A 56,526-nucleotide genomic window follows, 5' to 3' on the forward strand; every position below is an offset into this window, starting at 1 on the left:
GCTCCGTTTCAGTCGTTGAAAAAAAGGACTTTCTTAAATGGTTCCTGAAAAATTATCAGGTGAAGAAGCGTGAATGTGTCTGGCTTTTGAATTATTTAATCAGCGACGAAGTTCTTATGGGAAATGTTCATTTTGTTGAAAATGCAGAATTTTGCCCGAAGGCCCTCGTTATTTCTACCCACTGTGTAGAAAACGCTCCTTTCAGATTTTACAAGCATAATATTATAACGACTGATCCTGAAAAATCATTTCATGATATCAGGTTGAATCAGGACGAGCCTATTTTTATTCAGCTCAATTTCAAAAGTAAAAATGTTTCTCCTCACTATGTAGCAGTGCTAGAAGAAAATCCTTTCCTGCCAGAAAACATGGCAGCAGATAAGAAATACTCTTTCCTTGCTGAGATGGTGCTCAATGAATCATTTACTCGGTTTAAGCGTGAATCACTTCTGAAGCAAATAGATGATGCTCTGGATCGAAAAGACATGGATCGATTTCAGAATCTGAGCAAACAGTTGAATAACCTTTAACCCTTGAAACTTTTCAAGGGTTTTTTTATACTTTTAAAAAGGTTTACATGGTTAAGGATGGAGGTCATAGGGTGATTAAATACTTAACATATTCAGATTATGGTCTACTAGAAAATATGAATACGAATATTCGCAACGATTACATCCTTAGGATTTTCCCTAGACTTGTTCAACAAGAATCACTAATAGGGTATTTTGAGAACGATCGGTTGATCGGTATAGCAGGCCTTACTTTATTTGAGAATGAAATAGCCATACTCGGAAGGTTGCGCACAGATGTATCTTATAGAGGAAAAGGGATTGCAACCACTTTAATGAAAGCACTCATAGAAAAAGCCTATATGACCCAATCTCTGAAGTGGGTAGGGTACGCTACGGAAATGGACAATATTCCTGCTAATCAATTATCTAAGAGGTTAAATATGACGAGAGAATCTATTCTTGTTTCCGCACGTGTAGGCCCAGGGATAATACATGGTATAGAAGGTCAATCGCGATTTAATAAACGAACGAATTCTCGTTTGAAACGATCGACGGTCTTGAAAGCCTTTAACGAAAATCAATTCTCGTTCTTTCCTTATGAAATTTATTATCCGCTCCCCTATATTCCATCCTTAAGTCACCTATACATAGAGAAAATTGAGTTGTATAGTAGTGAAGTCGGAAGTTTTTTTCTAACTAGAGAAGAAAAAGGTGATTCCTATCTTCATGTAAAGCTATTTAACCCTACACTTCTAAAAAATAAACAGATGTGGAATATAATTAATAAGATAGCGAATGATGAGGGAAGAACGATCTGGATTGATTTGCCTATAGAATATGAAGATTTATTAGGAGAGGCATTTCAAAAAACTTATTGGCATTTAATTGGACAAGGAAGGGAGATGAAACTATGAAATGGACTGAAAGTGATATAGAAGTATACGCGAAAGAAAAAGAATACGTGGACACAGCTGTTGTTCCTTTGATTCCAATATCTCTTACTTCCAACATGAAGAGTACAGTATCAATGGGAGAATATATTACGATTATTGCGAATGAACTTGAAAGACAATTGAAGGGCCGAATGCTTTTGGTTCCAGCTTTTACATATCTTCAATCTGAAGATCAGGATTCTCGAGCTGAGAGATTAAGAAAAATAGAAGACGAATTAACTGAGGGTGGAATGAAACATATTATTACCCTTACTTCAGATGTAGATTGGAAGCAGTCAGAAGAGCACCTATCTAGCGGGCTTCTATGGATGCCTGCAATTCCTCTTGAGCACATGGATGACCAATATAAAGTAGAAACGGTTTCAGCACAGATCAAACAAGTTTTGCAATTTGTAACAAATAAGTGGCAAAGTAGTATAAAAGGCTGATTTGAGGCAAGCTAAAGACTAATCAGAATATTGACAGCGTTAGAGTGACTACGCTATCATAGGAATGTCCTAGTTATATGTGTGTATTATACGTCCGGCTGGACTGACTTCATAGGATAGGGGGGAAACCAATGGCGAAGAAGAAGGAAGTAACAAGACGCCAATTTCTAAACTACAGCCTGACTGGTGTAGGTGGTTTTATGGCAGCTGGAATGCTTATGCCGATGGTTCGTTTTGCAATCGATCCATTGTTAAAAGAAAAATCAAAGCAGGAATTTGTTCCTGTAATGGACACAAGTGAGATTACAACTGAACCAGTTCGTAAAGAGTTCAAAATCGATCAAGTTGATGGCTGGTATGAATCTGAAGTAACGCAATCTGCATGGATTTACAAGGATAAGAAAGACGAGATTGTTGCACTTTCACCTGTTTGTAAACACCTTGGATGTACGGTTGACTGGGCTTCTAATGCTGCATTTCCTAATCAGTTTTATTGCCCGTGTCACGGCGGCCGTTATACGAAAGACGGCGTGAATGTTCCAGGCACACCGCCTCTTGCACCGCTAGATGTTTACAACAAAAAAGTTGAGGATGGAAAACTTTACCTCGGAAAACCTGAACCACGTTAGGGGGCGTAATCTATGTTAAATAAGATCTATGATTGGGTAGATGAACGCTTAGATATTACGCCTATGTGGCGCGATATTGCGGATCACGAAGTGCCTGAGCACGTAAACCCAGCTCACCACTTTTCAGCGTTTGTTTATTGCTTTGGAGGATTAACGTTTTTTATTACAGTAATCCAAATTTTATCCGGGATGTTCCTTACAATGTATTATGTACCGGACATTGTGAACGCCTGGGAGTCTGTTTACTATCTTCAAAATGAAGTAGCATTCGGACAAATCGTACGAGGAATGCACCACTGGGGAGCCAGTTTAGTTATCGTTATGATGTTTCTACATACCCTTCGAGTGTTCTTTACAGGTTCTTATAAGAAACCTCGTGAACTTAACTGGGTTGTCGGTGTACTTATTTTCTTCGTAATGCTTGGCCTAGGATTTACAGGGTATCTCCTTCCTTGGGATATGAAAGCACTATTCGCAACGAAAGTTGGTCTGGAAATTGCTGTAACGATTCCAGTAGTTGGTGAGTGGGCGAAAACCCTACTTGCAGGAGGAGAAATTATCGGGGCTCAAACACTTGCTCGTTTCTTTGCGATTCATGTGTTCTTCCTTCCAGCAGCGCTGCTTGGATTGCTTGGTGCCCACTTTATTATGATTCGAAAGCAGGGTATTTCTGGCCCGTTGTAAGATGCGGCTGATCTACATGAAAATACCATATAATTTTTATACGAAGGAGGGGGACAGATGCATCGCGGAAAAGGAATGAAGTTTGTGGGCGATTCGCGTATTCCTGCGCAACGAAAGCCAAACATTCCAAAAGATTACTCAGAGTACCCCGGCAAAACTGAAGCGTTTTGGCCGAACTTTCTATTAAAAGAATGGATGGTTGGTGCAGTATTCCTAATTGGTTACCTGGCACTAACAATTGCTCATCCGTCTCCGCTCGAACGTGTAGCGGATCCAACGGATGCAACATATACACCACTTCCAGACTGGTATTTCTTATTCTTGTATCAGCTCTTGAAGTATAAGTATGCAGCAGGTGCTTACACGCTTATAGGTACGATCGTAATGCCAGGTCTGGCTTTCGGTGCTTTGATGTTAGCGCCTTGGCTTGACCGTGGACCAGAGAGACGACCTGCAAAGCGCCCTGTAGCCACTGCTCTAATGTTACTTGGTCTTATTTCAACTGTTTACTTAACCTGGGAGTCCGTAGTGACTCATGACTGGGAAAAGGCTGCAAAGCAGGGTGAGATCGTCGAAGCGACAGTAGACAAAGAGTCAGAGGGATATCAGATTTATTCCTCGCAAAGCTGTATTGGATGTCATGGTGACAGCTTACAGGGAGGCTCTGGTCCATCGCTTCTAGAGACTTCTCAAACAAAAGAGTCGATTCTCGACATTGCACAAAATGGTATTGGTGGTATGCCAGCGAACGCATTCAAAGGTTCTGATGAAGAGCTAGAGAAGTTGGCAACTTTTATTGTTGAAACTGCTGAAGCGAATAAATAATTATGAAAAAAGCTGACTGTAATGGTCAGCTTTTTTTCAATCATTTACTATTGAGGAGAAGGCAGATGATTTACGAACTTTTGTATATTCTCAAATCCAAAACCTTTCTATGGAGTATGTTAGTTATCAATGCGTTAGGCACAGCTTATGGGTATTACTGGTATGGGTGGCAGCTAGAAGAAACGGAGCCAATCTTTCTTTTATTTGTCCCTGATAGTCCAACAGCAAGCTTGTTTTTTTGTTTTGTATTAATTGCGTTTCTATTAGGCAAAAATTGGCCTCTACTCGAAACACTAGCAGCAGTTACCTTATTTAAATATGGAATCTGGGCAGTGGTCATGAACATCATGGTCATGCAAGTGACAGGGGTGCTATCACCAATCGCGATTATGCTGATCGTCTCTCATTTTGGCATGGCGATTGAAGGATTACTTTATTCTCCTTTTTACAAAATAAAAGGTTGGCATCTAATCTTTGTAGCCGTTTGGACGTTACATAATGATGTGATTGATTATGTATTTGGGCAAATGCCTCGATATTCGATGCTAAATGAATTCACTTCTGAAATCGGTTATTTTACATTCTGGTTATCAATTGCTTCATTACTTATTGTCTATCTCCTTACTATTAGAAATTCACAATACAAGATGAATATTCGTTAAGAAGACTTAGTGGTCTACTCTTGTCCCTTTAATCATACATTGAATTAGGATGAAGGAGGGACAGGTATGGTTAGACGATTACTCCTGGTTTTATTGCTTTTCATTCTTCCTATTAACGTACTCGCCACTGAAAATGATACTAGACAATCCTGGGATGATTTCGCTTCAAAAGTTCTTGAATTTGGAAAGCAAGAAGAGTTTGAAAGAGCTAAGATGATGCTTGAACAATTTGCAGAAGTGTTCCCTGGAACAGAGAGTACTGAATTGACGACGAGTGAAATGCGTATTGTGTTGAATACTCACAATCGAGCATTGAATTCAGTAACTGCAATCAATCAAGGAACAGATCAGAGGGTTAAGGCACTAACTGAATTTCGTCTTGCCGTGGATGCACTTGTTACGGAAGAGCAGCCTATCTGGCGTCAAACGGATGATAAGATACTCGGATTAATTGAAGAAATGAAGGCAGCTGTGGAGCACCGAGATTACGAAGTTTATGAGAGGAATCTACAGACGTTCTTAGGGACTTATAGTGTTATACGTCCAGCTCTTGGAATCGATCTATCTACTGAACTTCAACAAAGACTAGACTCCCATATTGCATTCTTTGAAAATTATGGTTCTACCCATAAAGAAGAGTTGTCAAATCAACTGGAAACGATGAAGGTGGACTTTAAAGAAGTGTATGAAGGTCCGGTTAAGAAGGATGATACATCGATCTTTTGGATGATTGTATCGATCGGTGGAATAATAACTGTTACACTACTCTATGTCCTATACCGAAAGTATCGCGGAGAAAAGACAGAAGTGAAACAATATAAGCAGGTTGAGAAAGATTAAACCCTGATATAACAGGATATTAATTGACTTTTACGATCTATTTGACTAAAATTGACGTTAAGATAGAGAGAGAGATACTACTATGGAGGAATGGAAATGGCTAGTATTCTGATTTATTTCGCGCTTCTTTTAATCATACCACTCTGGGCTCAGAGCCGAGTGAAAAGTGCGTACAAAAAATATTCTAAGGTTCCCAACTCATCAGGTATGACAGGTGCCGAAGTAGCACGAAAAATTCTTGATGAAAATGGTTTATATTCAGTAGGAGTAGAAGAAGTTCGCGGTCATTTATCAGATCATTATGATCCGCGTTCTAAGACAGTAAGATTGTCTTCAGGTAATTTTCACGGACATTCAGTTGCAGGAGCGGCGATTGCAGCTCACGAAGTAGGACATGCTATTCAGGATGAACAAGATTATGCTCCTTTACGCTTCAGACATACTTTGGTCCCTGTTGCGAATTTGGGTTCTAACTTCAGTTATTTTGTTATCCTAGCAGGTATACTGATGTCTTCAGCAAACTTTATTTTACTTGGTATCATCTTCATGAGTGCAGCTGTACTCTTCCAGCTAGTAACTTTACCAGTAGAGTTTAACGCTTCTAGTCGTGCAATGGAACAAGTTGTTTCCTCAGGAGTCATTCGAAATGACGAAGAACGTGAAACGAAGAAAGTATTGAATGCAGCAGCACTTACTTACGTTGCAGCAGCAGTAGTTGCACTACTTGAACTTGTGCGATTCGTATTTATCTTTATCGGAATGAACGAAGATTGATAAGAAACCTCGCCTAATGGCGAGGTTTTTTGATTAATCTTCAATTGGATTTTTGTTTTCATCTAATGTAAACCCTTCTCCGAGGACGTCGTGCACATCATTAACGGCCACGAAGGCATGAGGGTCCACTTGGCGAATAATACTCTTCAGCCTCGAAAGTTCATTTCTTGCTACTACACAATACAGTACTTCCTTCTGGAGTCCTGAAAAGCTCCCTTTCCCATTTAGAACCGTTGCACCACGGTCCATCTCTTTCATAATCGTTTCAGCAATCTCCTTGTTATTTTCTGATATGATCATCGCTGCTTTAGCAGCGTATGCTCCTTGTTGAATGAAGTCTATTACTCTTGCTGCAATAAATACGGCTACTAGCGTATACATCGCTTCTTTATAATTTAAGTAAATAAGAGAGAAAGCAATTACACAAAAATCAAAGACAAACATGGTGCGACCCATACTCCAGCCGGCATATTTAAAACCGAGCCTTGCAATGATGTCTACACCTCCAGTGGTTCCACCGTATCTGAATATAATGCCTAACCCTAGTCCGATAAAAACCCCAGCAAATAAAGCAGCGAGCGTCATGTCATCATGTAGAGGAATCGAAAGGGCAGAGTAACGTTGGAAAATCCATAAAAAAACGGATAACGCGACTGTTCCTACCAAGGTATAAATAAATGATTTTCTACCTAGCAAACGCCATCCTATAAAAAACAATGGTATATTCAACACCAAGTTAGAAATAGCAGGGTCTATATTAAATAGAAAATAGAGCAAAAGGGTTATTCCTGTAAAGCCCCCTTCAGCTAAGTTGTTTTCCATATTAAAATGAACGAGTCCAAAAGCAAAAATAGCAGAGCCTAATAAAATGAAGATAACATTCTTCGTACGAATTCCTTCCATATCGATACACTCCTTTCCTTACATTACGGGCAACAGCACTTATTATAATCAAATATCGAGCCAACAGCAATTCGATTTTGGTATACTTTCTAAAGAGGCATTCTCACTAACATTGTTAAATATTTGTCAAACACTTGTCTTTTAGCTAACATAGTAGCAGATGAGAAAGGTGGAATCGCTCATGTCTGATAAGACGATTAAAGATATGCAAGAAGAAGTAGATCAATACATAAGTCAATTCAAAGAAGGCTATTTCAGTCCGCTTTCCATGTTAGCAAGAATGACCGAAGAGTTAGGAGAGCTTGCTAGAGAAGTTAACCATTACTATGGAGAGAAACCGAAGAAGAATAGCGAAACTGAAAGGTCCATGGAAGAAGAGTTGGGAGACCTTCTTTTTGTTTTAGCTTGTTTTGCCAATTCATTGGACATCGACATGGATGAAGCATTTGATCGTGTGATGACTAAATTCAATACAAGAGATAAAGATCGTTGGACGAAGAAAGAAGAGGAGAGTGGGTAGTATGGATATGGTAAAGATTGTAGTAGCAGGACCAAGAGGGAAAATGGGTAGCGAAGCAGTAAAGCTTGTTGATCGAACAGATCATTTCTCATTATCTGCTGTAGTGGATTCAAAACAATCTGGAGAGACTGTTAAAGATATCTCAGGACTACCGTCACTAGACGCACCAGTGTATACAGATCTCGATGTATGCTTATCTGAAGTTGAATGTGATGTTTTGATCGATTTAACGACGCCTGAGCATGGAAAGAAACATATGGAAATTGCGTTTCAACATCATGTACGACCTGTTGTAGGTACTACTGGCTTTTCCAATGAAGATGTTGAAAACTTATCTAAGCTAGCAGACGAAAAAGGAATTGGTGCAATAATCGCGCCTAACTTTGCGATAGGAGCTGTCTTAATGATGAAGTTTGCTTCGATGGCTGCAAAGTATTTTCCAGATGTTGAAATTATCGAACAGCACCATGATCGTAAGCTCGATGCCCCTTCAGGAACGGCAGTGAAAACAGCTAAAATGATTTCCGAAGTTCGTGAACAGAAAGAACAGGGTCATGAGGATGAAAAAGAAGATCTAAAAGGAGCTAGAGGTGCTGATTATGAAGGTATGAGAATTCATAGTGTGAGACTTCCAGGTCTTGTTGCTCATCAGGAAGTGTTATTCGGTGGTGAAGGTCAGACGCTCAAGATCCGTCATGATTCCATGCATAGAGGTTCCTTTATGCCAGGGGTACAGCTTGCTGTTGAAACTGTATTGAAAATCGATCAGTTGGTATACGGGCTTGAGAATATAATGGAATAGGGGATGATCTAATGAATATCGCCTTGATTGCTCACGATAAAAAGAAAGATGACCTAGTTCGTTTTGCATTAGCGTACAAACAAATATTAGATCCTCACACGCTTTATGCGACTGGAACGACAGGAAAACGCATTATCGATGAAACAGGGTTAACGGTTCACCGCTTTCAATCTGGTCCTTTAGGTGGGGATCAGCAGATTGGTGCCATGATTGCAGAAAATGCCATGGATGCGATCATTTTCTTTCGTGACCCATTAACGGCGCAACCTCATGAACCAGATGTAACTGCGTTGATTAGGCTATGCGATGTATACGATGTTCCCCTAGCAACAAATATGGGAAGCGGAGAGATCCTTGTACATGCTTTGAGTAGAGGAGAACTGGATTGGAGAGAAATTGTACATGGAAGAAATACAGAAACTTGATATTTTAGCATTTGGCGCACATGCCGATGATGTAGAAATTGGGATGGCTGGTACATTGAAGAAACTAGCGGATAGTGGCAAGCGAACTGGGATATGCGACTTAACAGAGGCAGAGTTATCTTCTAATGGAACGGTTCTGCAAAGAAAGCAAGAAGCAAAACTAGCTGGTAAGATTCTGACGGTTTTAGGTCGCTATAACCTCGGTCTACCTGACCGAGGACTTCATGTGAATGAGGAATCATTGAAAAAGTGTGTTGAGCTTATTCGAGCAGTGCAACCCTCTACAGTATTCATCCCATACTTTGATGATCGTCATCCCGATCACGGTCATGCTGCTAAATTAGTAGAAGAAGCTGTATTCTCAGCAGGTATTCGAAAATACAACCCCGAGTTAGGAAATGCTCACAAAGTGAAACGAGTTTACTATTATTTTATTAACGGGTTTCATAAACCACAGTTTACAATAAATATTACGGAGCAAATCCACGCAAAAAAGCAAGCTTTAGAAGCTTATGAAAGTCAATTCGTCCTTACCGGAGATCGAGTTGAAACACCATTAACAAACGGGTATGTTCAAAAGATAATCGACCGAGAATATCTTTATGGAAAAGAATCTGGAGTTGATTATGCTGAAGGATTCATTTCTAAGAACATGCTATGTATGGAAGAGATACCGTTAGAATAGGAGAAAGAATATGAAGCTAAAAATCGGCATTACGTGCTATCCAACAGTAGGGGGCTCAGGAGTAATTGCAACTGAGCTTGGAAAAATGCTTGCTGAAAAAGGACATGAAGTGCATTTTATTACAAGTAGTGTCCCGTTTAGGCTGGATACATTTCATCCAAATATATTTTTCCATGAGGTAGAGGTTAATCAATACGCCGTTTTTCGTTATCCACCCTATGATTTAACACTAGCTAGCAAAATGGCTGAAATTATACAACGCGAGAATCTAGATCTTCTTCATGTCCACTATGCTGTTCCTCATGCTGTATGCGCATTTCTTGCTAAAGAAATGGTGGGAGGAAATGTGAAAATCGTAACGACTCTCCACGGGACAGATATTACTGTATTAGGATACGATCCATCTCTAACACAGCTGATTCGATTTGGTATCGAGAAGTCAGATTGTGTTACCGCTGTTTCTAGGGATCTTGTTAGACAAACACATGAGCTTTTGGAGACAGACAAGCCGATTGAGACGGTTTACAACTTTGTCGATGAAAGGGTTTATTATCCTAAGCGACGCGAGGATTTACGGATTGGATATGGTATTAAAGAGGAAGAAAAAGTGATTGTTCATATATCTAATTTCAGAGGTGTGAAACGAGTTCCTGATGTAATAAATGTATTCGATCAGGTGCAAAAAGAAATTCCTGCAAAGCTTCTTCTCATAGGAGATGGCCCAGAAATACAAGTAGCCTGCCGATTAGTAAAAGAACTCGGATTAGATGATAAAGTTAAATTTCTTGGAAAACAAGAGAATGTAGCTGAGATTTTATCAATTAGCGATTTAAAGCTACTCTTATCTGAGAAAGAAAGTTTTGGTCTCGTAGCTCTTGAAGCGATGGCTTGTGGCGTACCTGCTATAGGAACAAACATCGGTGGTATCCCTGAAGTGATCGAACATGATGTGAATGGTTATATTGCAGAAGTAGGTAACGTCGAAGAGATCGCTTCTTATGCACGTAAACTTTTATCTAATCAAGAACTACACCAAAAATTTAGCGAGGAATCGCTCAAAACAGTCAAAAGAAAATTTGCTTCTGAGTTAATACTAGAGCACTATGAATCTCTATACTACAAAACCATTCAGGAGGCGCTAGTTTGATTCGACTCGAAAGTGATACTGCTCGGAAGTGTCTCAAAGTGCTAAAACGCCTACAGGAAGCCGGGTACGAAGCTTTTATTGTTGGTGGAGCAGTTAGGGACCTTTTGCTAGACTTACCTGTTTCAGACTTCGATATTGCTTCATCTGCACATCCAAACGAAGTGGTGAACCTTTTTGAAAAGGTGATCCCAACTGGTGTGAAGCATGGAACAGTAACCGTCATCTTTGAGGATGAATCTTTCGAAGTAACCACGTTCCGTTCTGAAAAGAAGTATGACGACTTTCGTCACCCATCTGAAGTTACTTTTTTGAATCGGATCGATGAAGACCTAGCAAGGCGAGACTTTACGATAAATAGTATGGCCCTCTCAAGTAATGGGGAGATAGTAGATCCTTATCAAGGGAGAGATGATTTGAAGAGCGGAATTATCCGTACGGTGGGTCATCCTGATGAACGTTTTACTGAAGATCCACTCAGGATGTTAAGAGCATTGCGATTCTTAAGTGTTTTTTCGTTTCAATTCGAAGAAGAAACATTTCAGGCTATTAAGAAAAACGCATCACTGTTATCTCAGATAGCAGTTGAAAGAGTAACAGCTGAATTTAATAAACTACTTGCAGGTTCTGGTGTAGAGCAAGCTATGCAACGAATCCTCGAAACAGGGGTTTATGTTTATTTACCAGGCTTGCCACAGATGAAAGCTTACTTAGAGATTGGTATGAAAGTAAGTTTTTTGAAAACAGATGAAGAGCGATGGGCATGGTTAGCTTTTGAGAAAGAAGACCCTGTTTTCTTTTTGAAAAAGTGGCGACTATCGAACGATTTTATCAAAAAGGTGCAAAAGATTTTGAGTGTTAGTAGGACCGTTCAAATGGACGGATGGAATCGAGATACTGTCTATGCGGCACTTCCATTTGAGAGGGAGAGTGAACGCGTGCTAGCAGTTATGAACAATCGAATACCTACATATGAACATATTGATAACATTGCTTCAGCTCTTCCAATAACCTCTTCTGATATGGTAGCTGTAACAGGCGAAGATCTAATAGCATGGACAGGTCAAAAACCAGGCCCGTGGGTTGGAGAATGCCTTAAGCAGATCGAACAAGCAATTCTTAACGAAGAGATTACGAATGAGAAATCTAGCATTAAAAGGTGGCTTGAACATTGGCAGATTCAATAAGACAACGATTGCTGCAAATGCTTGAAGAGCATACTGACACGTATGTTTCAGGACAAATGATTAGTGAATCTTTGAATGTCTCACGCACTGCAATATGGAAACATGTTGCAGAGTTAAGGAAGAATGGATATGAAGTTGAGGCAATACAAAAGAAAGGGTATCGAATCTTGACTCGTCCGAATAGCCTTTCAAAAGAGGAAATTAGTTTGAAACTCAATACAGATCTTATAGGTAGGGAGATTCATGCCTATTCTTCTGTTGAGACAACTCAATTTATTGCTCACAATCTAGCTCATAGTGGAATACAGCATGGGGCGATTGTCGTTGCAGATGAGCAGACTGCTGGTAAAGGAAGATTGGGTAGATCGTGGCACTCTCCAAAAGGTAGCGGGATTTGGACGAGCATCATTCTTCGACCAAAGTTACCTCCTCAACGTGCGCCTCAATTCACGTTGATTGCTGCAGTGAGTGTTGTTCAAGCAATAAGAAAGCAAACTGGGCTAGAAGCTGAAATCAAATGGCCGAACGATATTTTGATTAATGGGAAGAAGGCAGTGGGAATTCTTACTGAGTTACAGGCCGAAGCTGACCAAATCAAGTCCGTGATCATTGGGATGGGTATCAATGTAAATGCCGGCCAAGAAGATTTCCCATCAGATTTAACGACGGCTACTTCCCTTAAAATCGAAAGTGGTGAAGACGTTAATCGTGCCGCTCTACTAGCAGCGATATTGAATGAACTAGAAGGGCTGTATGCGGAATATATGGAAAATGGGTTTCGTATGATCAAGCTTTTGTGGGAAAGTTATGCGATTAGTCTAGGGAGGAAAATCAAAGCAAGAACCTTGAATGGAGTGATTGAAGGTTTAGCGAAAGGGATTACCGAGGAGGGTGTGCTATTACTCGAGTCTAGTGACGGAGAGGTTCATCATATTTATTCAGCTGATATTGAAATCTGTTGATTCATTTTCCACAAACCTTCATTAATCTGCTATACTACAGGTGTAAGGGCGGTATCTTTGATAAAGAACCGCACCATGTAAGGATTAAACCAACATATTCTGCCTTGATCCGTAACGGACTAGGACAGAGGGATGAAACCGATAAGTAACCTCCTGGATCGTGGAGTGTTGCGGTATGCCTGTGTGAACTCACTGGCCGATTAGGGTACCCCTGTCAACCGTTAACTTCGTCCAGGAGTTTTTAGTGCGGTTTTATATTCCTCTAAAAAAGGAGGAGTAAGAAATGAAAACAACAGCTGATTTCAAAAAAATGAAACAAAACAATGAGCCAATCGCCATGTTGACCGCGTACGATTATCCTACCGCAAAGCTTGCAGAAGAGTCAGGAATCGATATGTTACTAGTTGGAGATTCTGTAGGTATGGTCGTACTTGGCTATGATTCTACTGTTCCTGTAACGATGGACGATATGGTTCTTCATACAAAAGCCGTTGATAGAGGAGCACGTAATACGTTTATTGTAAGCGATTTACCTTTTCTAACTTATCATAGTACTACGAGTGAGACGTTAGCTCATGCAGGTCGATTAATGCAAGAAGCTGGGGCAGATGCTGTAAAGCTTGAGGGTGCTGGAGAGGTGATCACTCACATTGCGAAACTCACTTCAGCTGGCGTCCCTGTGATGGGCCACTTAGGGCTCACACCACAGTCTGTAGGTGTGCTTGGCGGGTATAAGGTTCAGGCTAAGGGTAGTGAGGAAGCCGCTCAGCTACTAGAAGATGCGAAAGCGATCGAACATGCAGGAGCTTTTGCTCTTGTTCTTGAATGTGTGCCTCAGCAGTTAACAGAGGTTGTTGCGAACGAGCTTACTATTCCAGTTATCGGAATAGGAGCAGGTGTACAGGCAGACGGTCAAGTACTCGTCTATCATGATTTAATCGGTTATGGGAGTGGGCATGTGCCTAAGTTTGTGAAGCAGTATGCGCAAATAAGCGAAACGATTTCACATTCTATTCATTCTTATATAGAAGATGTCAAAAAGCAATCCTTTCCTGAGCAAAAGCATTCTTTTAATATGAAAGAAGAACAGCTCGCTTCTATGTATGGAGGGGAGAAGTCATGAAAATTATTTCAGGCATAAAAGACATGCAAATAGAAGCAAAAAAACAAATGAAACTTGGTCATTCGATAGCGTTTGTTCCTACGATGGGCTTTCTTCATGAAGGACACATAAGCCTTGTTGAAGCAGCTAGAAAACAAAACCACATTGTCGTAATGAGTGTATTTGTTAACCCTCTTCAATTTGGCCCAAATGAAGACTTCGATCGTTATCCAAGAGATATAAAGCGTGATGAGGAGCTAGCGAGAGAAGCTGGTGTAGATATTTTGTTTTATCCTCATGTCAGTGAGATGTACCCGGATGATCGGACGACTACTCTAACTGTAAATAGGAGGGTCGATACCCTTTGTGGTGAATCTCGACCTGGTCATTTTGATGGAGTAGCAACAGTTGTACTTAAGTTGTTTCAAATCGTGTTACCAGATCGTGCATATTTTGGATTGAAGGATGCACAACAAGTCGCTGTTATTACAGGTTTAGTTGAAGACTTTAACGTACCCGTTGAAATTGTCCCTTGTCCAATCATTAGAGAGAGCGACGGGCTAGCGAAAAGTTCGCGCAACGTGTACCTCACACCCTCAGAGCGATCGGATGCCTCAGAGCTTTCAAATAGCTTGCGAGCAGCGAAAGAAGCGGTTAACAATGGGGAATCAACCGCTCATGAAATCAAGAAACTAGTAGAATCCAAGCTACAAGAAACTGTCGGTACTATTGACTATGTAGAGGTGCTCTCCTATCCAGAATTGAAACAGATTGAAACTATAGATGAAGATATCATTGTTGCTGTTGCAGTGCAGTTCTCAGCAGCAAGACTTATTGATAATGTCATTATTACAAGAAGTGGAATACCGATAGGAGTGTAATCAGAATGTTCTTAACGATGATGAAGGGTAAAATCCATCGAGCAAGAGTTACAGAAGCAAACCTAAACTATGTTGGTAGTATAACGATTGACGAGGATATTATCGAAGCTGTTGGGATGTTGCCGAATGAAAAAGTTCAAATCGTAAATAATAATAATGGTGCAAGGTTAGAAACTTACATCATACCAGGAGAAAGAGGATCCGGGGTAGTGTGTTTAAATGGTGCAGCAGCAAGACTTGTGCAGCCAGACGATATTGTCATTATCGTTGCATATGGCATGATGACGGAAGAAGAAGCAAAGCTTTTCACACCTCGCGTAGCGATTATGAATGAACACAATGAAATTGTAGATATGATCGGAGCAGAACCTGCTTCAACCATTTTATAGTCGAAAAAGCTCTGGAAACATATCCAGAGCTTTTCTTTATCGAAATTATTTTCCGTTCTACATAAAAAGTGATAAAGTTATACAGGTGAGAGTAAGGTTTAAAGCAACTGGAGTGAAACGAATGAACCGCTATACAGTTATAGATTTTGAAACGACGGGAAATTCTCCAAAAAATGGAGACCGAATCATACAAATTGGTTTGGTTGTTATTGAAGAGGATGAGATTGTAGATCGGTACTCATCTTTTGTTAATCCTGAACAGCCATTGCCAGCATTTATTCAACAATTAACAGGAATTACTGACGAAGATCTAAAAGATGCTCCACTTTTTGAGGAAGTAGCTCCAGAGCTACTAAAACGACTGGATGGCGCTTATTTTGTTGCGCATAATGTAAGGTTTGATTTGAACTTTATGAATGCGGAGCTTGATGAGAGCGGGTATGAACCATTTTCAGGACCTGTTCTCGATACTGTAGAGCTTGCAAGGATCTTTCTTCCTCAAGCAGAAGCTTATAAATTATCATGGTTAGCCGATTATCTTGCTATTGAGCATAATAATCCACATCAGGCAGATAGTGATGCCGAGGTTACGGGTGAATTACTTCAGTATTTATTCAATAAGCTTGAGTCCCTGCCTATCGTGACGTTGAAGCAGTTAGCAGAGCTGAGTCCGAGGCTATTTAGTGACTTGGAAACCATCCTTCAGGAGTTAGTGAAAACGAAAGAAAAATCTATTGAACCTGAAGGGGATTTTGAAATCTTTCGCGATATAGCGTTAAAGATACAAGCGGAAGCAAAAGAAGCTGAACCATTAAAAGAAGTGATTCCATTTCAAACGATTCAGCAAAACCTGGATACTACCATGGCCAATATCATTCCAGGGTATGAAACACGAGATGGGCAGAATGACATGATGAGAAGTGTTGCGGATGCTTTTGAGTCGAACCATCATGTATTGATAGAAGCTGGAACGGGGATTGGGAAGTCATTAGGTTACCTATTGCCTGGAGTTGCACATGCAAAGAACACACGTAAACCAGTCGTCGTAAGCACACATACCATCCAGCTACAAGAGCAATTACTTCAGCGTGACATACCGTTTTTAAAAGAAATTTTACCATATGATTTTGAAGCAACAGTTCTAAAAGGTAGAAGCAATTATCTCGATATGACGAGGTTTGAACAACAGTTATTTCAATTTGAAGATAACAATTATGACACCATTTTAACGAAAGCCCAGATATTAGTGTGGCTACTTGAAACAGAGTATGGTGATGTGGAAGAGCTTAACCTTTCAAGTGGAGGTAAACTTTTCTGGCAGCAAGTGAAAAGTGATGCAACCGTATCAGCAAATCACCGCTCCCCGTGGTTTTCTCGGGACTTTTACCATCGTCGAAAGCGTCTTGCTATGAGTGCTGACCTCATAATAACGAACCATGCACTCTTGTTTAGTGATTTGATCAACGACCATCAGCTTTTACCAGCGTATCAGCAGGCAATCATCGACGAGGCTCATCATCTAGAAGATATTGCAACTGAGTTCTTTGGAGTGAAAACAGACTATTTTTCCATCTTGCAAGGGTTTGTAAGGATGGGATTGAAAGATGGAGATGGTCTGTATGGCAAAACGATTGGTATTCTAAAAGACGTTGGTGTTGAAGTACATGAAATTACAACGGAAATTGAAACGTATGTAAAAACCATTTTGTCAGATCTTGATGAGCTTTTCAGAATGTTGCATCGGTACGTTCAGAAGAATATCAATCGATCAAATGAAATTGGCCGATTAAGTTACCGACTAGCCGAAGAAAACGGCACGTCATGGGATGCCATTCAAGAAGCAGCTCATAGACTTGTTTTTTATTTAAAAGATCTAGATAAGTTATTAATAAAGATCGAAAAGGAATTGGACTTGAATGAGGAAGAATTATCACGTGAGCAAATTAATGCTGGGGCAGATTTTAAAGGGTTACATGCATCAGTTCTAGAAGAGCTAGCCAAAATTGACTATTTATTGTTGCAAGACAAATCGAATGACGTAAAGTGGGTAGAGATTGATCCGAAAGGTGCGATTAATTCAGCGTTTCTTTTCAGTCGACCTGTAGAAGTTGGCGAGTTGTTATCGGAAGAATATTTCGGGAAAAAGAAAAGCATTCTTCTTACCTCTGCAACATTGACAGTCCGTAATTCTTTCGATTTCATTATCAAACGACTTGGACTAGAAGAATATGGGCCCAATACGTTTCGATATGAGTCTCCGTTCAATTATTCTGAACAAGCTAGGTTAATGATTCCGACAAACCTACCTATGATTAAAGATGTATCTGACCATCAGTTCGTCGATCATATCACCGAAGCAATATTGAAAATTGCGAGGGTTACAAGGGGAAGAATGCTCGTTTTATTTACGTCCTATGATATGCTTCGAAAAGCTCATTTAAAAATGAAAGAGCTCATGAAGGATGATGACTTAACCTTGATAAGCCAGGGAGTAGACAGTGGGAGTCGTGTACGATTAACGAAGAACTTTAAAGAAAGCGATGATGCGATTTTATTTGGTACGAGTAGCTTCTGGGAAGGTGTCGATATACCTGGGGAAGATCTCAGCTGTCTTGTTATCGTTCGTCTGCCTTTTTCTCCGCCTGATAACCCGGTTTTTCAAGCAAGGTCTGAGAAGCTAAAGCATGCTGGAGGTAACCCCTTTATGGAGCTTTCTTTACCTGAGGCGATCATAAGATTTAAGCAAGGATTTGGTCGTCTTGTTAGGTCTCAAAAAGACAGAGGAGCGGTTTTTGTCTTTGATAAAAGAATCGTTTCTACACGGTATGGGAGCTTGTTTGTAAAGTCATTACCTGATGTCCCTATGCTTAAGGGAGATGTTGATGAACTTGTGGACGAACTTGATCTCTGGTTATAAATAAAGGTTTCTTCACACACTACTTTTAGGGGTGGTAGTGTGATGAAAAAAATGATGATAGTAACCTTTTTACTCTTCGTTCTATCGATCAATACAGGTAGTTCAAACGCACCTATACAATCAGTAGATCTAAATTTAGAAAATCAAGAAATTGCGATTACATTCTTCGACTTATCAATAGGGGAAGCTATTCTAGTCCAGGATCCGATAGGTGGAAACGTGTTAATAAACACCGGTAGTTCTTCATCTGAAAAAGAGTTGATCGAACGGTTGCAAATTTACCAGGTAAAGGAAATAAATGAAATTTGGTTAACAAATGCTGATGAAGCTTATTCTGGGAATATCAATTCTTTACTTCGTTATTTCAATGTGAAAGAGATCATTGCACCTAAGCGGCTTGTGGAATCGTTGATACAGAAAATACCTTCGCAAACCAAGGTGAGTAATTTAAAGGTAAATGAGTCGATTGAAATTGTTGAAGGTGCAGCGATCGATATCCTTCATATATCTAAGGCAGGAGTAGCAACATTTATGCTATCCTTAGGTAGTCAAGACTTATTGGTGATGGGTGAGACTGATCGAGAGCTTGAAGAAGAAATTGTGAATTCTGGAAAAACCGCTGAAGTATTGAAAGTTGCGAACTTTGGTAGTGATGTAGGAACAACTTCTCAGTTCTTGCATGCGATCAATCCTCAAATGGCCGTCATCTTTCGTCACAAGAAAATAGACATAAGTGAGTCTGTTCTCGAACGCCTCAGTGAAAATTGGACTGAGGTATATTATCCATATCGAATAGGTAGTGTTACAATTCGGATGCAAGAGGATGGGTATGATGTGATCACCATCCCAACCAAGTCGACGCCACCAGGGCATTGAAGAATAAGTATTGCAAAAACCACGAACTTATTTAAAAATAAGGTAAGGTTGTTATGTAAAACATAAAAGCCTGCGTCAAACGCAGGCAATTGTTGGATAGTGGGGCGAGTATTACGGTTTGCACCGTTCCCGCTTTTGCGGTACTTATAGTTTGTCACGAAGAATCCAAACTATAAGTAGCAAATATTTGCGTTGATGGAATATCCAAACTAAATAGGGAGATGACACGAGTGGAGAGTAATATCGAAGTATTATCGACAGTAAAAGTAACAAAATCCCTTGATATTTACAAAATCGTAGACGCGTTAAATCGAACGTTGAAAGAAAGGGATTTAATGTTTGGTCTGGCCCTTGATGAAGAGGATCAGGAAAAAATGGTCTTTACTATATATCGTACATAAATAGGGTGTTCGTATGCGAATTTTGGGGATTATATTAGTTTTAGTTTTTGGTGTAGGGATTTGGCAGGCTTTCTCCTTTTATCATTCTATAAATGAAAGCCCTGATCAGCTAGAAGAGAAAGCTAAACAGGTTGCAGGATTAAATAAAGTGGATGAAACCATCCACTACCATGGTACAAATGGTGCTTATGTGGTGTTCAAAGGGAAAGATAAAGACGAAGATGACGTATATAGCTGGGTCCCTGAAAAAAAGGGCTCTACTGTTACAAAAAAAGCAGATGAAGGTGTCACTTCAAACGTTGTAAAGTCTAATTTAACCGAACGATTTTCGCCATCAAAAATCATTAGTATTAAGCCTGGAATCGAAGTTAATCAAGAGGGAAAAGAAGTACTCGTATGGGAAGCAACGTTTGTGGATGAAAATGACCGATATACGTTTGCCTACTATTATTTCAGTAACGGTGAATACTGGCGCTCAAGAAGCATTAAACAAAGTTAAGGAATACGAAGGAGGAAGAGTGGGATGAAACTATCTAACAGAGTGGCGGCACTTACGCCTTCTGCCACACTAGAAATTACAGCTAAAGCAAAAGCATTGAAAGAAGAAGGTCACGATGTGATTGGTCTTGGAGCTGGTGAGCCTGATTTTAATACACCAGATCATATTCTTTTAGCTGCTGAAAATGCAATGAAAGATGGACTAACGAAATATACGCCATCAGGTGGAATTCTTCCCCTTAAGAAAAGTATCATCAATAAATTCGAGAAAGACCAGAACATAGCGTATACACCTGAAGAAGTGATTGTGTGTACAGGAGCTAAGCACGCTTTGTATACCCTTTTTCAAGTTATCCTTGATGAAGGTGATGAAGTAATCATACCAACGCCATATTGGGTGAGCTACCCTGAACAAGTAAAATTAGCAGGTGGTAAACCTGTATATGTTGAAGGTAAGGAAGAAAACGAGTTTAAGGTGTCTGTTGAACAACTCAATGAAGTTGTTACATCAAAGACGCAAGCGATCGTGATCAATTCTCCTTCTAATCCAACAGGATCCATCTATACTCAAGAAGAGCTGGAGAAAATCGGAGCTTTCTGTCTCGAAAATAATATTCTCATTATTTCTGATGAAATTTATGAGAAGCTTGTTTATGAGGGTGAGAAACACACATCGATCGCTCAACTTTCAGATGAGTTGAAAGAGCAAACAGTCGTGATCAATGGGGTATCAAAATCTCATTCGATGACAGGTTGGAGAATAGGGTACGCAACAGGGAATAAAAAAATCATTAAAGCAATGACGAACCTAGCGAGCCATTCAACATCAAATCCAACATCTATCTCTCAATATGCAGCACTTGCAGCTTACGAAGGAACTCAGGAACCTGTTGAGACGATGAATAAGGCATTTGAAGAGAGGCTAAATATTGTACATCAGCGTTTGAGTGAGATTCCTGGTTTTACATGTGTGAAGCCAAAAGGTGCATTTTATCTTTTCCCAAATGCGAAAGAAGCCGCGAAAACGACTGGCTTCGATACAGTAGATGCGTTTGTTAAAGGTTTGTTAGAAGAAGAAAAGGTTGCGCTAGTGCCTGGATCAGGGTTCGGGTCACCAGACAATGTTCGTCTTTCGTATGCGACTTCTCTAGATGTGATCCTTGAGGCGATAACGCGAATTGAACGATTTGTAACATCTAAACAAACGTCAGCAGTTTAAGCATGTTGTTCAAGCAAGAGTGGACAGGTATAATACTAAGTGATTAAGAAAAAGGGGCTATTTATAATGAAGTGTATGGCCCGCACGTTTCTATATAAGTTGGAGGGAATTAAGCAGTGAAAACGACGATTTCAAACGTAAATAAAAAAGTCGAACAAACCGTAACGATAGGAGCATGGCTACATAATAAGCGCTCTAGCGGTAAGATTCAGTTCTTACAGCTTCGAGACGGTACAGGATTTATTCAAGGAGTCATGGTGAAGAAGGAAGTAACAGAAGAAGCGTGGGAAGCAGCAAAGGGACTTACGCAAGAATCATCTGTTTGGGTTACAGGAACTGTTAGAGAAGACGATCGTTCACAATCAGGTTATGAATTAACCGTTACGGATATTGAATTAATTCACGAAGCGGTCGATTACCCGATCACTCCGAAAGAACACGGAACAGAGTTTCTTATGGACAATCGTCACCTCTGGATCCGTTCTCAACGTCAAAACGCGATTCTACGTATTCGTAATGAAATCATTCGTGCAACTTACCAATTCTACAATGAGAATGATTTCGTGAAAATTGACCCTCCTATTCTGACAGGGAGCTCAGCGGAAGGTACAACTGACCTGTTCCACACGAAGTATTTTGAAGAAGATGCTTATCTTTCTCAAAGTGGTCAACTGTACATGGAAGCAGCCGCTATGGCTTTTGGAAGAGTTTTTTCATTTGGACCAACGTTCAGAGCAGAAAAGTCAAAAACACGTCGTCACCTTATTGAATTTTGGATGATCGAACCAGAAATGGCATTCATGGACCACGAGGAAAGCCTTGAAGTTCAAGAACAATTTGTAAGCTTCCTTGTGAAGTCTGTGCTTGAGAATTGCCAGATCGAGTTAAAGACACTAGGACGCGATGTAGCGAAGCTTGAAGCGATTCAGGCTCCTTTCCCTCGTATTTCTTATGATGATGCAATTACGTTATTGAAGGAAAAAGGATTTACTGATATCGAATGGGGAGAAGACTTCGGTGCACCTCATGAAACGGCTATCGCAGAAAGCTTTGAGAAGCCGGTCTTCATTACGAACTATCCTAAGGACATTAAAGCATTCTATATGAAGCCTCATCCAGAACGTGAAGAAGTCGTTCTTTGTGCAGACTTGATTGCTCCTGAAGGATATGGAGAGATTATCGGTGGAAGTCAGCGGATCGATGATCTTGCTCTTATGGAAAAGCGTTATGAAGAGCATGGTTTAACTGACGAAGCTTATAAATGGTATCTAGAACTACGTAAATACGGATCTGTTCCACATTCTGGCTTTGGACTAGGACTAGAGAGAACAGTTGCATGGCTTTCTGGCGTCGAGCACGTTCGTGAAACCATTCCGTTCCCTAGACTTTTAAACAGATTGTATCCGTGATAAACTAACAATGCTTGGGCGCTTCTTTCATAGTGAAGGGAGCGTCTTTATATGAGAAGATTGCCGTATTTTTTTATATTGGTTTAAAGGGAAACATTGAAAACGATCAATCGATGGTTTTCTCCCCATCACAAAATGCCGGCATGCTATAATGAAAGGTAGAGGTGGATGGGATGAAGAAAGAACATATAATTCAATTGTTAAACGGAGGACATGTTTCAATACCGAGGCTATTATTAAACCATTATGCTACAGTAGGACTTCATGAGGAAGACTGCTTCTTTTTAATCAAGTTGCATGGTTTTATAGAGCACGGTAATTCATTTCCAACTCCTGAGGAGCTTGCGTCAGAAATGACGTATACACCTCAAACGTGCATGGATAAAATACAACAGCTCATGCAAAAAGGCGTTTTAACAATTGATGAACATCGTGATGAAGTAAAAGGCTATTATTCCGAAGCCTATTCGCTACTCCCACTTTGGGAACGAATTTTTACGAAGTTAGAGCAGCAAGAAGCTGAAACAAAAGCTGAAAAAAATGCACAGAATGAAGAGAGTTTATATACCCTTTTTGAACGTGAATTTGCGCGACCTCTTTCTCCGATCGAATGTGAAACACTCGGTATGTGGATTGATGGAGATAAACATGAACCAGAACTTATCAAAGCGGCATTAAAAGAGTCAGTACTTGCAGGCAAGCTAAACTTCAGATATATTGATCGTATTTTGTTCGAATGGAAGCGAAATAATATCCAAACTATCGATCAAGCAAGAGCTTACGGAGAGAAATTCAGAAAACGTCAATATGATAAAAAAACACCATCACCTAAATCTGAGAACACAACAAACTCGAGTGCTCCGATTTATAATTGGCTCGGTAAATAGGTAGTAAGGTGGTGAAACGGGGGTTAATCTCCCGTTTTTTTTACGTTAATGGAAGGAGGGCTACTGTTGTTAACAAAACCACAGATTCGAACTGTATTAGATTCAATGCAAGAAATGTTTCCTGATGCACACTGTGAGCTTCATCATTCTACACCATTTGAACTGACCATCGCGGTTGTTCTCTCTGCTCAGTGTACGGATGCACTAGTGAATAAAGTAACGCCTGGCCTTTTTGAAAAATACAAAAAGCCTGAGGATTATTTAAATGTTCCTATAGAGGAATTAGAAAACGACATTAGAAGGATAGGTCTTTTTAGAAACAAAGCAAAAAATATTAAGAAGCTTGCCCGTATGGTCATAGAAGAATATGGTGGAGAGCTTCCACAAGATCGGGATGAGCTCATGTCATTACCTGGCGTGGGGCGAAAAACGGCAAACGTGATTGCTTCTGTTGCCTTTGAATTACCTGCAATCGCAGTTGATACTCATGTGGAGAGAGTAAGTAAACGACTTGGAATTTGCAGGTGGAAAGATTCCGTACTTGAAGTGGAAAAAACGCTGATGAGGAAAATACCTAAAGAGGAATGGTCCGTCTCTCATCACCGATTTATTTTCTTTGGAAGATACCATTGTAGGGCGCAGTCACCTAAGTGTGAGATTTGTCCGTTGTTAGATCTATGTAGAGAAGGGCAAAAACGAATGAAACGGGTGCGAAATGGAAAATAAAGAAGTGATCCCGAGAGAACTCATGCATTCTTTATTTTTTGATGAATCCAATTGGCATGAAGAGTTTTTGAAAAGTAGTAAACGCAAACCATTCTATTACGAATTACGAGCAAGTCATACTAAAAATAGCAATCCATGGCATTCGCCAGAACCCTTTATCAAAGAATATTTTGAACGATGGAATGAAGTGGAGGGGCACATAGGTAAGCTGTTTTCTAGCAGGAATAAAGAAGAAGCTAGTATTGAAATGGTTTATCAAATTGGTTATTTTATGGAAACTTTGTTCTGGTTAAATGAAAAAATGGCTCTAGCTGGTGTGTGGCAAGAAAGATTTGCAAGTATTGAAATCGCCCCAATTAATGGGAAAGAACGATTGCAGTATGTGATCGATCACTATGATCATTACACATCTTTTGTACAGTTACGTGAGCTTGTCAATGAACTTCATAAAAAGTGGATGAGAAATGAAGCCATGAAAAAAAGCCAATCGGAATAAATCCGATTGGCTTTTAGTTATCAATTATTGTCAGGCATTAAATCGGTAAGAGAGGAGTCTTCGTTATTTTCTTCAGGCTTTGTGCCTTCACTTCCATTTCCTTGCCCCCCGTTATTTCCACTACCGCTTCCGTCATTGCCTTGATTGCCATTTCCCTGACCATTACCGGAACCGTCGTTACCGGATTCGTCATTGCCTGAGCCATCATTGCCATCGTTAGAGTTACCCTGGCCATTTCCTTCATTGCTTCCATCGCCTTGATTATCGTTTCCTTCACCTTGACCGTCCTGATCAGTTTCTTCATTTTCTTCTGTTTCAGGTTCAGGCTCTTCAGAAGCAGGAACTTTGACTGATGTTTCAGCTGGCTTAGAAGTAACTCCTGTATCTGAAACGATCGCTGTTACCTTAAATTTAAATTCACTTCCTGGAGATACATTATCCACAGAAAGAGCAGTATTGCTTGATTCTGAAATGGTAGCGTACTCTCCACCATCCACACTCATTTCTACTTTATATGTGTACTTTTTATCGCCACCGGGCTTCCAAGATAGTGAAATGCTTTTAGAAGCTTCGTCATATTGAGCAGATAAGTCTTTCACACCTTCAGGCTGCTGATATTTATCAGATGTCTTATCTGGCGTATGACCTTTCACGAATAGTTCATAAACGATTTTGTCTTTAGGTGTGTAATCGCTTGGTAATAAGCCTGTTTCTTTTTCCACACCGATTTCGACTACAGAGTCTGGTTTTTTGAAGTCTGCTGTATTGATTCCTTCTGATACTCTACTCATAATCTCTTTAAAGATGATCTTAGATGCATCATCTTCACCTTTACCAGAATCAAGGTAATGGCTATTAGGAGAGTTGAACCCAGTCCAAACTGCCATGGAATACTCAGTTGTATAACCAGCGAACCAAGCATCTCGTGTGATACCAGAAGTAGGGAACCCTTTAGATTCAACTACATCTTGAGGATGGTTCGTCGTACCTGTTTTCCCTGCTAGAGGTAAGCCAGATATTTTCGCATCAGTACCAGTACCGCTTTTCACAACGGTTTTCAGCATGTCTGTAACCATATAAGCTGTGTAGTCGTTCATCGCTTTGACTGATTCAGGCTCGAGGTTAATTTCTCGGCCGTCTGGAAATACAACTTTTCGTACCGTGTGTGGTTTGTTGAAATTCCCATTGTTACCAAATGCAGCATATGCACCAGCCATTTCGAGTGGAGAAGAGCCAAATGTTCCGATAGCAGCTGTTGGTACCATATTCTCGTCCTTAAGTCCAAGTCCAAGGTTATTAGCGAATTCCTTAGCAGGACCTTTGCCAACTTCAGTAAATGTATTGACTGCAGGTACGTTGTAAGACCACTCTAGCGCTTTTCTCATAGATACTTGTCCACGATATTTACGGTCCCAGTTCCTTATGGGTCGACCATCAATTTCTAGTTTTTCATCCTTAATCGATCTACCTGTTGACCACTGCATATTTTCTATAGCAGGGCCATATGAGATGATCGGCTTCGCGGTCGATCCTGTTTGAAGATTGTCCGTTGTTGCATACGGAATGACACTTTCATCTTTACGCGTTTCTCCGATCGCACGAACAGAGCCTGTCTTCGTATCGAGTAGGACTAGACCTGACCTCATATATTTATTTGTGTAATTATAGTTAGAAATAACATCGTTCGTAATTTCTTAAGCGTTCGTATCTAATGTCGTGTGAATTGTTAAACCGCCAGAGTAAATATCTTTCTCAGATATATCTTTTCTCTCCTGTAATTCTTTAACAACACGATCGATAAATACTTTGTATTGCTCACCTGTTTTGTCTTTATTACTTTGAACGACCATATCACTTACTTTGATTGCACTATATTTCTTAGCTTCTTCAGCTGTGATCACGCCTTGTTTCTTCATCAAGCTAAGAACAGTGTTTCTACGTTCTTCTGCCACTTCAGGATGGTCAAATGGGTCATATGCTGTGGGACGTTGAGGTAGCCCAGCAAGCAATGCTGCTTCTCCTGGAGTCAATTCATCTTCAGTGATGTTCTTGTCAAAATAAGTTTCTGCTGCATCTACTACTCCCCATGCACCATTTCCGAAATAAATTTTGTTCACGTACATTTCAAGGATTTGATCCTTTGTGTACTGTTGTTCTAATTTGATTGAGAGGTAAGCTTCTTGTACTTTACGCTCTAATGATTTTTCTGAAGTAAGTAGAGAGTTTTTAATAACTTGTTGTGTGATTGTACTTGCACCTTCTGCGCCGAAACCATTCTTAAAGTTGGCGAGGACTGCTCCACCGATACGACGAGGATCTATCCCGAAGTGTTTATAGAATCTCGTATCCTCTACAGAAATGAAAGCGTTTTTTACGACATCCGGAATCTCATCGATCTTGGCTACTTCTCTAGATTTACTTCCTGCTAATGTTTGAACCTCTTCATCGTCTCGATCGAGAATTACTGAAGATTGTGGATTCGCTAACGAATCTGGATCTAATTCAGGGGCATTGTTAATGTAAGCGATCGCTGTAATTCCTCCAACAGCGATACCGATCAAAAACAATACAACGAGAGAAAGTAGTATCTTCTTGAAAGTTCCCTTCTTCCCCTTTTTCTTTTTCCCTTTTTCTTTAGGGTTTTTCATTTTACGTCGTTCTTGACGAGAGTTATATTCACTCATACATATTCCTGCCTTTCAAACCAGTACTCTTTATAGGATTCGATAACATTCACTATTTTATGAATGCGGTTAAAACTAGCTATAATTGAAATACATTTTATCAATAATCTTCATATAGTCAATGCGTGGTTGAAAAGAATAGGGGATTTTAATCCCATTTCGTTCGATGTCTTCTTTTTTAATCGACTTTCTACCACCCTTTGTCATTTCACCCCAGTGCGTTAATAGATGTGAAGCATCATAGAAGAAAACTTCATCAGACGTTGAGAAGCGTAAAATGATAAAACAAATTCCATCATGATCAATAACTTGCTTCATATGAGTAATTTGATGTTCATGGAAGTTATTCAAAGGGAAAGACGTTTTATTTTTCGTTTCCTTTGCCTCGAAATCGATATATCTTCCTTTATATACCCCATTATAATCAGTAGTGGAAGCTTGTTTGAAATAAGCTTCTTTAATAACGGCGGCACTTCGTTTCGGGTAATCAACATTTACAATTTGAACGGGTGTTGGTTTTTTATGAATAACTGCTTTACCTACCGAGAGATAATAAGTATTACTTTTGTTAATGTCTTCTTCAAGAGTCATCCCGCGGTTGCTATATGATTTTTGTTTCTGACTTGCAAGCTGATTCTGAGCCGAAGGGACATACGGCTTTCCGTTCGGATATCGAATCGGCAATCTAACCATCCTTTCTGTAGAAGCTACTTCAACCATTCTACTCTAATTATAACGTCTTGCACGACTAAAATGTTTCAAGCAGGTGAAAAAAAGATTGAAAAAGAAGATGGAGCTAAATAAGACAGAGCTAATTAAATTGAAGAAAATAACTGCAAAAGGAAACAAAGATAATATTTCACGTACCGTATTTTATGAGGATTTTTTTAAGCGCAATCCTGAGATTAAATGGGCTTTCTTAGCATCGATGGTTTCAAGAAACGCGGGGTGGAGCATGGGAGACTTAAGAGGAAAATGGTTTGCTAAATTATTATCAGATGAACAAATTGGAACGTTGTTTCTTACATATGAACGGGCGAATTGGACGATTTTCGAGGATGCCTTTCCTCAGTTATTACTATATGAAGTAAGTAAACAGTCTAATTGCTCAATGATGTCAGCCTTGGCGGAATTCAATGTATCACCTTTTATGCAACAAGAATGGGAGACGTTCTTTGAATGTAAAGATGAAGAGCGGTTGATGAATGCATTAATTATTAATGAACAGCATGTAATTGAAAGACCAGTGTTATTGCATCATGCCTATGAAAAAAAGGTTTTTCATTCTTTCCTTTTTAATGTGCAGGAGTGGTTCCATTTTAGTACAGTTCTCTTTCCAACAAGACATGGAAAATTGTACGGCATAACTGTTAAGGGGTTTCGACATACGAAGAAAAGAGTGGAGTTAGGAAAAAAACTAGCAAAGCTATTGTTTCATCCACCTCTCTTTCCACACTTTTATGAATTTGCGATAAAGACTCCAGCTACTGGTAACCGGTACGATTATGAAAAGTATATGAGAAAAAGCAAAGAAGGACCGTTGTTGCGAGAAGCTTTTCCAATTGTATCTCATCATCAGAAAGAAAAAGTGGATTGGTTTAAAGGGAGAAATAAAATCTCATCGATGTTATCAAAAGAGGTTGACCTTCCAGGTACGATCGATCTTACAGAATGGTATGAAAAGAAAAGGAGTCAGATCAAAGTAGGGGTAGAGCTTGAGAATATATTTAAACCCAGGGGATAATTTGTATCCCCTGGGTTTTATGTTGAAGGTCGATCTGGTCCTTCTAGTTTCTTGTTTCCATAACCAGTTTTCGTTTCTTCTTGTGAAGGTTGTGTATTTCTTGCAGGTTTTTGTAACTTGCGTTTTCTTGTCATATCACTACACCTCCTGTCAATAGTTTGAGCAGATGTTACAAATTCATTCCTTTGTCTGTCGAAAAAGTTTCCCTTTATCAGGAAAACACTACCTTTGGCGAAACTCTTCTAGTTTTGTCATTGAAGAAGGCGTTGGTGTTCATAAGACGAATTATACAATTACAAAACAGGCTGAAGCCTAAAATGAGCGAAAGGATGGGATTTCATGTTGTTAAAAACGAAGCAGGTATCTGATGAACTTGGTGTGAATCCTACTACTGTTCAAAGATGGGTGAAATTCTTTAATTTAGATTGTGAAAAGAATGAACTAGGTCATTTTTTATTCAGCGATGAATCGATCTCGAAGCTGAAGCACATTCAGGAAGAGTTACGTAGCGGTCAATCAATGGAGGAAATCAAGATGACGGATTCAGATCAACAGCCGAAAAAGCCTGTCACTAAAGTTGTATCGCAAGAGAAATTTGAACAACGACTTGATCGTTTCTCTGTTAGACTTGAGCAACTTGAAAGACAGTTAGAAGAAAAAGCAAACGAAGTGATTACTGTACAAGTCCTGCAACACCGCGCTGAGCTGGATGAATTAGTGAAAAAAGTCACTCGTATAGAAGAAAAATTAATGGAGTTAGAAGAGCATACATCCATTCAGGAAGCAGTAGGCCAGTCAACAGGAAAAGTAAAGCGTCCCTGGATCATGAGTTTGTTTAGTTTCTAATAGTAATGGAAGCTAAATCATTATGCTGGCCTTATGTCCACGTTGGATATAAGGTTTTTTGTTTGTGATTGAACCGGTCAATTTGTGTTAGGATGGATGAGATGGGAGTGACTGTCATGAATGAGAAGTTAATTTTGTTAACCAAACAATTGATGGAAATAACAGAGGAAGCGCGAGTGCAGTACGTAAATCGCACTCAGCTTGATACATATGAGGTGGACTTTTATGGTGAAGTAAAACCATTCGCAGACCGTGCGTTATCTTTATTAAAAGAATGGGAGCCGTTGGCGAAAGCGTGGGTTATCGAGAATAAACCCAAATACTTGTACCCCATACAAATAAAAAATACGTATGAAAATCTTGAAATGGTTTCTGTCGTTGCCTGGCAAAAGGATACAGGGCCTAAGAAATTTAATGAGAGAGTTCAATCAATCGAATATGTTCTTGAAAAGATCGTTGAGCAAACAGATGAATAAGGTTCATCTGTTTTTCTTATTTCATATTTAAAAATTTCACATACTGTAATAATTGTATAGTTTTCCTTTTTTCATAAATACTATTGAAAAAGGAGTGACGAGATGACAGCATACTTATGTCCTAGATGTAAAACAAATCGATCGAGGTTTAACAAGCTAGAGCAAAAGGTTACTTCAATTAAGATGGACCCAGAATCAGGTGAAGTAATGTCTATTATGGGTGAAGGGGAAATGGATCCTTTTCATATGGAATATCGAGGACCAGACTATCGAATACAATGTGCAACATGCGGTGAGATCGCAGATGAAGAAACGTTTATTCAATTTGCCCGTTCACATCCAAGGGGTTCCTAGCCTTTTTCCATTCCCAGTTCATGATATAGTAGGGAGACTGGGAGGTTGAGAAATGTTTGATCCAACAATATATGAAAATGTTAAAGTTGTCCTTGAAGGTGAGTTATACGATCGAGATCTAGACGGTGAGATTACAATTACTAATCGAAGTGATCTCGTTGATCTAGCCACCCTTTCAAGGACTTATGTCGTTGCCTTTGAAGAGAATTCGAAGGTATCAAGTACGATAAACCTTCATGCAAGTCTTGAGAGTTTTAGTGCTGAGCAGCTACAGCTAGAAAATATACAGCCTGGATGCGAATTAAAGCTAAGTTTTGAGATGGCTGTTCGAGATAAAGGAATATGTGATGAGATTTACAATCTAATAAAGAAAATTTGGGGCGATCGTCCATATGTGAGTCAAACGTTATCCTATAAATACCGACAAGAATCAACGATTATGAATAAGATCGAACTTGAGTTTAATCGCCAAATCAATGAAGACCAAATAAGTGATCTTACAACAATCGTTGATTATACAATTCGTACTGCAAATGAATTAGCCGATCTAACATGAAAAAGGCGGAGAGCATCCGCCTTTAACTATCCATACTTTTTAGTTAATCTTAGTACTTTCCGCCGCCAAGTTGCTGTTCAGCCATTTGGACAAGGCGCTTCGTAATTTCTCCTCCAACAGATCCGTTAGAACGAGAAGTGGAGTCTGGACCAAGCTGTACGCCAAATTCTCTTGCAATTTCATACTTCATTGAATCTAAAGCTTGTTGTACACCAGGGACTACCAAGTTATTTGAGCTATTGTTATTTGCCATGTTGTACACCTCCTTGCTCCTTATCATGTACAAAGGGTATATACCTTATTCACCAACAATCTGGTAGATAATGGGCCTGAAATGAATATTTAGAATATTCAAAGGATTTGACAAGCGTGGGTCGAATAGTACTTGTTAGAATGGCAAAAGTATATTGGAGGGGTAAACATGGATCGCTTCGTGAAAAAATCGGGTATCTATCAAAACCTTGAAAAAAGAAGATGGGAATATTGGCTCGTATTAACTGAAGAAAATAAGATTCTTGTATCCTGGCTTTGTTGGACTGCTCCTCAAGAGATCTATGAACAATGGAAACTCTCTAATGTTTCATAAAGGTCGCCGATGCGGCTTTTATTTTATTACGATTATTTTAATATAAAATTTTTAGCATAATAATTGTTGTTCCTGGTCATTCGTTTCTTTTATAATGGTATAGGTGAGTCTATTGTACTAGACAGTGGATTGAATTAGTGTACGAACTCTTTTTAATACCATTTTAAAGAAAGAGGAGCTCCTATGGTCGCAAAACACAAGTGGTTAATGATTTTCGCCGTTTATTTTATTACCGTTAGTGTTTTTCCGCAGTCTATCTTAGCGGAAGAACCAAACATAGAAAGTGAGTCGGCAGTACTGATCGACGGTAAAACCGGTCAGATTCTATACGAGAAAAACAGCAGTCAAGAAATGTATCCAGCTAGCATCACAAAGATTTTAACAGCAATACTTGCTATTGAATCAGGGAACTTAAATGAACCCGTCAAAGTTAGTAGCCGAGCACGAGAAGTAGATGGGACGAGAGTTTATTTAGCTGAGGGGGAAACAGTACCCTTAGAAAAGCTCGTGAAAGGAATGATGATCAATTCAGGTAACGATGCAGCTGTTGCGATTGCGGAGCATTTAAGCGGGAGTGTAGAAGCTTTTGCAGCAGAGATGAATGCATTTGCAAAGAACGAATTAAACCTTCAGGATAGTCATTTTACTAATCCTCATGGGTTATTCAATGAAAATCACGTAACAACTGCAAAAGACATGGCGAAGATTACCCAATATGCAATGAGAAATGAGGAGTATCGCTCTATTGCCGGTTTGAAAGAAATGAACTGGGAAGGCGAGGAGTGGGATACAACCCTTATTAATCACCATCGCCTATTGTTGGATTATGATTATGTTACGGGTGGGAAAAATGGTTATGTTTCTAAATCAGGATTTACTCTTGTAACGAGCGCATCAAAAGATGATCGGGAATTAATAGCTGTTACGATGAAAGCCAAAAATAATAATATTGCATATCAAGATACTCTCGCGCTGTTAAACTATGGTTTCAATGAGTTTTCGCCAGTGATGTACGAAGAGGGAACAGAAATTGATACTCTAGACGATACAAATTACACTTTATCTAAAGATATGACTTTATTGACTAATTCGGATGGAGAACCTGAGTTATCAGTAACAAAAGAAGGGGTTATGGAATCGAATATTGGTTCGATCACTTCAATATTGGATTCATCACTTCTAGCAAGCAAATCTCTTAAAGATGATTCATCAACAAAGGTGGAAGAGGTCGCGTCTGTCAAAAAGGCTGATGAAAAGAATGCTTCAAATAACGAGTGGTTAAATGTCGCCATTCTGTTAATAGGAATAGGAATGTTCATTTTTATCTTACTTGCACTTTTCTTTAGTAAAAGGTCTTCTTCCAATCGAAAGTCACGAACTTTTCCATAAGTATAAAAAGACTGCAGTGATTACTGCAGTCTTTTTATGATTAATTTTCATTTTCTAAGAAAAGAGATAAGCGTTTGACAGCTGTCATTCCCTGGCCAGCAGCAGATGAAATACTTGATAATAATGGTCTTGTACAAACATCTCCTGCAGCAAAGACATATGGGAAAGAGGTTTGTCCTGTTTTATCGCAAATGAGATAGCCTTCTGGATCACTTTCGAGACTTTCTATGAAGTGCTCTGTATTTGGCTCAACTCCGATTCTAATGAATAGCCCATCTACACATGTCTCATATGTACTCTGTTTCTTTATATAAGATAATTGCTTGTAGTCCGTGCCTTGGATTTTGGTGATGACAGTATCTGTTAACACTTCGATTGAAGGGTGGGCAAACACTGGGTCACGAAATTCTTTTCTTGCTTTAAATGATGATGAGCGATGCATCAATTGGACAGACGCGCCAGCTTCTGCAAGAAGAAGCGCTCCTTCAAAGGCGCGATCCCCACCGCCGATAACGGCAACGTTCTTTCCGTTAAACTTTCCACGATCTCGAGTAGCGGAATAAACCTCATTACTGTCGATCATTTCCTGTTCACCAGGTATCTTCAGTTTCTTAGGAGAGGAGCCCGTGGCAATTATTAACGATCTAAACGAATATGTATCAGAATGGGTATGTAATGTTCTGTTCTCAAGATCAATTCCCTTAATTGAGATACCTGTATAAATGACACATCCAAGCGATTGTGCATGATGTGTCATTTGTTTTTTTAGGGAAGGTCCGTTATCCGAAACTATACCTGGATAATCGACAATCTTATTGTTGATTGATAATAATTGCCCTCCAAGTTCTTCATTTGACTCTAACAATACATGATTCAACCCTAAGCGCTTGGCCCAAATTGCTGCAGAAATACCTGCAGGGCCTCCTCCAATTATGATGAGATCATTTTTGTGGAACAACTGTTTTTCCTCACTTTCTCACAGAAAGCCATTTCTCAAAATCAAGCCAGCTTTTCACGCGTGGTACATCGACATCTTTGTTATATGGATAATCCATTGCGAGAGCGATTCTACCTGTATCACGAAATGCTTCAAGATTGTGTGGAGCATCATCGAGCAAAAGGTCTCCTCGAATCATGTCTTTGCGATGGGTGAAAATTAGGTTTCGCTTTCCTATAAAGGGAAGGTGTTTTTCAACCCATAACTCCTTTTCTGTGTAGGCATATGTACGACTGCTAGTAACAATCAAGAGTTCGTAGTCTTCTGACAATCTTTCTAGTACCTCAATAGCGTTTGGGAGAGGTGATAAAGATTGAAAAAGGCCTGGTTCATCCAAATACTCATATATTTTGGCGCCGCACTCTTCCTTTACATAGTCTTCTGACCTCCAACAATGGAGTTTCTCTACATTCAGATTATCTTTGTAATCCTCATTATATCGTTTGTGCCATTCAGTCATTAAATCACAAATCACTGAATCCATATCGATCAATAACGTTTTCAAATCCTTCACTTCCTTATACCTCTTTCAAAATAATCATATCAGTCATTTGAACACCTTACAATTTATATAAAAAAGACAGGAACGGGAAGTTCCTGTCTTCGTTACCTAACACTTTACAAATGCAGCACCTACGATGATGAGTAAAAGAAATAAAACAACGATTAACGCGAAGCTATTGCCTGTATTACACCCATAATAGGGCATGTTTGCTCCACCTACCGGGTTATATGGCTCATTTGCATATGGTGCATTTCCGTATTTCATGATTGTGCTCCCCCTTAGACGTACTCTTACTCTATCACTATATGTATTCGTCTATAAATGATATAGGCAAGAGCGGAAGGGCGGGCAGTTTTTTGTGAAAGGGCTTATCCACTGAAGCTATTATCTTTACTACGCGACTGCTTTAAGAAATTATGTTTGTAGTCGTCGGTCAAGTCTTTCACTTCTTTACTTAAGAATAGGATTGCGATGACATTTGGAATAACGAATAGAGCTAGCGTAATGTCTACTAATTCCCAAACAAATTGAAGACCTCCAATAGCGCCTACAAATACGGCAGCTATATAAACGACCCTCATCGCTTTAGAAGCCTTTGAACCATATAAGTATTCCGCTTGTTTTTCTCCATAAAAGATGAGAACACCGATCGTACTAACAACAAAAATGAGTAGTAGCGATGAAACAAATATCGGCCCCCATGTATCGCCCATTAAACCAGCAAAAGCGTCAGAAACCATGTCAGAAGCGTTAGAAGGTTTCACATCTTTCCACGCCCCAGATACAAGAACTGTAAAGGCTGTCACTGTACAAAGTATAATCGTATCAACAAAGACGCTGAATATTCCCCATAACCCTTGGCGACTCGGGTGGGGTGTGCTTGCTGCTGAGTGTGCGATTGAAGCTGTACCCATCCCGGCTTCATTTGAATACAGGCCTCGGGCAAGGCCCCAACGAACCGCTGCTGCAAATCCAGCTCCGGCAAAGCCACCAGCTGCAGAAATCGGTTGAAAGGCGTGAACAAAGATAAGCTTCATTACCTCAGGGAACTGATCAATATTAATGACCATAACGCCTATTGCGCCGCCAATATATGTAAGGATCATAAATGGTACGATCTTTTCTGCAACAGACCCAATTCTTTTTATTCCTCCAAATACCACGATTGTAATCAGCACCATGAGGATGATTCCTGTTAACCATGTTGGAAGGCCAAAGGAACCTTCCGTTAATGTAGATATAGAATTCGTTTGAACCATAACACCTGGGATGATTTCGATCATAAGTCCAAATGCAAATAGCCATGATGCGAACTTCCAATTCAATCCTTTACGTATGTAATACATGGGTCCGCCAACAAAGACACCTTCTTTATTTTTCTCTCTATACTTGATACCCAAGACGATTTCAGAGTACTTTGTTGACATACCGATGATCGCAACGACCCACATCCAAAAGATTGCACCAGGGCCACCAAAAGCTATCGCAACTGGCACACCGACAATATTTGTAGCGCCAGCGGTCGATGCAAGTGCAGATGTGAAAGCTTGAAAAGGTGAAATCGTTCCATCGCCTTTTTCTTTTTCAAATATCTTTCCAATCGTATGTTTTAGTGCGTGGGGAAAGAAAAGGATTTGAAAGAACCCTAATCTAATAGTTAAGAAGAGCCCTCCACCTAACAGTAGAATCATCATCGGATATCCCCAGATAAAGCCTGAGAAATCGCTGATGGTATTTAAGATAGTCTCCATTGTCACATCGCTCCCTAAGTATATACTGTATAACCTAAATATCCATAAATAGGGAACCTGAAACGCTAATAGTAAAAATGAGTGAAAAGACATAAAAAAACAGCCGGTTTTTTCCGGCTGTTAGGTAATATGGAGGAATTTCATTGTTGAGGGCCATTTAGCTGATTCTTTACGTGTTGAACTTCCTGCATATCGGCAGGTGCTGCTGGCTGATAATAGCCTTTTTGTTTTGCATATTGATAAAGACTGTATTGTCTTTGTTCATCTGTATTTCTTATTTGTTGAAGTGCTTGTCTAAGCTGTTCATTATCGCATTGTGAAATAACACTTCCATAATTGCTCAAGCTACCATTAAGAGCTGACAAATAATCGTTTACCATATCCTTTTCATTCATCACCTAATCCTCCTTAACCTAAAAAAGACATAAGTTGTTGTTTTGTGTTTCTTGCATCTTGAGCATCTTGTTGTAGCATCTGTTTTAACTGTGGACATGTACATGTTTCTGCATACGTATCAAGTTTGTTTGCGAGTGTGTCATGGCCGCCGATCATGTGACGAAGGTTTTGCAATTCCAATTCATTCAATTGCTCCATGAGATTCCCTCCTTAAATTCAATCCTTCTTAATATTGAATGATAAGGGGGTTTTTATACGCGTCTTAGGCAATGATGTTCCGATGGTTCGTGAACTGCTCATACTCTTTTGAATCCATTATTTCTTCGAGTGTTTGCACAACATTCCATACATCCTCAAATGAGGTATACAGTGCGATTGGGGCTAACCGAATGACGTTAGGTGATCGGAAATCTGGAATCACGCCATTGTTCTTCAACGCTTTACAAATTCTCGCTGCCTCAGGGTGTTCCAGGCAAACGTGTCCACCACGCCTAAGGTCTTCATCAGGGTTAGCTATAGTGAACCCATAGTGATGTAGTTTCAGGCTAGTTAATTCCATTAGGTATCTCGTAAGCTTTAAAGATTTTTCGCGAATTTGATGGATACCTGCTTCAGAAAATATCTCAAGTGAACCATTTAACGTAGACATACTAAAGATATGCGGTGTTCCGATTTGGAAAGCACCAGCTGATTGGGCATGTTCAAGGTCATGACTCATATCAAATTGCACATCTTTCTTTGAACCAAACCAGCCTGCAAGTCCGGGTTTAAGACCGAGGTGTTTTTCGTGTACAAAAAGACCACCCACTCCCCCAGGACCGCTGTTTAAATATTTGTATGTACACCAAACAGCGAAGTCAACACCCCAGTTGTGGAGTTCGTGTGGAACAACACCGATCGAATGAGCAAGATCAAAACCAATTATTATATTTTTCTCATGTGCTGCTTTTGTTATTTTTTTGATGTCGAGTAACTGACCGCTACGATAAAGAACAGAAGGGAGGAGGACTAAGGAAACCTCATTTGTCATCTCATTTATAATATCGTCCTCATTAATTGTGCGACCATCCGAACTAGTTACTTGAATAAGGTGTTCTTTAGGTTGGAGGCCATGTAAATCCAGTTGAGCTTTAATTGCATATATATCTGAAGGGAAGGTGAGTGAATCAGCCAGTATCTTTGTTTTAGTACCATTCGGCTTATAGAAGGTGGATAGCATCTGATGGAGGTTAGTGGTGATCGATCCAGTTGTAATGGTTTCTTCCTCTTTTGCTCCGATGAGTGGGGCAGTCATCTTCCCGAGCTCTTCTGCCATATAGAACCATGGTTGCTTTGCATCTGTCCAACCGTTTATTCCATGAGTCTTCCAATCTTCCATAGATTGTAGAAGAGCAGATTCAGCTCTTTTAGAGAGAAGACCGAGCGAATTACCGTCCATATAAATGGAATGCTCAGGTATGTAAAACTCAGTTTTGAACCGGTCAAGTGGATCGTTACTATCTAATTCTTTTGCATAATAAATGGACTGTGGTACACTCAATTTACTCAGCTCCTTTAATACCATAATCGTATGGTAAAGAATGAGAGAATGTCAACGCTTCCATAACGTGTTAAAAAAATATGAAATTTTTTCAGGATAATGATTGACTTAGATTAAGCAGCGGTGTTATTATATAAATTGTCGCCGAAACGAAAGAGACCACATGCGGGTGTGGCGGAATTGGCAGACGCGCTAGACTTAGGATCTAGTGTCTTACGACGTGGGGGTTCGAGTCCCTTCACCCGCACCAATATTTGCGCCCGTAGCTCAATTGGATAGAGCGTCTGACTACGGATCAGAAGGTTAGGGGTTCGACTCCTCTCGGGCGCACCAATACATAATTTAGTGATACTATCGGGAAGTAGCTCAGCTTGGCAGAGCACTTGGTTTGGGACCAAGGGGTCGCAGGTTCAAATCCTGTCTTCCCGACCATCACACATCAGTGGCGGTGTAGCTCAGCTGGCTAGAGCGTACGGTTCATACCCGTGAGGTCGGGGGTTCGATCCCCTCCGCCGCTACCATATAATTAAATAGTGGAGGGGTAGCGAAGTGGCTAAACGCGGCGGACTGTAAATCCGCTCCCTCAGGGTTCGGCGGTTCGAATCCGTCCCCCTCCACCATTTTGGGCTATAGCCAAGCGGTAAGGCAACGGATTTTGATTCCGTCATGCGCTGGTTCGAATCCAGCTAGCCCAGCCATTTTGCGGGTGTAGTTTAGTGGTAAAACCTCAGCCTTCCAAGCTGATGTCGTGGGTTCGATCCCCATCACCCGCTCCAATACATAAATTTATTTTGAGTCTTTTCCATCTCGGAAAAACATGGTATACTAACTTTCAGTTATTGTATCACTTATACTACCATGCGCCTTTAGCTCAGCAGGATAGAGCAACAGCCTTCTAAGCTGTGGGTCAGAGGTTCGAATCCTCTAAGGCGCATACCTCAAAACCTCTGAACGGTTTAACTGTTCAGAGGTTTTGTTTATAATAATGATAAAAAGATGAAAATTTATAAAAAACCAAAAATACGAACATTGTGAGAATTACCTTTGATATTATTAATGTTTAAAGGTGTTTGTGAGGTTTTCACTTGATTTTCAAACCTGATATGCTACTATATCCGTAGAAACCTTATTGCAGTAACTGACGACAGATGTGGAAATAACCACAAGGGAGCTGTAATGAATGAAGCCGGTCGTCTGGGCGAAGAAATAAGAAACCTTATTTCTTAACACTGTCTAGGAGGAATTAATCAATGACACAAGACAAGCTATTAGATGGAAAAGCAGTAGCAAATCGAATAAAAAATCAGCTGAAAGAAAGAGTTGAAGCACTTAAAATCAACGGTGTCACGCCCAGCCTCGCAACGATTCTTGTTGGAGATGATCCTTCCTCTGAAACGTATGTGCGAATGAAGGGCAACGCTTGTGAGCGTATAGGGATCTTATCGAAGAAGATTCACCTTCCAGAAGATACTACTACTGAAACGTTACTTGAAACAATTGAAGAACTAAACCATGATTTATCGGTACATGGGATTTTACTACAACATCCTGTTCCACCTCAAATCGATGAACGTCTAGCGTTTGAAACAATCGCGATCGAAAAAGACGTTGACGGTGTCACTAGTGAGGGTTATGGCCAGACAGCCCTTGGCTTTGGTACTTATCCATCCTGCACACCTGCTGCTATCATGAAAATCATGGAAGACTACGACATTAATCCAGAAGGCAAGCATGCGGTTGTTGTAGGCAGGAGCCCTATACTTGGTAAACCTGTTGGTGCCCTTTTACTAAATCAAAATGCCACGGTTACAACATGTCATTCCCGAACTATCGATTTGGCATCACATGTTAAACATGCGGATATTGTAGTAGCGGCAGTAGGAAAACCCGAATTTATCAAAGGAGAATGGATAAAAGAGGGAGCAGTCGTACTTGATGCTGGTTACAATAAAGGAAATATTGGTGATGTAGAATACGAAGGTGCGAAAGAGAAGGCTTCTCTGATCACACCTGTACCAGGTGGAGTTGGTCCAGTTACAATTGCAATGCTGTTAAAACACACAGTAGTTTCAGCAGAGAAATCGATCGTTCAATAATCCATAACTCGGGAGGAATCCCGAGTTATTCTATTTTGGCTAACCATGTTTGCACATTCTATGAGCAGTATACTAAATGGTTTGGACATCCTGTGTTAGTCTCGTATAGTGAGATTATATTTTGAAAGGGGAATGAAAATGAAACTTGAAGGTAAAGTCGTTCTCGTAACAGGAGCAAGCAGCGGAATAGGTGAAGCGATCGCTCGACACGTTGCTGATGAGGGAGCTAATGTTGTACTTGCAGCACGTCGTGAAGAAAAGTTAACTGATCTTGCTCAGTCTCTGAATGACAAATCGAATGGTAAAGCACTCGTGGTGAAAACGGACGTAACTAAGAAAGAAGATATGGAAAACTTGGTTCAACAAGCGAAAGATACATACGGCAAAGTCGATATGATTATTAATAATGCTGGTGTTATGTTGCTTTCGTTTATGAAAAATGATGAAGTGGACCAGTGGACTCAGATGGTGGATGTTAACATCAATGGTGTTCTACACGGTGTTCACGCAGTCTTACCAGATATGCTGAAGCAAGAAAGTGGACACATCGTTAACGTATCAAGTGTTGCAGGTCACGAAGTCTTCCCATCAAGTAGCGTTTACAGCGCAACGAAATATGCTGTACGAGCACTTTCGATGGGGTTAGAAAAAGAACTATCTAAAACAGGAGTGCGTGTAACAAATATTTCTCCTGGTGCTGTGGAATCAGAACTTACAAACCATATCACTGACGATGAAGTTCTAGAAATGTTTAAGGAAAGTGCTTCTTCAATGAAGAAACTTCAGGCTGAAGATATCGCACGTTCTGTAGTCTATGCTGTAACACAGCCTGATTACGTGAATGTTAATGAAGTAGTTGTTCGTCCTATGCAAAAATAGGCTGATCCTACCATTTAAAGGCTGAGAACCCAATGAATATTCATTGGGTTCTTTTTTGTGTTTCCGAAAACTTCCAAGGATACTGATATCGAACCGTAAACAATGAGATCCAACCTAATCTTTCTTTATCATTCTATTCTATTTAGTAAAAGTATTAAAAAAAATTCATTGGCTCTAACTCGTGATATGTAAAGGTTTTGGAGGGTAAGGATAGTTTTTCTTCTGTATAATTTTCTGAAAAGTACTTTAATTAATAAAGAAAATGGGTTAGTGTATTTATTAACGGAATAAATAAGGAATATATCCGAAAATAAAGAGGGGGAATGACCTTGAGTTTACCTGATCAGAAAGAAAGCTATGAAGTGGAAAAGAAATCGGTTGTTTCAAAAATTCTTGATGGTGTTGAACAAGCAGGAAATAAATTACCTCATCCTTTTATGCTGTTTGTTTATTTATCAGTTGGAATTATTCTTTTATCATTTGTTGTAAGTTTGTTCGATGTTACAGTTGTTCATCCAGGTACGAAAGAAGAAGTGGCCATCAAAAGCTTACTGTCTGGCGAGGGCCTTACATACATTTTGACTTCCATGTTAACGAACTTTACCGAATTTAAACCGCTTGGTCTTGTGTTAGGGATGATGCTTGGGATTGGTTTAGCGCAAAAAGTCGGATTAATTCAAACATTTATGAAGAAAACGATCATCAATGCACCACCACGCTTTGTTACATATGCTGTTATCTTTACAGGAGTTCTGGGAAACCTTGCATCAGATGCTGCGTTTATCATCGTACCACCGATTGCAGCTATGGTGTTTCTTACTCTTGGAAGACACCCAATAGCAGGTCTGGCTGCAGGATTTGCAGGGGTTGGTGCTGGGTTTACAGCAAATATTATCATCGCAGGTACAGATGCACTACTCTCTGGAATCTCGACTGAAGTCACTAAGAATATCAGTGATGACCTTGTCGTAACGCCAGTAGATAACTGGTATTTCATGTCGTTCTCAGTCATCATGCTGATGGTTGTAGGTGCTTGGGTCACTGAGAAAATCGTTGAACCCAAGCTTGGAAAGTACGAAGGAGAAGTAACAAAAGAGTTAGAGAAAGTAACGAAAGTTGAATCGAAAGCATTACGGAATGCTGGTATTGCTGGCGGGATTTTTCTCGCAATTCTTGCGTTAGGAATCTTCCTACCAGGTGCACCGCTTAGTAATGAAGACGGCGGATTGATTCCATCGCCATTCTTAGATGGAATCGTTCCGATCATCTTATTTCTATTTATTACTGTTTCAGTTGCCTATGGGGTTACAGTCGGCAAGATAAAAGGGACAAGTGATGTTCCCCGCTTCATGGGTGAATCGATGAAAGATATGTCTGCATTCATCGTGCTTATCTTCGCGGCCGCACAATTTATTGCCTACTTTAATTGGAGCAACATTGGTGTTTGGATTGCAGTATCAGGAGCAGAATTTCTACAAAATATCAATATGACGGGATTGCCAGTTATCGTTGGATTTATCTTCTTAACTGCAATTTTGAACCTATTTATATTCAGTGGGTCAGCTCAGTGGGCATTGATGGCACCGGTCTTCATCCCAATGTTTGCTCTACTCGATTTCAACCCAGCTTTTGTGCAACTTGCCTATCGAATTGCTGATTCATCAACAAATATCATTACACCATTAAATCCATATGTTCCAATGGTTTTAGCATTTATGAAAGAATACGATAAGAAAGCAGGATTCGGTACATTGTTCTCTGTCATGCTACCGTATACAGTAGTGTTTCTTATCATATGGACAGCGATCTTTATCGTGTGGACTCTACTTGGCCTTCCGATCGGACCAGGAATCCACATGAAACTATAATAATTACTCGGAGCTGATGGTATGAATTTTGAACTTAGCAACGATCTTGTAAAAGAAGTCATTGAAATGAGGAGACATCTTCACAGTAACCCTGAAGTTAGTGGAGAAGAACAGAATACAGCAACGTTTATATCAAATAAATTAAATGAATATGGTATACCTTTCGTATCAGGAATCGCTGGAAATGGGATCAAAGGGATTGTTGATGGAGGAAAATCCGGTCCTACTGTTGCGCTAAGAGCTGATATTGATGCACTTCCGATAAACGAGAAAACCTCATGTGAATTTAAGTCAACTAATGATGGTGTTATGCATGCGTGTGGTCACGATGCACATACCGCTATGTTACTTGGTGCTGCGAAACTATTAGTTGAACAAAGAGAAGAGATAAGAGGCAAAGTCTTATTGGTATTTCAACCTTCGGAGGAAGACGCGCCAATTGGAGGAGCGCAACCGATGATGGACGATGGCTTGTTTGAAGATGATGAGCCTGATGCAATATTCGGCCAGCACGTTTGGCCAGACCTTCCAGTTGGACAAATCGGTATCTCTGACCGAGAGATGATGGGAGCATCAGATCGATTCAAAGTTACTTTTCATGGAAAAGGTGGACATGCAAGTATGCCTCATCAAACGGCTGATGCGATTATGATCGCGAATACAGCGATCATGCAACTTCAAACGATTGTGAGTCGCAATATCGATCCACTTCAATCTGCTGTATTAACGGTGGGGAAATTTGACGCAGGGTATCGTTACAATGTTATTGCCGATACAGCAGAGATTGAAGGCACGGTTCGAACGTTTGATCCGATAGTGCGTAACCAAATGAAGGAGCGTTTTCATGAGATTATTGAAAGCAGTTCATCTTCAATGGGGGGGGAAGCGGAAATTGAATATGTTGAAGGATATCCAGCTACCGTTAATCACGAGCGTTGGGCAAAGCGAGTTAGGGAAACTGTGAGACGACATCATGGAGAAGAGGCCGTGCCTTCTGTTAACCCATCTCTTGGAGGTGAGGATTTTAGTAGGTATTTAAAGCAATATCCAGGGGCTTTCTTTTGGCTAGGAGTTATGCCTGAAAATGGCAAGCCTTTTCCGCTTCATGACCCTTATTTCGAATTGAATGAAAAAGCACTATCCCTCGGAGTAGAGATGCTTGCTAACGTTGCTGTCGATGCATTAGAGGAGCTGGAGGTAACATGAGCAACATTTCTATCATCAAACTAAGTGAAGGGGAAGAGCGTGACCTCATTTCTTTAAGAAGAGAATTTCATTCCTATCCTGAATTAGGTTGGACTGAATACGTGACAACATGGAAAATAGCAAAAGCTCTTCAAGGTCTCGCGTTTTCTTTGTATGTGGGTCAAGATGCGGTAGAGTCTGACTCCAGAATGGGTGTACCCACACCAAGACAAATCGACTCAGAAGAACAACGTGCAAAGTCATATGGTGTCCCAAAGGAATTAATGAAGAAAATGAAAGGAGGGTGCACTGGATTAGCTGCAATACTTGATACAGGTAGAAAGGGTCCTCATATCGCTCTTCGTTTTGATATCGATGCTTTACCAATTCAAGAAGAGCAATCAAATGATCATTTCCCCTTCTATCATGCCTTTTCTTCAAGTCGGGATGATGTAATGCATGCGTGTGGTCACGATGGCCATACAGCAGTCGGAGTTTTCCTTGCAAAGTACTTGGATCGCGTAAAGGACCAGCTGAACGGAAAGATTTCTATCTTGTTTCAGCCAGCTGAAGAAGGCGTTCGAGGTGCTAAAGCGATGGTCGAAAAAGGGTGGCTAGAGGAAGTCGATTATTTTTTATCGGGGCATATCGGAATTATGAAGGAACGCAAAACGGGAGAAGTAACTACTTGTACTGGAGGATTCCTCTCTACCTCAAAATATGACATTGAGTTCATTGGAAAGAGTGCACATGCTGGAAAAGAACCGGAAGAAGGCAACAATGCGTTATTAGCAGCAGCTACTACAGCTCTTAACCTTCACGGTATATCACGGCATAGCGATGGTGCTACAAGAATAAACGTAGGTAAATTAAATGGTGGTCAAGGAAGAAATACGATACCCGTCCATGCGAAGATGGAAATCGAAACAAGAGGAGAGACTTCGAATCTTAATCGCTTTATGGAACAAGAATTAAAGCGAATTGCCCGAGGTGCAGCTCAAATGTATGATGTGAAAGTTAACCTTGACTTGGTCGGGCATGCGTCTTCAGCAGAAAGCGATCATACATTATCAGAAACGCTACAAGCTGTTCTGAGTCATTCAAATCAAGTGCACGCAATCCATGATTATGGAGAACTTGGAGCTTCAGAAGATGCTACCCTCATGATGGAAAGAGTAAAGAATAATGGAGGAAAAGCAGCTTACTTGTTGTTTGGAGCAGAAATAATTGAAGGACATCACCATTCTTCATTCGATTACAGTGAATCTGCATTACGTATTGCGTTTGAAACATATCTAAATACGATTATTGTTTTACAGGGGGAATATAGATGTTGAAGGTCGATGCTCAGTGGCTATCTACTATTACTAATCAGGTGAATTGTACAGATACCATGCTTAAAGATGAAGGATTCACAAGGCTAGGATTCAGCAAAGAAGAAGAAGAGGCGATTCAGAAGTTTAACGAAATTTCTATAAACCTTGGGTTGCATACTAGAAGAGATAAGGCTGGGAATGTAATCGCGACATGGGAAGGATCCAATCCTATGAAACCGCCCGTTGCACTCGGGTCTCATCTTGATACTGTAAAGCATGGTGGTGGTTATGATGGAGCTGCTGGCGTTATTTGTGCGCTAAGTGCGATAAAAACGCTAAAGGATAGTGGTTTTACCCCATCTATACCGATTGAAATTATTTGCTTTAGGTCAGAAGAGTCTTCAAGGTTTGGCATTTCGACGATTGGCAGTAAAGCTATGGCAGGGCGCCTCGATAAGAATGCGATCAAAGATGTTGAAGATGAACATGGAACTACGTTTCAAAAAGCCGTAGAAGAAGTAGGAGTGGAGTGGGGTGACCTAGAACAAGCTGAACGATCTGAATCAGACCTAAAGCAATTTATAGAACTTCATATCGAACAAGGTACGAGGGTTGAAGAAGCCGGAGCTTCATTTGGTTTAGCGAGAGCAATTGCGTGTCCAGTAAGGTTGTCGATTGAACTTACAGGAAAGGCTGGACATACTGGAACAACTCCGATGGTGAATAGACGCGATGCTCTTTGTACAGCTGCCCCTTTGATTTCATTTGTTTCTGAAGAGGCAAAGAGACGTTCTGAAGGGAACGAGTACCCAGTAGTAGCGACGGTAAGTACTCTTAATGTGGAGCCGAATGTGATGACGGTAATACCTGACACAGTAAAATTAGGGATCGATATTAGAAGTGTTGATGACGGCCTGAAAAGAGAGCTTGCGAAAGATATCGAACAGAAAATCAAGGCTCTCGCAAATGAAAGTGGAGTAGGATGTAAGGTTGAAACGCTTGTTGATGATGATTCAGTTTTTCTCGATCCAGAAACTCTAAATGACTTAAAGCAGGTGGGAGAAGATCTTGGATATAAAGGGTTCGATATGGAGAGTGGAGCTGGTCATGATGTAATGAATATGGCCCATAAATGGCCAACTGGACTTTTATTCATCCCATGTAAAGATGGCGTCAGCCATCATCCTTCTGAATATGCGACTCTTGAGGATATGGTCCTTGGTGCTGAAATCATAGCTCATTATCTAAAGAATGAAGCGTAGAGACATCCCCCTTCAAAATGAAGGGGTTTTTTCTAGTTTTGGAAACTCTGGTATAGTAAAAGAAAAGGTGTTGGAGGGTGTGTCATGAGAACGAAGCTAGGGATTCTTGGACCAGAAGATTCAATCAACAGAATCAAAGAAATAGCCGAGAAAATGAGGGAACTTGATGTACTCTATTTTCCATATGAGCACGCCGGTCAGTCAGAATTTATTATTCGGGAAAATAATCATAATATCGACCACTGGTTTCTGTCAGGACCAGCATTATATCAATATTTGTTAAGGAAAGGCTTGATTAATGAAGAAAATGCAAGCTTTCCAGATCTTTATGGAGCAAGTTTGATGGGCTCCATCGTTGAAATGATGACGACATCTCAAGCTTCAATCAATCGTGTTAGTTTAGATACGATCCAAAAATCAGAAATGGATCGGGTGAGAAGTGATTTTGCAATCGAAAATCTGGAATTCACACTATATGAACAGCTAGAATTCCTACCCGCCGAAGATGTAATTGCGTTTCATAAAGGTCTTTATGAACGTGGTGAAGTGGATGCTGTGATGACATGTATTAAAACAGTTGATCTAAAAATGAAGGAACTTGGAATTCCGTGTTTTCGAATCTCTCCCTCTAGGCTTGGAATTGAGTTGGAACTCAGGTACATAAGGGAGTATGGTCAAGCAAACTGGTATAGGAAATCTTCACTTGGCATTGTGGGTGTTGAGGTAAATGCAAAAAGTCTTCATCAAGAACAACAATTTTATTCCTATAAAATTAAACAACAGATATTAGATCTTAAACGATTACTATTGAATTTTTCGGAGCAAGTTCAAGGTTCCTTCGTTGAAGTTGGGGATGGGCTGTTTTTTATTTATTCCACTAGAGGAGAGCTTGAGATTAGGGAAAAGAACTTCTCGCCAGCAGTCGTTCTAGATGATATGGAAAAACAAACAGGACTTTCCGTTCACCTAGGAATCGGCTATGGCATGACCGCATGGGGAGCAGAACAGAATGTGAGACATGCGCTTCGATTATCAAACAAAAACGATGAAAAACAAGCGGTACTCGTTGATGAAGAAAAGAAAGTAACACTTTACAAAGACGAACAACGCGTTAGTTATCAAGAGCGAATTCTTGGAGACGAATGGAATGAGAAACTAAAAGAAGCAAAACTAAGCCCAGCAGTCGTGTCGAAGCTTTCTTCCTACTACCGTCATTACGGCAGAGAAGCCGTCACAGCAAACGACATTGCAGGGTGGTTGAAAAGCTCTGATCGAAATGCGCGTCGGATCTTAATGGAACTAGAGCGGTTAAACTTAGCAGCGGTTAAAGGCGAAGAGGCTGGGGGTCAGAGAGGCCGTCCTAAGAAGGTTTATGAGCTTTACATATAAGTAAAAGCCAGCATAGTGCTGGCTTTTACTATTCGTTCTCATTCTTCTTATAAATCCGCTCCACCACTTCCTGAAGTGTATCAGGCTTATGAAACTCGACTGGAGAAAAACCTTTCTCGAATGTAATCGAATCGGCTTCGATCGCAAGCACATACTTCCCGTTCACCTTCGCAAGGTGAATACTCTCACCAAAGTCAGAAAGCATCGCTTTCACTGAGACGTGATCAAGTTTCAGCTTCCATTCAACGTCTGGAGAGTGTTCAACGATCTGAGAGGTAGCTTCTACTACTTGTTCTGTGGTAAAGTGCTCCTGTAACTCCCGTTTAGGACTTGCAGCCCATTCTTCCATGACCTGCTCGAATTGTTCCTTTTCTTCACTTTCAGGCTGCAAGGTTTCCTGTATGTGATCCTGGACAATACCCATCGTTTGCGTTTTGACGATTTCAGGCATCGACTTTTCATATTCGACCCATTTTAAGAAGTCTTCAAAGTAACGTGCATGGGAAGATTGGTGGACTTTGACTTCAGCACTATCGATCATGCCTTCTTCTGGCATATAAGGATATTGAACGGATTTCATGTTCTTTGTTGTAATCGCCATCTCAATGTTTTGAATGAGCGTATCCTCGTTCGTGATTGTTGCCACTTTCGGTTCGAAGTCACATTTCATTATAAAAAGGAAAGGGTCATCGAATAGTTTTGTAAGCTTGGCTGTTGCAACAATTAATACCCCGCCTCGAATCGCACTTGTATCTAGGTACATTTGTACAATTTGATCAGCTTCCGATTCGAAGTCGTCAGCTGTTTCAGAGTATCTAGCTCGGTGGAACAAGTTGAAATTTGGATTTGAAGTTAATTCATGGCCAGGCTCTACCATAAAACGACCGATCTTAGTTGGAGCCATTTCAGACTTAGCATGACGGTCGACTTTTCTTTTTGTGATTTTGGCGAGCTCGCCATCTAGAAAAGACTTAAGAGGGCTATCGCTATAAGTACCTTCATCTAACGTTTGAAAATGTTTATACTGTGCTTCTTCGTTTTCCTTCGGTCCCTCAACGAGGTAAAAGGATAAAAATCTCATTGAAAATTCCATATTATCACCCGTTTTCTTAATACGTTTATCAAGTATAGGCAAGGAAGATACATACGTCAATTGCTCCTAACAAAAATGACCAGTAATTTCTTGATATAGGCTGTTCGACAGTTGTAAACCATAAGAATGTTTAACCCTATGAAGCATAGGGGAAATATAGCATAAATGTGCAATATAAAATTTTATGATTAAAAGCAATAGTTGACATAAAAAGTGAGGCTACATGATGAATATACAATTTGACCTAGTTAATGCCGGCATACAAGCGATATACGGCCCTAATACACAAAACATACAAAAGCTTACCTTCCATTCGAACAGTGCGACTGCATCATCATTGTTTTTTGCAATACAAGGAGAAAATCATGACGGTCATTTGTATATTGAAGATGCAATAAAAAGAGGAGCAGTCGCAGTTGTAGGGAGCGACCAATCGCTGCTTGAGACATTATCAGAAAGCTATCCTATAATTTCCTTTGTCGTGGTTCGTAATGTTCGAATCGCCATGGCTTATTTCGCGAAATATTTTCACAATAGCCCTGATGAAAAATTAAAAACAATTGGTGTAACAGGCACGAACGGTAAAACGACAGTTGCTGCATATGTAAGATCGCTGTTAACGCTTCTGAATATGCCTTCAGGGTCTATCGGAACAACCGGCATTTATACGTCAGAACATAAAATCCCTTATAAAAAGAGTACACCAACAACGCCAGAATCAGTAGACTTACATCATATCTTCAACGATCTTTACAGTGCAGGTGATGAGGCAGTTGCAATGGAAGTAACGTCGATTGGACTCGATCAGAAGAGAGTCGAAGGGATTTACTTTGATGTTGCGATTCACACGAACTTGTCTGTTGAACATCTTGAATATCACAAAACCTTTGAAAACTACAAACAATGTAAATTAGATCTCTTTCGACAGGCACATACAGCAGTCATTAATGTAGACGATGAGGGGATGGGGCAAGAGCTGTTAGATCTATTCAGCGGTCCTACAATGACGTATTCATTACTCCCTAACCAGGATGCCGACCTAAAAGCATTCAACATCCGACATGGAGATGCAGGTACTTCGTTTACCTTGCAAGTAGATCGTAAGGAGTATGACGTTTATGTGCCCGTTTTTGGAGAGTACAATGTAGCTAATATCTTGTCAGCGATCGGTACAGCTATGTTATTAGGATTCAAAATCCCGCAGATTCTACATGCTCTTACAAAACTTGAAAGTCCAGAAGGAAGATTTCAAATTATTGAAGTTCCACCAAATCAAAAAATCATCCTCGATTACGCTCATACGCCAGTGGCCTTAACAAGGCTTTTGGAAGAAGTTCGTAAATTAAAGCACAACAGGTTAGTTGTAATGATTGCTGGAATTGGAATAAGAGATTTTGAAAAAATGCCTAAGATGGCAAGAGCGATTGAAGGGAAAGCGGATGAAATCATCGTTACTGTCGACCACCCTGGGCATCATGACCCCTCTATCATAGTAGATAAGGTAATGACGGGTTTTGAAAATCCTCATGCAACACATATTCACCGAACGAATACGAGAGAAGAAGGAGTAATTAAATCTCTTGAACTCGGAGGTGAAGGAGATATCATTTTACTTACAAGTGGTTGCATTAACGGTGCACAAATCGTTAAAGGAAAAGAAATTCCCCATTCGGATGAAGATCTGATTCATTCGTTTTCCTATATGCCATCTTAACCCTCCGTGTTGAGGGTTTTTGTGTTTCTTTCAATATGTAGTTGAAATAATCAAAGAGGTAACGTACAATTTTATCTTTGAGATTCGTTAGAAGGGACGTAATGGAGTGACCTGGGAAATATTAAATATAATTGGAACGATTGCGTTTGCGGCGAGTGGGGCTCTTGTAGCCCTCGAGGAAGAGTTTGATTTCCTCGGTGTCATTGTACTCGGTCTTGCTACTGCATTCGGTGGAGGAATCATACGTAACTTGCTGATCGGTGTTCCGATCCCCTCGATTTGGGAGCAGGATAAGCTGATCATGGTAGCAATAGGAACGATTCTTATCCTTTTTGTTTTGCCAGCAGGCTGGATCAATTACTATTGGGAGAAGTGGGGAAATTTCTTCGATGCGATTGGCTTAGCTGCATTTGCAATTCAAGGTGCACTCTTTGCAGAGAGTATGGGCTTACCATTTATAGCTGCAATGGTTGCAGCCGCGATGACAGGTACCGGTGGAGGAATCATACGTGATTTACTTGCGAGAAGAAAGCCAACCGTTCTTCAAAAAGAAGTGTACGCCGTGTGGGCTATGATGGCGGGGTTATTGATCGGACTAGGTTATCCTCAAGGGTTGACACCACTTATGATTCTGTTTGGCTTTATCGTGTTTTTACGAATGTTGTCTCTCAGAATGGGATGGAAGTTGCCATATAGAACTCTTTCATAGATCGACAAAAAGGCAGCGCACGTTGCCTTCAGATTGTCGAGAAAGGCTTAAGAACCATCTGCCACGGTGAGGTGGTGATTTCCGCTCCAGGATGCTCGCTTTCCGCGGGGCGGGCGGTGAGCCTTCTCAGCGCATAAAACCGTTGCGCCTCCGGGGTCTCACCTGTCCCGCACATCCCGCAGGAGCATCCTTCCGCTCCAATCTACCTATTCGTGTATGATTACGAGAAAAAAAGCTTTTAAAGAAAACGGATAGAGAATGAAAACAGATGCCTGCTTAATCAATATAGGTCGGAGAGTCTACTGTGATTGATTGCAACCCAGTAGGAGTGAATACCGCTTGACTCTCGTGGAAAACGGGTTTGCGAGACTCGGGCGTTCGTGCACAGGAAAGCAAGCGGTGTTCTCCTACGGTATAGGGAGCACAATAACCAGGGTTTCTTTACACATTGAAGGCAGCGCACGCTGCCTTTTTGTTATTTCCATTTATTGTTCTGGATAATCGCAGTACTCGATGATCGTGCCTTCTGTGTCGGCAGGATTTAAATAGACCAATCTTCGTCCATGCTTATTTATTCGGAGAGTTTCCTTCATGATTCGAATGTTTTGCGCTTGCAATTCTTCCAATGCATCATCTAGGTTATCAACTCGATATGCGATATGATGAACGCCCTTACCTTTTTGTTTCATGAATCTTGCGATTGGCGAAGTCGTATTATTTGTAGGCATCAAGAGTTCTACGCGACTATTGTTGATATCGATCACAGCGATTTCACTCTCAACCCCTTTTGCTTCGCTTCTGTAACGATCTAGAAGCTTACCGCCTAGTATCGTTGTGTAAAATGTTATGCTTTCATCAAGGCGTCTAACTGCAATTCCTATGTGATCAAGCTGCTTATTCAAAATAGATAACCCCTTTTCGTGTAATAGCACTAGTTTAACATAGGGTAAGGATAGGCGATAAAGTCCACAGACTTAGATTGAGTGGAAAGGTCCAATTCTGTAAAATAGATATAGAAAATAATAAATCGAAAAGGTGTTCACTATGAAATCATTTGTTGTTATAGGTGCTGGAATTCTAGGAGCATCGACCGCTTACCATCTTGCAAAAGAAGGTGCTAAGGTGACAATAATCGATCGAGAAGATGCAGGACAAGCAACTGACGCTGCAGCTGGGATCGTTTGTCCATGGCTATCACAGCGACGTAATAAAGTTTGGTACAGACTTGCGAAGGGTGGAGCAAAATACTATCCAGAGCTGATTGACCAATTAACGTCTGAGGGAGAGACAGAAACCGGCTACAAAAGGGTTGGTGCAATCAGTCTTCATACTGATGAGAAAAAACTTGATAAAATGATAGAAAGAGCGCTCAAAAGAAGAGAGGATGCTCCTGAAATTGGAGAGATTCAGAAATTAACTACTGAAGAAACGAAAGCGATGTTTCCTCCTATATCATCTGACGAGTATCAGTCCGTATATGTGAGTGGTGCAGCAAGAATAAATGGAGCAGCATTAAGGAAGGCATTACTACGTGTTGCCAAAAAGAATGGTGCAGATGTTCGGACAGGAGAGGCTGAGCTAATGTATTCAGCAGGTGAAGTGACTGGTGTAATGGTCACTGGAGAGCCAATCGAAGCAGATCGAGTGATTGTTACTGCAGGAGCATGGGCGAATGAATTATTTGAACCGCTAGGATTACAATTTCAAGTTTCATCGCAAAAGGCTCAAATTGTCCATCTCAATGTACAAGAGAATACGAATGAATGGCCGGTTGTTATGCCACCTAATGATCAATATTTATTGGGTTTTGATGATGGCCGAGTCGTTGTGGGGGCGACACATGAAAACGATGTTGGCTTCGATAAGCGTGTAACTGCGGGAGGGTTACATGAAATCTTTAGTAAAGCACTTGAAGTTGCGCCTGGTCTTTCAAACGGTACGATGGTAGAAACGAAAGTGGGTTTTCGTCCATTTACCCCCGGCTTCCTTCCTGTATTTGGAGAAGTACCAGGTGTTGGTGGTTTATTAGCCGCAAATGGATTAGGAGCTTCTGGCTTAACGGTTGGACCTTATTTAGGTTTAGAGCTTGCAAGAATGGCGATGGGAGAAGAAACAGAGCTATCTCCTCTTGATTATGATTTATCTGAGGCAATAAAGAGTTTGGATTAGAGCACAGCTATGAGCTGTGCTTTCTTTCTGTCTTATAGGAGGTTTAGAAATCTCGTTCTAGAAGAATGGTTAAAGAAACCTCAATAGTTCGTTGCGAAAAGGAGTGATTGTGATTAGAGTGATGACGCTTTTAACCTTACTGTTCATAACAGCATGCGCTTCACCAAATGAAAACACTAAACCTGTAGATGAAGGGAAAGAGACAGGTGTGATCGGTGAAGACCTAAAGATTCCTTGGGAAATTGTTAAATCAGGCGAAACGTTTTATATGACTGAAAGAAAAGGAACAATCGCCACGTATGAAGAAGGTGCTCTTGAACGAGAAACGGTCGTTCTTGAAAAGCCATTGGTGACAAAAGGGGAAGGTGGACTCCTTGGTATAGAGCTTTCTCAGAATTTCTCGGAATCAGGAAATGCATTTATTTACCATACATATGAAGAAGATGGGGAAACGTATAACAGGGTGATCGTGGCTACGAAAACGGAGGATGGATGGAAAGAGACGGAAGAGATTATTGGTGGCATACCTGGATCTCTTTATCATAATGGTGGAAGGATAAAGATTGGCCCAGATGAGAAGCTTTATATAACGACAGGAGATGCAACGAATCCTGATTTAGCTCAAAATAAAACGAGTCTTGCAGGGAAAATACTTAGAGTGAATCAGGAAGGTTCGATTCCTGATGATAACCCGATTGAGAACTCATATGTCTATTCATATGGTCATCGAAATCCTCAAGGCCTTGCATGGGACAAAGAAGGACAGCTATATTCTTCAGAACATGGAGATTCAGCTCATGATGAAATCAACAAAATTACACCAGGTGGAAATTATGGCTGGCCGATTATAGAAGGAAAACAAGGAAAAGAAAGTATGGTTACGCCAATCTATCAATCTGGCAATGACACATGGGCGCCCTCTGGAATTGTCATAGAGGGGAGAACTCTTTATGCTGCAACACTTCGAGGGAATGAAGTACGTTCATTTTCTCTTGAGGAACATAATAGTGAGTCAGTACTTAGTGGGTTTGGAAGATTGCGAGCATTATTTTATGAAGATGATACCTTTTTTGCGATCACAAATAATACCGATGGTCGTGGGGATGCAAGCGAGAAAGATGATCGTTTTATAGAGTTTCAATTAAAGTAACCAGTGCCATAAATCGTCACCTCAGTAACCTAGAGATGGCGATTTTTTATGTGATTTGTTGAATGAGCCTCTTCTCTATTTCTAGTGAAGCTAAAAAGTTACATTTTCCGTGTTGAAATGGTGCATCATTGCTTTATTTGCTAAACGCTGACTGTTTTTAAGAACCTTTGTCATCGTGGAGGGAATTCCATAACTAGGCATGGAATAACACTGTAATACATTTGGGGAGGACTGGCAGTAATGAATAATCAATTGATGATTTCTGGTGTTGCTGACCTGTTTAAAGTGACCAAACATACATTGAAACAATGGGAGAATCAATTTTCCTCGTTTCTTGAGATACCTCGTGATGAAAACAACTCTCGTACGTATACGGACCGAGATCTAGAAATCCTCTATTTGATTACAAATATGAAAGCTAGTAATACTGATGACGAAGCGATTTCTCTTGCACTCGAACAGCATCTAATTGAACTTGAAGAACAAAAAGCGATCGATGAGATGGAATTAAAGAACGATGAGGCGGTTGAAGAAGCCGAGTTTGAGGAGGAAGAGTTCGAAATCATTCAAGAAGTCGAGATAAAGGCGGAAGAAGCAATTGTCTATCCAGCATCGGAGAATCAGGATGAAATTAAAGAATCATTATCTAAAATCGTATCATTCGTTGAATCCGATGAAGTAAAGCAACTGTTGAAAATGGATAAAACGGTTAAAAGAATGGAGAAAGACATCGTTCATCAAATTCATGAGATTGTTCATGAGGAAATTGCAACTGCTTCTGATGCACATGCTTCAATGAACCAGTTAGAATTAAATGCGATAGGGAAGAAGATCGATGATTTAACAGACGCTTCTGTGGATGAGAGGGAATTCTATCAACAAGAAGTAGAGAAGGAACGCAAGGTAGCTGAAACGCATATGTCGGCGCGAGAAGAAAGGTTGATGGCGATTGTTCAGAATCGGTTTCGGGGTGAAGAAAGTACAGTAAAGGGAAATGAACAGAATGAATCAAAGTGGAGCGTAGGAAAAATCAAACATATGTTAGGATTTGTCAGATAGAGCAGTAGAATTTTGATAGGGGGAAAATCTATGGAACATGCTAGGGCCATGTTTTCCATCATCAGTCTCCTCATTGC

The 56,526-nt window shown here is 40.3% G+C and carries 62 protein-coding genes, 8 tRNA genes and 1 riboswitch (2 of these 71 only partly in view); of the genes, 56 read left to right on the forward strand and 14 right to left on the reverse strand.

Going from position 1 to position 56,526, the window contains the following annotated elements; genetic code table 11:
- From SJY16_RS08865 to SJY16_RS08905, 9 genes are all read left to right on the forward strand, one after another.
- Positions 1–530 carry the 3' portion of a ReoY family proteolytic degradation factor gene (locus tag SJY16_RS08865; protein ID WP_377888808.1) on the forward strand. It extends 7 nt beyond the left edge of the window, so the window shows 530 of its 537 coding nt (coding positions 8–537); the start codon falls outside the window, past its left edge; the stop codon is at positions 528–530.
- A 71-nt stretch (positions 531–601) separates the two neighbouring features.
- A complete protein-coding gene (locus tag SJY16_RS08870; protein ID WP_377888809.1) occupies positions 602–1,426 on the forward strand; it encodes a GNAT family N-acetyltransferase in 825 nt (274 codons plus the stop codon).
- Positions 1,423–1,893: a YpiF family protein gene (locus SJY16_RS08875; protein ID WP_377888810.1), complete on the forward strand. Its 471-nt coding sequence runs from the start codon at positions 1,423–1,425 to the stop codon at positions 1,891–1,893. The genes SJY16_RS08870 and SJY16_RS08875 overlap by 4 nt, the downstream gene beginning before the upstream one ends.
- A gap of 131 nt (positions 1,894–2,024) precedes the next feature.
- On the forward strand, positions 2,025–2,522 hold the full coding sequence (locus SJY16_RS08880) for a ubiquinol-cytochrome c reductase iron-sulfur subunit (RefSeq protein WP_377888811.1): 498 nt from the start codon (positions 2,025–2,027) through the stop codon (positions 2,520–2,522).
- Between the two features lie 12 nt (positions 2,523–2,534).
- A complete protein-coding gene (gene qcrB, locus SJY16_RS08885; protein WP_194221909.1) occupies positions 2,535–3,206 on the forward strand; it encodes a menaquinol-cytochrome c reductase cytochrome b subunit in 672 nt (223 codons plus the stop codon).
- A 57-nt stretch (positions 3,207–3,263) separates the two neighbouring features.
- Positions 3,264–4,031: a menaquinol-cytochrome c reductase cytochrome b/c subunit gene (locus tag SJY16_RS08890; RefSeq protein WP_377888812.1), complete on the forward strand. Its 768-nt coding sequence runs from the start codon at positions 3,264–3,266 to the stop codon at positions 4,029–4,031.
- Positions 4,032–4,096: 65 nt separating this feature from the next.
- Entirely contained in the window at positions 4,097–4,693 is a 597-nt protein-coding gene (lhaT, locus tag SJY16_RS08895) for a lipoprotein heptaprenylglyceryl N-acetyltransferase LhaT (protein WP_377888813.1), read from the forward strand.
- Positions 4,694–4,759: 66 nt separating this feature from the next.
- Positions 4,760–5,533: a sporulation protein YpjB gene (locus tag SJY16_RS08900; RefSeq protein WP_377888814.1), complete on the forward strand. Its 774-nt coding sequence runs from the start codon at positions 4,760–4,762 to the stop codon at positions 5,531–5,533.
- A 96-nt stretch (positions 5,534–5,629) separates the two neighbouring features.
- Positions 5,630–6,307 carry a zinc metallopeptidase gene (locus tag SJY16_RS08905; protein ID WP_377888815.1) on the forward strand — a complete coding sequence of 226 codons (678 nt, stop codon included), beginning with the start codon at positions 5,630–5,632 and terminating at the stop codon, positions 6,305–6,307.
- A 33-nt stretch (positions 6,308–6,340) separates the two neighbouring features.
- On the opposite strand, the gene SJY16_RS08910 is transcribed toward SJY16_RS08905, so the two are convergent.
- On the reverse strand, positions 6,341–7,210 hold the full coding sequence (locus SJY16_RS08910) for a YitT family protein (protein WP_377888816.1): 870 nt from the start codon (positions 7,208–7,210) through the stop codon (positions 6,341–6,343).
- 181 nt (positions 7,211–7,391) lie between these two features.
- Between SJY16_RS08910 and SJY16_RS08915 the strand changes: the two genes are divergently transcribed.
- The 19 genes from SJY16_RS08915 (at position 7,392) to SJY16_RS09005 (ending at position 24,736) form a co-directional block, all read left to right on the forward strand.
- The gene (locus SJY16_RS08915) at positions 7,392–7,730 is read left to right on the forward strand and encodes a nucleotide pyrophosphohydrolase (RefSeq protein ID WP_377888817.1); all 339 of its coding nucleotides are present in this window, start codon (positions 7,392–7,394) and stop codon (positions 7,728–7,730) included.
- Between the two features lies 1 nt (position 7,731).
- Entirely contained in the window at positions 7,732–8,532 is an 801-nt protein-coding gene (gene dapB / locus SJY16_RS08920) for a 4-hydroxy-tetrahydrodipicolinate reductase (RefSeq protein WP_377888818.1), read from the forward strand.
- 11 nt (positions 8,533–8,543) lie between these two features.
- Positions 8,544–8,957: a methylglyoxal synthase gene (gene mgsA, locus SJY16_RS08925; RefSeq protein WP_377888819.1), complete on the forward strand. Its 414-nt coding sequence runs from the start codon at positions 8,544–8,546 to the stop codon at positions 8,955–8,957.
- Positions 8,944–9,642 carry a bacillithiol biosynthesis deacetylase BshB1 gene (gene bshB1 / locus SJY16_RS08930; protein ID WP_377892150.1) on the forward strand — a complete coding sequence of 233 codons (699 nt, stop codon included), beginning with the start codon at positions 8,944–8,946 and terminating at the stop codon, positions 9,640–9,642. Before mgsA ends, bshB1 begins: the two co-directional genes overlap by 14 nt.
- A gap of 10 nt (positions 9,643–9,652) precedes the next feature.
- The gene (bshA, locus tag SJY16_RS08935) at positions 9,653–10,789 is read left to right on the forward strand and encodes an N-acetyl-alpha-D-glucosaminyl L-malate synthase BshA (RefSeq protein WP_377888820.1); all 1,137 of its coding nucleotides are present in this window, start codon (positions 9,653–9,655) and stop codon (positions 10,787–10,789) included.
- Positions 10,786–11,973, forward strand: a complete 1,188-nt coding sequence (locus SJY16_RS08940) for a CCA tRNA nucleotidyltransferase (RefSeq protein ID WP_377888821.1) — start codon at positions 10,786–10,788, stop codon at positions 11,971–11,973. Before bshA ends, SJY16_RS08940 begins: the two co-directional genes overlap by 4 nt.
- Positions 11,958–12,935 carry a biotin--[acetyl-CoA-carboxylase] ligase gene (locus SJY16_RS08945; RefSeq protein ID WP_377888822.1) on the forward strand — a complete coding sequence of 326 codons (978 nt, stop codon included), beginning with the start codon at positions 11,958–11,960 and terminating at the stop codon, positions 12,933–12,935. Before SJY16_RS08940 ends, SJY16_RS08945 begins: the two co-directional genes overlap by 16 nt.
- Positions 12,936–13,218: 283 nt before the next feature.
- Complete coding sequence (gene panB / locus SJY16_RS08950; RefSeq protein ID WP_377888823.1) at positions 13,219–14,058, forward strand: 3-methyl-2-oxobutanoate hydroxymethyltransferase; 840 nt, start codon at positions 13,219–13,221, stop codon at positions 14,056–14,058.
- Positions 14,055–14,918 carry a pantoate--beta-alanine ligase gene (panC, locus tag SJY16_RS08955; RefSeq protein ID WP_377888824.1) on the forward strand — a complete coding sequence of 288 codons (864 nt, stop codon included), beginning with the start codon at positions 14,055–14,057 and terminating at the stop codon, positions 14,916–14,918. The genes panB and panC overlap by 4 nt, the downstream gene beginning before the upstream one ends.
- A 5-nt stretch (positions 14,919–14,923) precedes the next feature.
- A complete protein-coding gene (panD, locus tag SJY16_RS08960; protein ID WP_377888825.1) occupies positions 14,924–15,307 on the forward strand; it encodes an aspartate 1-decarboxylase in 384 nt (127 codons plus the stop codon).
- A 121-nt stretch (positions 15,308–15,428) separates the two neighbouring features.
- Positions 15,429–18,224 carry an ATP-dependent DNA helicase DinG gene (gene dinG, locus SJY16_RS08965; protein WP_377888826.1) on the forward strand — a complete coding sequence of 932 codons (2,796 nt, stop codon included), beginning with the start codon at positions 15,429–15,431 and terminating at the stop codon, positions 18,222–18,224.
- A gap of 42 nt (positions 18,225–18,266) precedes the next feature.
- Positions 18,267–19,100, forward strand: a complete 834-nt coding sequence (locus SJY16_RS08970) for a ComEC/Rec2 family competence protein (protein ID WP_377888827.1) — start codon at positions 18,267–18,269, stop codon at positions 19,098–19,100.
- 230 nt (positions 19,101–19,330) lie between these two features.
- Entirely contained in the window at positions 19,331–19,501 is a 171-nt protein-coding gene (locus SJY16_RS08975) for a YpmA family protein (protein WP_224877917.1), read from the forward strand.
- A 13-nt stretch (positions 19,502–19,514) separates the two neighbouring features.
- A complete protein-coding gene (locus tag SJY16_RS08980) occupies positions 19,515–20,000 on the forward strand; it encodes a cell wall elongation regulator TseB-like domain-containing protein (protein WP_377888828.1) in 486 nt (161 codons plus the stop codon).
- Between the two features lie 24 nt (positions 20,001–20,024).
- Positions 20,025–21,218 (forward strand): pyridoxal phosphate-dependent aminotransferase, encoded by a 1,194-nt coding sequence (locus SJY16_RS08985; RefSeq protein ID WP_377888829.1) that lies wholly within the window; start codon positions 20,025–20,027, stop codon positions 21,216–21,218.
- A 116-nt stretch (positions 21,219–21,334) separates the two neighbouring features.
- On the forward strand, positions 21,335–22,627 hold the full coding sequence (asnS, locus tag SJY16_RS08990; protein ID WP_377888830.1) for an asparagine--tRNA ligase: 1,293 nt from the start codon (positions 21,335–21,337) through the stop codon (positions 22,625–22,627).
- 173 nt (positions 22,628–22,800) lie between these two features.
- Positions 22,801–23,514: a DnaD domain-containing protein gene (locus SJY16_RS08995; RefSeq protein ID WP_377888831.1), complete on the forward strand. Its 714-nt coding sequence runs from the start codon at positions 22,801–22,803 to the stop codon at positions 23,512–23,514.
- A gap of 66 nt (positions 23,515–23,580) precedes the next feature.
- Complete coding sequence (nth, locus tag SJY16_RS09000) at positions 23,581–24,240, forward strand: endonuclease III (RefSeq protein WP_377888832.1); 660 nt, start codon at positions 23,581–23,583, stop codon at positions 24,238–24,240.
- Complete coding sequence (locus SJY16_RS09005; RefSeq protein WP_377888833.1) at positions 24,230–24,736, forward strand: YpoC family protein; 507 nt, start codon at positions 24,230–24,232, stop codon at positions 24,734–24,736. The genes nth and SJY16_RS09005 overlap by 11 nt, the downstream gene beginning before the upstream one ends.
- Before the next feature lie 20 nt (positions 24,737–24,756).
- On the opposite strand, the gene SJY16_RS09010 is transcribed toward SJY16_RS09005, so the two are convergent.
- The 3 genes from SJY16_RS09010 to recU form a co-directional block, all read right to left on the reverse strand.
- Positions 24,757–26,382, reverse strand: coding sequence for a penicillin-binding transpeptidase domain-containing protein (locus SJY16_RS09010; RefSeq protein ID WP_377888834.1), 1,626 nt, complete (start codon positions 26,380–26,382; stop codon positions 24,757–24,759).
- Between the two features lie 48 nt (positions 26,383–26,430).
- Positions 26,431–27,420: a transglycosylase domain-containing protein gene (locus tag SJY16_RS09015; protein ID WP_377888835.1), complete on the reverse strand. Its 990-nt coding sequence runs from the start codon at positions 27,418–27,420 to the stop codon at positions 26,431–26,433.
- Positions 27,421–27,495: 75 nt separating this feature from the next.
- Complete coding sequence (gene recU, locus SJY16_RS09020) at positions 27,496–28,104, reverse strand: Holliday junction resolvase RecU (RefSeq protein WP_377888836.1); 609 nt, start codon at positions 28,102–28,104, stop codon at positions 27,496–27,498.
- A gap of 94 nt (positions 28,105–28,198) precedes the next feature.
- On the opposite strand from recU, the gene SJY16_RS09025 reads away from it, so the two are divergent.
- The 5 genes from SJY16_RS09025 (at position 28,199) to SJY16_RS09045 (ending at position 31,396) form a co-directional block, all read left to right on the forward strand.
- Positions 28,199–29,164 carry a DUF2515 family protein gene (locus tag SJY16_RS09025; protein WP_377888837.1) on the forward strand — a complete coding sequence of 322 codons (966 nt, stop codon included), beginning with the start codon at positions 28,199–28,201 and terminating at the stop codon, positions 29,162–29,164.
- A gap of 339 nt (positions 29,165–29,503) precedes the next feature.
- Positions 29,504–30,010: a MerR family transcriptional regulator gene (locus SJY16_RS09030; protein WP_377888838.1), complete on the forward strand. Its 507-nt coding sequence runs from the start codon at positions 29,504–29,506 to the stop codon at positions 30,008–30,010.
- Positions 30,011–30,126: 116 nt separating this feature from the next.
- Positions 30,127–30,486, forward strand: a complete 360-nt coding sequence (locus tag SJY16_RS09035; protein ID WP_377888839.1) for a YppE family protein — start codon at positions 30,127–30,129, stop codon at positions 30,484–30,486.
- A gap of 102 nt (positions 30,487–30,588) precedes the next feature.
- A complete protein-coding gene (locus tag SJY16_RS09040; protein WP_377888840.1) occupies positions 30,589–30,840 on the forward strand; it encodes a DNA alkylation repair protein in 252 nt (83 codons plus the stop codon).
- Between the two features lie 52 nt (positions 30,841–30,892).
- Complete coding sequence (locus SJY16_RS09045; protein ID WP_377888841.1) at positions 30,893–31,396, forward strand: hypothetical protein; 504 nt, start codon at positions 30,893–30,895, stop codon at positions 31,394–31,396.
- 49 nt (positions 31,397–31,445) lie between these two features.
- Here SJY16_RS09045 and SJY16_RS09050 read toward each other — a convergent pair whose 3' ends face one another.
- Positions 31,446–31,649: an alpha/beta-type small acid-soluble spore protein gene (locus SJY16_RS09050; RefSeq protein WP_270179009.1), complete on the reverse strand. Its 204-nt coding sequence runs from the start codon at positions 31,647–31,649 to the stop codon at positions 31,446–31,448.
- Between the two features lie 168 nt (positions 31,650–31,817).
- Here SJY16_RS09050 and SJY16_RS09055 point away from each other — a divergent pair, with 168 nt between their 5' ends.
- Together SJY16_RS09055 and SJY16_RS09060 are read left to right on the forward strand one after the other, a co-directional pair.
- On the forward strand, positions 31,818–31,982 hold the full coding sequence (locus tag SJY16_RS09055; protein ID WP_377888842.1) for a hypothetical protein: 165 nt from the start codon (positions 31,818–31,820) through the stop codon (positions 31,980–31,982).
- A 183-nt stretch (positions 31,983–32,165) separates the two neighbouring features.
- Entirely contained in the window at positions 32,166–33,371 is a 1,206-nt protein-coding gene (locus SJY16_RS09060) for a D-alanyl-D-alanine carboxypeptidase family protein (RefSeq protein ID WP_377888843.1), read from the forward strand.
- Positions 33,372–33,411: 40 nt separating this feature from the next.
- Here SJY16_RS09060 and SJY16_RS09065 read toward each other — a convergent pair whose 3' ends face one another.
- The 7 genes from SJY16_RS09065 to kynU all read right to left on the reverse strand — a co-directional run bounded on the left by SJY16_RS09065 (position 33,412) and on the right by kynU (position 38,584).
- Positions 33,412–34,329, reverse strand: a complete 918-nt coding sequence (locus SJY16_RS09065) for an NAD(P)/FAD-dependent oxidoreductase (RefSeq protein ID WP_377888844.1) — start codon at positions 34,327–34,329, stop codon at positions 33,412–33,414.
- A gap of 10 nt (positions 34,330–34,339) precedes the next feature.
- The gene (locus SJY16_RS09070; RefSeq protein ID WP_377888845.1) at positions 34,340–34,882 is read right to left on the reverse strand and encodes a 5' nucleotidase, NT5C type; all 543 of its coding nucleotides are present in this window, start codon (positions 34,880–34,882) and stop codon (positions 34,340–34,342) included.
- 96 nt (positions 34,883–34,978) lie between these two features.
- Positions 34,979–35,137 (reverse strand): YjcZ family sporulation protein, encoded by a 159-nt coding sequence (locus SJY16_RS09075; RefSeq protein WP_377888846.1) that lies wholly within the window; start codon positions 35,135–35,137, stop codon positions 34,979–34,981.
- 104 nt (positions 35,138–35,241) lie between these two features.
- Positions 35,242–36,624, reverse strand: coding sequence for an alanine/glycine:cation symporter family protein (locus SJY16_RS09080; protein WP_377888847.1), 1,383 nt, complete (start codon positions 36,622–36,624; stop codon positions 35,242–35,244).
- A gap of 140 nt (positions 36,625–36,764) precedes the next feature.
- Entirely contained in the window at positions 36,765–37,019 is a 255-nt protein-coding gene (locus SJY16_RS09085) for a spore coat protein (protein WP_377888848.1), read from the reverse strand.
- A 13-nt stretch (positions 37,020–37,032) separates the two neighbouring features.
- Positions 37,033–37,218, reverse strand: a complete 186-nt coding sequence (locus SJY16_RS09090) for a hypothetical protein (RefSeq protein WP_377888849.1) — start codon at positions 37,216–37,218, stop codon at positions 37,033–37,035.
- 64 nt (positions 37,219–37,282) lie between these two features.
- Positions 37,283–38,584, reverse strand: a complete 1,302-nt coding sequence (kynU, locus tag SJY16_RS09095; RefSeq protein ID WP_377888850.1) for a kynureninase — start codon at positions 38,582–38,584, stop codon at positions 37,283–37,285.
- Between the two features lie 141 nt (positions 38,585–38,725).
- On the opposite strand from kynU, the gene SJY16_RS09100 reads away from it, so the two are divergent.
- From SJY16_RS09100 to SJY16_RS09170, 15 genes are all read left to right on the forward strand, one after another.
- Positions 38,726–38,810, forward strand: a tRNA-Leu gene (locus SJY16_RS09100).
- Between the two features lie 6 nt (positions 38,811–38,816).
- Positions 38,817–38,893: transfer RNA gene (locus SJY16_RS09105), tRNA-Arg, on the forward strand.
- Positions 38,894–38,915: 22 nt separating this feature from the next.
- Positions 38,916–38,992: transfer RNA gene (locus SJY16_RS09110), tRNA-Pro, on the forward strand.
- A gap of 12 nt (positions 38,993–39,004) precedes the next feature.
- Positions 39,005–39,081, forward strand: a tRNA-Met gene (locus SJY16_RS09115).
- A 14-nt stretch (positions 39,082–39,095) separates the two neighbouring features.
- Positions 39,096–39,180: transfer RNA gene (locus tag SJY16_RS09120), tRNA-Tyr, on the forward strand.
- A 3-nt stretch (positions 39,181–39,183) separates the two neighbouring features.
- Positions 39,184–39,258 (forward strand) — tRNA-Gln (locus tag SJY16_RS09125).
- Between the two features lie 4 nt (positions 39,259–39,262).
- Positions 39,263–39,336: transfer RNA gene (locus SJY16_RS09130), tRNA-Gly, on the forward strand.
- Between the two features lie 84 nt (positions 39,337–39,420).
- A tRNA-Arg gene (locus SJY16_RS09135) sits at positions 39,421–39,494 on the forward strand.
- Between the two features lie 190 nt (positions 39,495–39,684).
- Positions 39,685–39,767, forward strand: a riboswitch (ZMP/ZTP riboswitch).
- 43 nt (positions 39,768–39,810) lie between these two features.
- Positions 39,811–40,656 carry a bifunctional 5,10-methylenetetrahydrofolate dehydrogenase/5,10-methenyltetrahydrofolate cyclohydrolase gene (locus tag SJY16_RS09140; RefSeq protein WP_377888851.1) on the forward strand — a complete coding sequence of 282 codons (846 nt, stop codon included), beginning with the start codon at positions 39,811–39,813 and terminating at the stop codon, positions 40,654–40,656.
- A gap of 138 nt (positions 40,657–40,794) precedes the next feature.
- The gene (locus SJY16_RS09145; RefSeq protein ID WP_377888852.1) at positions 40,795–41,535 is read left to right on the forward strand and encodes an SDR family oxidoreductase; all 741 of its coding nucleotides are present in this window, start codon (positions 40,795–40,797) and stop codon (positions 41,533–41,535) included.
- A gap of 323 nt (positions 41,536–41,858) precedes the next feature.
- Entirely contained in the window at positions 41,859–43,403 is a 1,545-nt protein-coding gene (locus SJY16_RS09150) for an AbgT family transporter (protein ID WP_377888853.1), read from the forward strand.
- 21 nt (positions 43,404–43,424) lie between these two features.
- On the forward strand, positions 43,425–44,609 hold the full coding sequence (locus tag SJY16_RS09155; protein WP_377888854.1) for a M20 metallopeptidase family protein: 1,185 nt from the start codon (positions 43,425–43,427) through the stop codon (positions 44,607–44,609).
- Positions 44,606–45,925 carry an amidohydrolase gene (locus tag SJY16_RS09160; protein WP_377888855.1) on the forward strand — a complete coding sequence of 440 codons (1,320 nt, stop codon included), beginning with the start codon at positions 44,606–44,608 and terminating at the stop codon, positions 45,923–45,925. Before SJY16_RS09155 ends, SJY16_RS09160 begins: the two co-directional genes overlap by 4 nt.
- Positions 45,919–47,166, forward strand: a complete 1,248-nt coding sequence (locus SJY16_RS09165; RefSeq protein WP_377888856.1) for a M20 family metallo-hydrolase — start codon at positions 45,919–45,921, stop codon at positions 47,164–47,166. The genes SJY16_RS09160 and SJY16_RS09165 overlap by 7 nt, the downstream gene beginning before the upstream one ends.
- Before the next feature lie 84 nt (positions 47,167–47,250).
- Positions 47,251–48,555: a hypothetical protein gene (locus SJY16_RS09170; protein ID WP_377888857.1), complete on the forward strand. Its 1,305-nt coding sequence runs from the start codon at positions 47,251–47,253 to the stop codon at positions 48,553–48,555.
- Between the two features lie 28 nt (positions 48,556–48,583).
- Here SJY16_RS09170 and SJY16_RS09175 read toward each other — a convergent pair whose 3' ends face one another.
- Complete coding sequence (locus SJY16_RS09175) at positions 48,584–49,648, reverse strand: DUF3900 domain-containing protein (RefSeq protein ID WP_377892153.1); 1,065 nt, start codon at positions 49,646–49,648, stop codon at positions 48,584–48,586.
- A gap of 226 nt (positions 49,649–49,874) precedes the next feature.
- Here SJY16_RS09175 and SJY16_RS09180 point away from each other — a divergent pair, with 226 nt between their 5' ends.
- Together SJY16_RS09180 and SJY16_RS09185 are read left to right on the forward strand one after the other, a co-directional pair.
- A complete protein-coding gene (locus SJY16_RS09180; RefSeq protein ID WP_377892155.1) occupies positions 49,875–51,362 on the forward strand; it encodes a UDP-N-acetylmuramoyl-L-alanyl-D-glutamate--2,6-diaminopimelate ligase in 1,488 nt (495 codons plus the stop codon).
- A gap of 106 nt (positions 51,363–51,468) precedes the next feature.
- Positions 51,469–52,071, forward strand: a complete 603-nt coding sequence (locus tag SJY16_RS09185) for a trimeric intracellular cation channel family protein (protein ID WP_377888858.1) — start codon at positions 51,469–51,471, stop codon at positions 52,069–52,071.
- Between the two features lie 485 nt (positions 52,072–52,556).
- Here the strand turns inward: SJY16_RS09185 and SJY16_RS09190 are convergent, their stop codons facing one another.
- Positions 52,557–52,973 carry a VOC family protein gene (locus SJY16_RS09190; RefSeq protein ID WP_377888859.1) on the reverse strand — a complete coding sequence of 139 codons (417 nt, stop codon included), beginning with the start codon at positions 52,971–52,973 and terminating at the stop codon, positions 52,557–52,559.
- A gap of 142 nt (positions 52,974–53,115) precedes the next feature.
- On the opposite strand from SJY16_RS09190, the gene SJY16_RS09195 reads away from it, so the two are divergent.
- From SJY16_RS09195 to SJY16_RS09210, 4 genes are all read left to right on the forward strand, one after another.
- Positions 53,116–54,240, forward strand: coding sequence for an NAD(P)/FAD-dependent oxidoreductase (locus SJY16_RS09195; RefSeq protein WP_377888860.1), 1,125 nt, complete (start codon positions 53,116–53,118; stop codon positions 54,238–54,240).
- A gap of 109 nt (positions 54,241–54,349) precedes the next feature.
- A complete protein-coding gene (locus SJY16_RS09200) occupies positions 54,350–55,390 on the forward strand; it encodes a PQQ-dependent sugar dehydrogenase (protein ID WP_377888861.1) in 1,041 nt (346 codons plus the stop codon).
- 240 nt (positions 55,391–55,630) lie between these two features.
- Entirely contained in the window at positions 55,631–56,449 is an 819-nt protein-coding gene (locus SJY16_RS09205) for a MerR family transcriptional regulator (RefSeq protein WP_377888862.1), read from the forward strand.
- 30 nt (positions 56,450–56,479) lie between these two features.
- A protein-coding gene (locus tag SJY16_RS09210) for a hypothetical protein (RefSeq protein ID WP_377888863.1) crosses the window boundary here: on the forward strand, positions 56,480–56,526 show its start. Its footprint extends 433 nt past the window's final position; only the first 47 of its 480 coding nucleotides appear in the window; the start codon lies at positions 56,480–56,482; its stop codon lies off the right edge, out of view.

The organism is Alkalihalobacillus sp. R86527 (assembly GCF_042466185.1).
GTDB lineage: Bacteria > Bacillota > Bacilli > Bacillales > Guptibacillaceae > Guptibacillus.

What these genes read in the sequence shown, in the direction of transcription:
- SJY16_RS08875 (WP_377888810.1), top strand. Translation starts at nt 1,423, where the DNA reads ATGAAATGGACTGAAAGTGATATAGAAGTATACGCGAAAGAAAAAGAA.
- SJY16_RS08880 (WP_377888811.1), top strand. Translation starts at nt 2,025, where the DNA reads ATGGCGAAGAAGAAGGAAGTAACAAGACGCCAATTTCTAAACTACAGC.
- qcrB (WP_194221909.1), top strand. Translation starts at nt 2,535, where the DNA reads ATGTTAAATAAGATCTATGATTGGGTAGATGAACGCTTAGATATTACG.
- SJY16_RS08890 (WP_377888812.1), top strand. Translation starts at nt 3,264, where the DNA reads ATGCATCGCGGAAAAGGAATGAAGTTTGTGGGCGATTCGCGTATTCCT.
- lhaT (WP_377888813.1), top strand. Translation starts at nt 4,097, where the DNA reads ATGATTTACGAACTTTTGTATATTCTCAAATCCAAAACCTTTCTATGG.
- SJY16_RS08900 (WP_377888814.1), top strand. Translation starts at nt 4,760, where the DNA reads ATGGTTAGACGATTACTCCTGGTTTTATTGCTTTTCATTCTTCCTATT.
- SJY16_RS08905 (WP_377888815.1), top strand. Translation starts at nt 5,630, where the DNA reads ATGGCTAGTATTCTGATTTATTTCGCGCTTCTTTTAATCATACCACTC.
- SJY16_RS08910 (WP_377888816.1), bottom strand. Translation starts at nt 7,210, where the DNA reads ATGGAAGGAATTCGTACGAAGAATGTTATCTTCATTTTATTAGGCTCT.
- SJY16_RS08915 (WP_377888817.1), top strand. Translation starts at nt 7,392, where the DNA reads ATGTCTGATAAGACGATTAAAGATATGCAAGAAGAAGTAGATCAATAC.
- dapB (WP_377888818.1), top strand. Translation starts at nt 7,732, where the DNA reads ATGGATATGGTAAAGATTGTAGTAGCAGGACCAAGAGGGAAAATGGGT.
- mgsA (WP_377888819.1), top strand. Translation starts at nt 8,544, where the DNA reads ATGAATATCGCCTTGATTGCTCACGATAAAAAGAAAGATGACCTAGTT.
- bshA (WP_377888820.1), top strand. Translation starts at nt 9,653, where the DNA reads ATGAAGCTAAAAATCGGCATTACGTGCTATCCAACAGTAGGGGGCTCA.
- panB (WP_377888823.1), top strand. Translation starts at nt 13,219, where the DNA reads ATGAAAACAACAGCTGATTTCAAAAAAATGAAACAAAACAATGAGCCA.
- panC (WP_377888824.1), top strand. Translation starts at nt 14,055, where the DNA reads ATGAAAATTATTTCAGGCATAAAAGACATGCAAATAGAAGCAAAAAAA.
- panD (WP_377888825.1), top strand. Translation starts at nt 14,924, where the DNA reads ATGTTCTTAACGATGATGAAGGGTAAAATCCATCGAGCAAGAGTTACA.
- dinG (WP_377888826.1), top strand. Translation starts at nt 15,429, where the DNA reads ATGAACCGCTATACAGTTATAGATTTTGAAACGACGGGAAATTCTCCA.
- SJY16_RS08970 (WP_377888827.1), top strand. Translation starts at nt 18,267, where the DNA reads ATGAAAAAAATGATGATAGTAACCTTTTTACTCTTCGTTCTATCGATC.
- SJY16_RS08980 (WP_377888828.1), top strand. Translation starts at nt 19,515, where the DNA reads ATGCGAATTTTGGGGATTATATTAGTTTTAGTTTTTGGTGTAGGGATT.
- SJY16_RS08985 (WP_377888829.1), top strand. Translation starts at nt 20,025, where the DNA reads ATGAAACTATCTAACAGAGTGGCGGCACTTACGCCTTCTGCCACACTA.
- SJY16_RS08995 (WP_377888831.1), top strand. Translation starts at nt 22,801, where the DNA reads ATGAAGAAAGAACATATAATTCAATTGTTAAACGGAGGACATGTTTCA.
- SJY16_RS09005 (WP_377888833.1), top strand. Translation starts at nt 24,230, where the DNA reads ATGGAAAATAAAGAAGTGATCCCGAGAGAACTCATGCATTCTTTATTT.
- SJY16_RS09010 (WP_377888834.1), bottom strand. Translation starts at nt 26,382, where the DNA reads ATGAGGTCAGGTCTAGTCCTACTCGATACGAAGACAGGCTCTGTTCGT.
- SJY16_RS09015 (WP_377888835.1), bottom strand. Translation starts at nt 27,420, where the DNA reads ATGAGTGAATATAACTCTCGTCAAGAACGACGTAAAATGAAAAACCCT.
- SJY16_RS09030 (WP_377888838.1), top strand. Translation starts at nt 29,504, where the DNA reads ATGTTGTTAAAAACGAAGCAGGTATCTGATGAACTTGGTGTGAATCCT.
- SJY16_RS09035 (WP_377888839.1), top strand. Translation starts at nt 30,127, where the DNA reads ATGAATGAGAAGTTAATTTTGTTAACCAAACAATTGATGGAAATAACA.
- SJY16_RS09040 (WP_377888840.1), top strand. Translation starts at nt 30,589, where the DNA reads ATGACAGCATACTTATGTCCTAGATGTAAAACAAATCGATCGAGGTTT.
- SJY16_RS09045 (WP_377888841.1), top strand. Translation starts at nt 30,893, where the DNA reads ATGTTTGATCCAACAATATATGAAAATGTTAAAGTTGTCCTTGAAGGT.
- SJY16_RS09050 (WP_270179009.1), bottom strand. Translation starts at nt 31,649, where the DNA reads ATGGCAAATAACAATAGCTCAAATAACTTGGTAGTCCCTGGTGTACAA.
- SJY16_RS09055 (WP_377888842.1), top strand. Translation starts at nt 31,818, where the DNA reads ATGGATCGCTTCGTGAAAAAATCGGGTATCTATCAAAACCTTGAAAAA.
- SJY16_RS09060 (WP_377888843.1), top strand. Translation starts at nt 32,166, where the DNA reads ATGGTCGCAAAACACAAGTGGTTAATGATTTTCGCCGTTTATTTTATT.
- SJY16_RS09075 (WP_377888846.1), bottom strand. Translation starts at nt 35,137, where the DNA reads ATGAAATACGGAAATGCACCATATGCAAATGAGCCATATAACCCGGTA.
- SJY16_RS09080 (WP_377888847.1), bottom strand. Translation starts at nt 36,624, where the DNA reads ATGGAGACTATCTTAAATACCATCAGCGATTTCTCAGGCTTTATCTGG.
- SJY16_RS09085 (WP_377888848.1), bottom strand. Translation starts at nt 37,019, where the DNA reads ATGAATGAAAAGGATATGGTAAACGATTATTTGTCAGCTCTTAATGGT.
- SJY16_RS09090 (WP_377888849.1), bottom strand. Translation starts at nt 37,218, where the DNA reads ATGGAGCAATTGAATGAATTGGAATTGCAAAACCTTCGTCACATGATC.
- kynU (WP_377888850.1), bottom strand. Translation starts at nt 38,584, where the DNA reads ATGGTATTAAAGGAGCTGAGTAAATTGAGTGTACCACAGTCCATTTAT.
- SJY16_RS09140 (WP_377888851.1), top strand. Translation starts at nt 39,811, where the DNA reads ATGACACAAGACAAGCTATTAGATGGAAAAGCAGTAGCAAATCGAATA.
- SJY16_RS09145 (WP_377888852.1), top strand. Translation starts at nt 40,795, where the DNA reads ATGAAACTTGAAGGTAAAGTCGTTCTCGTAACAGGAGCAAGCAGCGGA.
- SJY16_RS09150 (WP_377888853.1), top strand. Translation starts at nt 41,859, where the DNA reads ATGACCTTGAGTTTACCTGATCAGAAAGAAAGCTATGAAGTGGAAAAG.
- SJY16_RS09155 (WP_377888854.1), top strand. Translation starts at nt 43,425, where the DNA reads ATGAATTTTGAACTTAGCAACGATCTTGTAAAAGAAGTCATTGAAATG.
- SJY16_RS09160 (WP_377888855.1), top strand. Translation starts at nt 44,606, where the DNA reads ATGAGCAACATTTCTATCATCAAACTAAGTGAAGGGGAAGAGCGTGAC.
- SJY16_RS09165 (WP_377888856.1), top strand. Translation starts at nt 45,919, where the DNA reads ATGTTGAAGGTCGATGCTCAGTGGCTATCTACTATTACTAATCAGGTG.
- SJY16_RS09170 (WP_377888857.1), top strand. Translation starts at nt 47,251, where the DNA reads ATGAGAACGAAGCTAGGGATTCTTGGACCAGAAGATTCAATCAACAGA.
- SJY16_RS09175 (WP_377892153.1), bottom strand. Translation starts at nt 49,648, where the DNA reads ATGGAATTTTCAATGAGATTTTTATCCTTTTACCTCGTTGAGGGACCG.
- SJY16_RS09180 (WP_377892155.1), top strand. Translation starts at nt 49,875, where the DNA reads ATGAATATACAATTTGACCTAGTTAATGCCGGCATACAAGCGATATAC.
- SJY16_RS09195 (WP_377888860.1), top strand. Translation starts at nt 53,116, where the DNA reads ATGAAATCATTTGTTGTTATAGGTGCTGGAATTCTAGGAGCATCGACC.
- SJY16_RS09205 (WP_377888862.1), top strand. Translation starts at nt 55,631, where the DNA reads ATGAATAATCAATTGATGATTTCTGGTGTTGCTGACCTGTTTAAAGTG.